The 50,826-nt window shown below is 58.2% G+C and carries 46 protein-coding genes and 1 pseudogene; 28 read left to right on the top strand and 19 right to left on the bottom strand.

Annotated features, from left to right (window positions below; translation table 11 throughout):
* Together ACESMB_RS05310 and ACESMB_RS05305 are read right to left on the bottom strand one after the other, a co-directional pair.
* Positions 1-237 (bottom strand): annotated as a pseudogene (locus ACESMB_RS05310) (methyl-accepting chemotaxis protein); the annotation flags it as partial.
* 83 nt (positions 238-320) lie between these two features.
* Positions 321-560, bottom strand: a complete 240-nt coding sequence (locus ACESMB_RS05305; protein ID WP_372925169.1) for a hypothetical protein — start codon at positions 558-560, stop codon at positions 321-323.
* 190 nt (positions 561-750) lie between these two features.
* Between ACESMB_RS05305 and parC the strand changes: the two genes are divergently transcribed.
* Positions 751-3,066, top strand: coding sequence for a DNA topoisomerase IV subunit A (gene parC, locus ACESMB_RS05300; protein ID WP_372971057.1), 2,316 nt, complete (start codon positions 751-753; stop codon positions 3,064-3,066).
* A complete protein-coding gene (serB, locus tag ACESMB_RS05295; RefSeq protein WP_372925167.1) occupies positions 3,059-4,279 on the top strand; it encodes a phosphoserine phosphatase SerB in 1,221 nt (406 codons plus the stop codon). The genes parC and serB overlap by 8 nt, the downstream gene beginning before the upstream one ends.
* Before the next feature lie 50 nt (positions 4,280-4,329).
* On the opposite strand, the gene ACESMB_RS05290 is transcribed toward serB, so the two are convergent.
* From ACESMB_RS05290 to epmB, 3 genes are all read right to left on the bottom strand, one after another.
* Positions 4,330-6,417 carry an EAL domain-containing protein gene (locus ACESMB_RS05290; RefSeq protein WP_372971056.1) on the bottom strand — a complete coding sequence of 696 codons (2,088 nt, stop codon included), beginning with the start codon at positions 6,415-6,417 and terminating at the stop codon, positions 4,330-4,332.
* Between the two features lie 152 nt (positions 6,418-6,569).
* Positions 6,570-8,378 (bottom strand): GTPase, encoded by a 1,809-nt coding sequence (locus ACESMB_RS05285; RefSeq protein WP_372925165.1) that lies wholly within the window; start codon positions 8,376-8,378, stop codon positions 6,570-6,572.
* A gap of 225 nt (positions 8,379-8,603) precedes the next feature.
* Positions 8,604-9,644: an EF-P beta-lysylation protein EpmB gene (gene epmB / locus ACESMB_RS05280; protein ID WP_372971055.1), complete on the bottom strand. Its 1,041-nt coding sequence runs from the start codon at positions 9,642-9,644 to the stop codon at positions 8,604-8,606.
* 45 nt (positions 9,645-9,689) lie between these two features.
* Between epmB and efp the strand changes: the two genes are divergently transcribed.
* Entirely contained in the window at positions 9,690-10,265 is a 576-nt protein-coding gene (efp, locus tag ACESMB_RS05275) for an elongation factor P (RefSeq protein WP_372925163.1), read from the top strand.
* A gap of 12 nt (positions 10,266-10,277) precedes the next feature.
* Positions 10,278-11,252 carry an EF-P lysine aminoacylase EpmA gene (epmA, locus tag ACESMB_RS05270; protein WP_372971054.1) on the top strand — a complete coding sequence of 325 codons (975 nt, stop codon included), beginning with the start codon at positions 10,278-10,280 and terminating at the stop codon, positions 11,250-11,252.
* Here the strand turns inward: epmA and asd are convergent.
* On the bottom strand, positions 11,224-12,102 hold the full coding sequence (asd, locus tag ACESMB_RS05265) for an archaetidylserine decarboxylase (RefSeq protein WP_372925161.1): 879 nt from the start codon (positions 12,100-12,102) through the stop codon (positions 11,224-11,226). The two genes, epmA and asd, sit on opposite strands and share 29 nt — an antisense overlap.
* A gap of 180 nt (positions 12,103-12,282) precedes the next feature.
* On the opposite strand from asd, the gene motA reads away from it, so the two are divergent.
* Positions 12,283-13,134 carry a flagellar motor stator protein MotA gene (gene motA / locus ACESMB_RS05260; RefSeq protein WP_372925160.1) on the top strand — a complete coding sequence of 284 codons (852 nt, stop codon included), beginning with the start codon at positions 12,283-12,285 and terminating at the stop codon, positions 13,132-13,134.
* A gap of 29 nt (positions 13,135-13,163) precedes the next feature.
* The gene (gene motB / locus ACESMB_RS05255; protein WP_372971053.1) at positions 13,164-14,123 is read left to right on the top strand and encodes a flagellar motor protein MotB; all 960 of its coding nucleotides are present in this window, start codon (positions 13,164-13,166) and stop codon (positions 14,121-14,123) included.
* 6 nt (positions 14,124-14,129) lie between these two features.
* Here the strand turns inward: motB and rsgA are convergent, their stop codons facing one another.
* Positions 14,130-15,185, bottom strand: coding sequence for a small ribosomal subunit biogenesis GTPase RsgA (gene rsgA, locus ACESMB_RS05250; protein WP_372925158.1), 1,056 nt, complete (start codon positions 15,183-15,185; stop codon positions 14,130-14,132).
* Between the two features lie 137 nt (positions 15,186-15,322).
* Between rsgA and orn the strand changes: the two genes are divergently transcribed.
* The gene (gene orn / locus ACESMB_RS05245) at positions 15,323-15,865 is read left to right on the top strand and encodes an oligoribonuclease (RefSeq protein WP_372925157.1); all 543 of its coding nucleotides are present in this window, start codon (positions 15,323-15,325) and stop codon (positions 15,863-15,865) included.
* Here orn and queG read toward each other — a convergent pair.
* The gene (gene queG, locus ACESMB_RS05240) at positions 15,860-16,924 is read right to left on the bottom strand and encodes a tRNA epoxyqueuosine(34) reductase QueG (protein WP_372971052.1); all 1,065 of its coding nucleotides are present in this window, start codon (positions 16,922-16,924) and stop codon (positions 15,860-15,862) included. The two genes, orn and queG, sit on opposite strands and share 6 nt — an antisense overlap.
* A gap of 119 nt (positions 16,925-17,043) precedes the next feature.
* On the opposite strand from queG, the gene ACESMB_RS05235 reads away from it, so the two are divergent.
* From ACESMB_RS05235 to ACESMB_RS05185, 11 genes are all read left to right on the top strand, one after another.
* Positions 17,044-18,618: an NAD(P)H-hydrate dehydratase gene (locus ACESMB_RS05235; RefSeq protein WP_372925155.1), complete on the top strand. Its 1,575-nt coding sequence runs from the start codon at positions 17,044-17,046 to the stop codon at positions 18,616-18,618.
* A complete protein-coding gene (gene tsaE / locus ACESMB_RS05230; RefSeq protein ID WP_372971051.1) occupies positions 18,618-19,124 on the top strand; it encodes a tRNA (adenosine(37)-N6)-threonylcarbamoyltransferase complex ATPase subunit type 1 TsaE in 507 nt (168 codons plus the stop codon). Before ACESMB_RS05235 ends, tsaE begins: the two co-directional genes overlap by 1 nt.
* An 85-nt stretch (positions 19,125-19,209) precedes the next feature.
* Positions 19,210-20,511: an N-acetylmuramoyl-L-alanine amidase gene (locus ACESMB_RS05225; RefSeq protein ID WP_372925215.1), complete on the top strand. Its 1,302-nt coding sequence runs from the start codon at positions 19,210-19,212 to the stop codon at positions 20,509-20,511.
* A 19-nt stretch (positions 20,512-20,530) separates the two neighbouring features.
* On the top strand, positions 20,531-22,438 hold the full coding sequence (gene mutL, locus ACESMB_RS05220; protein ID WP_372925153.1) for a DNA mismatch repair endonuclease MutL: 1,908 nt from the start codon (positions 20,531-20,533) through the stop codon (positions 22,436-22,438).
* Positions 22,439-22,445: 7 nt separating this feature from the next.
* On the top strand, positions 22,446-23,477 hold the full coding sequence (gene miaA / locus ACESMB_RS05215; RefSeq protein ID WP_372925152.1) for a tRNA (adenosine(37)-N6)-dimethylallyltransferase MiaA: 1,032 nt from the start codon (positions 22,446-22,448) through the stop codon (positions 23,475-23,477).
* A 40-nt stretch (positions 23,478-23,517) separates the two neighbouring features.
* Complete coding sequence (gene hfq / locus ACESMB_RS05210) at positions 23,518-23,766, top strand: RNA chaperone Hfq (RefSeq protein WP_007154829.1); 249 nt, start codon at positions 23,518-23,520, stop codon at positions 23,764-23,766.
* Between the two features lie 131 nt (positions 23,767-23,897).
* The gene (gene hflX / locus ACESMB_RS05205; RefSeq protein ID WP_372925151.1) at positions 23,898-25,196 is read left to right on the top strand and encodes a ribosome rescue GTPase HflX; all 1,299 of its coding nucleotides are present in this window, start codon (positions 23,898-23,900) and stop codon (positions 25,194-25,196) included.
* A 78-nt stretch (positions 25,197-25,274) separates the two neighbouring features.
* Positions 25,275-26,477 (top strand): FtsH protease activity modulator HflK, encoded by a 1,203-nt coding sequence (hflK, locus tag ACESMB_RS05200; protein WP_372925150.1) that lies wholly within the window; start codon positions 25,275-25,277, stop codon positions 26,475-26,477.
* 2 nt (positions 26,478-26,479) lie between these two features.
* Entirely contained in the window at positions 26,480-27,355 is an 876-nt protein-coding gene (gene hflC / locus ACESMB_RS05195; protein WP_372925149.1) for a protease modulator HflC, read from the top strand.
* A 183-nt stretch (positions 27,356-27,538) separates the two neighbouring features.
* Positions 27,539-28,720 (top strand): ATP phosphoribosyltransferase regulatory subunit, encoded by a 1,182-nt coding sequence (locus tag ACESMB_RS05190; protein ID WP_372925148.1) that lies wholly within the window; start codon positions 27,539-27,541, stop codon positions 28,718-28,720.
* 83 nt (positions 28,721-28,803) lie between these two features.
* On the top strand, positions 28,804-30,099 hold the full coding sequence (locus tag ACESMB_RS05185) for an adenylosuccinate synthase (RefSeq protein ID WP_372925147.1): 1,296 nt from the start codon (positions 28,804-28,806) through the stop codon (positions 30,097-30,099).
* 25 nt (positions 30,100-30,124) lie between these two features.
* On the opposite strand, the gene cmoB is transcribed toward ACESMB_RS05185, so the two are convergent.
* From cmoB to ACESMB_RS05160, 5 genes are read right to left on the bottom strand one after another with little or no spacing between them, the layout of a single operon-like run.
* Entirely contained in the window at positions 30,125-31,120 is a 996-nt protein-coding gene (cmoB, locus tag ACESMB_RS05180) for a tRNA 5-methoxyuridine(34)/uridine 5-oxyacetic acid(34) synthase CmoB (RefSeq protein ID WP_372971050.1), read from the bottom strand.
* 11 nt (positions 31,121-31,131) lie between these two features.
* Positions 31,132-31,887 carry a carboxy-S-adenosyl-L-methionine synthase CmoA gene (gene cmoA / locus ACESMB_RS05175; RefSeq protein ID WP_372925145.1) on the bottom strand — a complete coding sequence of 252 codons (756 nt, stop codon included), beginning with the start codon at positions 31,885-31,887 and terminating at the stop codon, positions 31,132-31,134.
* Positions 31,880-32,251, bottom strand: a complete 372-nt coding sequence (locus ACESMB_RS05170; protein WP_372971049.1) for a kinase — start codon at positions 32,249-32,251, stop codon at positions 31,880-31,882. The genes cmoA and ACESMB_RS05170 overlap by 8 nt, the downstream gene beginning before the upstream one ends.
* Before the next feature lie 32 nt (positions 32,252-32,283).
* Positions 32,284-33,285 (bottom strand): serine/threonine protein kinase, encoded by a 1,002-nt coding sequence (locus tag ACESMB_RS05165; protein ID WP_372925143.1) that lies wholly within the window; start codon positions 33,283-33,285, stop codon positions 32,284-32,286.
* 9 nt (positions 33,286-33,294) lie between these two features.
* Positions 33,295-33,717 (bottom strand): hypothetical protein, encoded by a 423-nt coding sequence (locus ACESMB_RS05160; RefSeq protein ID WP_372925142.1) that lies wholly within the window; start codon positions 33,715-33,717, stop codon positions 33,295-33,297.
* 146 nt (positions 33,718-33,863) lie between these two features.
* Here ACESMB_RS05160 and ACESMB_RS05155 point away from each other — a divergent pair, with 146 nt between their 5' ends.
* Positions 33,864-34,979, top strand: a complete 1,116-nt coding sequence (locus ACESMB_RS05155; protein WP_372925141.1) for an NAD(P)/FAD-dependent oxidoreductase — start codon at positions 33,864-33,866, stop codon at positions 34,977-34,979.
* 11 nt (positions 34,980-34,990) lie between these two features.
* Here the strand turns inward: ACESMB_RS05155 and ACESMB_RS05150 are convergent, their stop codons facing one another.
* A complete protein-coding gene (locus ACESMB_RS05150; protein ID WP_372925140.1) occupies positions 34,991-35,650 on the bottom strand; it encodes a ComF family protein in 660 nt (219 codons plus the stop codon).
* Between the two features lie 169 nt (positions 35,651-35,819).
* Between ACESMB_RS05150 and bioB the strand changes: the two genes are divergently transcribed.
* The 9 genes from bioB to ACESMB_RS05105 all read left to right on the top strand — a co-directional run bounded on the left by bioB (position 35,820) and on the right by ACESMB_RS05105 (position 45,494).
* A complete protein-coding gene (bioB, locus tag ACESMB_RS05145) occupies positions 35,820-36,890 on the top strand; it encodes a biotin synthase BioB (protein ID WP_372925139.1) in 1,071 nt (356 codons plus the stop codon).
* Between the two features lie 27 nt (positions 36,891-36,917).
* Positions 36,918-38,096 carry an 8-amino-7-oxononanoate synthase gene (gene bioF, locus ACESMB_RS05140; RefSeq protein ID WP_372971048.1) on the top strand — a complete coding sequence of 393 codons (1,179 nt, stop codon included), beginning with the start codon at positions 36,918-36,920 and terminating at the stop codon, positions 38,094-38,096.
* Positions 38,093-38,836 carry an alpha/beta fold hydrolase gene (locus ACESMB_RS05135; RefSeq protein WP_372925137.1) on the top strand — a complete coding sequence of 248 codons (744 nt, stop codon included), beginning with the start codon at positions 38,093-38,095 and terminating at the stop codon, positions 38,834-38,836. The genes bioF and ACESMB_RS05135 overlap by 4 nt, the downstream gene beginning before the upstream one ends.
* A complete protein-coding gene (locus tag ACESMB_RS05130; RefSeq protein ID WP_372971047.1) occupies positions 38,833-39,681 on the top strand; it encodes a methyltransferase domain-containing protein in 849 nt (282 codons plus the stop codon). The genes ACESMB_RS05135 and ACESMB_RS05130 overlap by 4 nt, the downstream gene beginning before the upstream one ends.
* A gap of 19 nt (positions 39,682-39,700) precedes the next feature.
* The gene (gene bioD, locus ACESMB_RS05125) at positions 39,701-40,393 is read left to right on the top strand and encodes a dethiobiotin synthase (protein ID WP_372925134.1); all 693 of its coding nucleotides are present in this window, start codon (positions 39,701-39,703) and stop codon (positions 40,391-40,393) included.
* A gap of 51 nt (positions 40,394-40,444) precedes the next feature.
* Positions 40,445-40,690 carry a flagellar biosynthesis protein FlgE gene (locus ACESMB_RS05120; RefSeq protein WP_372925133.1) on the top strand — a complete coding sequence of 82 codons (246 nt, stop codon included), beginning with the start codon at positions 40,445-40,447 and terminating at the stop codon, positions 40,688-40,690.
* 55 nt (positions 40,691-40,745) lie between these two features.
* Entirely contained in the window at positions 40,746-41,450 is a 705-nt protein-coding gene (locus ACESMB_RS05115; RefSeq protein WP_372925132.1) for a putative metalloprotease CJM1_0395 family protein, read from the top strand.
* A 239-nt stretch (positions 41,451-41,689) separates the two neighbouring features.
* Entirely contained in the window at positions 41,690-43,489 is a 1,800-nt protein-coding gene (locus ACESMB_RS05110; RefSeq protein WP_372925131.1) for an acyl-CoA dehydrogenase C-terminal domain-containing protein, read from the top strand.
* 214 nt (positions 43,490-43,703) lie between these two features.
* On the top strand, positions 43,704-45,494 hold the full coding sequence (locus ACESMB_RS05105) for an acyl-CoA dehydrogenase C-terminal domain-containing protein (protein WP_372925130.1): 1,791 nt from the start codon (positions 43,704-43,706) through the stop codon (positions 45,492-45,494).
* A gap of 69 nt (positions 45,495-45,563) precedes the next feature.
* On the opposite strand, the gene ACESMB_RS05100 is transcribed toward ACESMB_RS05105, so the two are convergent.
* The 5 genes from ACESMB_RS05100 to leuS form a co-directional block, all read right to left on the bottom strand.
* A complete protein-coding gene (locus ACESMB_RS05100; RefSeq protein WP_372925129.1) occupies positions 45,564-45,884 on the bottom strand; it encodes a hypothetical protein in 321 nt (106 codons plus the stop codon).
* 38 nt (positions 45,885-45,922) lie between these two features.
* Positions 45,923-46,186, bottom strand: coding sequence for a hypothetical protein (locus ACESMB_RS05095; RefSeq protein WP_372925128.1), 264 nt, complete (start codon positions 46,184-46,186; stop codon positions 45,923-45,925).
* A gap of 89 nt (positions 46,187-46,275) precedes the next feature.
* Positions 46,276-47,283 carry a DNA polymerase III subunit delta gene (holA, locus tag ACESMB_RS05090; RefSeq protein ID WP_372925127.1) on the bottom strand — a complete coding sequence of 336 codons (1,008 nt, stop codon included), beginning with the start codon at positions 47,281-47,283 and terminating at the stop codon, positions 46,276-46,278.
* Entirely contained in the window at positions 47,280-47,855 is a 576-nt protein-coding gene (gene lptE / locus ACESMB_RS05085; RefSeq protein ID WP_372971046.1) for an LPS assembly lipoprotein LptE, read from the bottom strand. The genes holA and lptE overlap by 4 nt, the downstream gene beginning before the upstream one ends.
* 1 nt (position 47,856) lies before the next feature.
* Positions 47,857-50,442, bottom strand: a complete 2,586-nt coding sequence (gene leuS / locus ACESMB_RS05080) for a leucine--tRNA ligase (protein ID WP_372971061.1) — start codon at positions 50,440-50,442, stop codon at positions 47,857-47,859.
* Positions 50,443-50,826 lie beyond the last annotated feature (384 nt).

Below are 50,826 nucleotides of genomic sequence, written 5' to 3'. Positions count from 1 at the left end.
AATGCCCTGAAGTTCAGCCTCGGCCTCAGTCGCAAGTTTCTCGGTTTCCACTGCCTCCTTGCTTCCGGTTTCCATCACCGCCACGATATCGGCAACGCCGGTCTGGGGGGCGGTAATCATCGTCTGTATGTCTTCAGTTGACTGCTGGGTTCGTTTGGCCAGTGTGCGAACTTCGTCAGCAACCACAGCAAAGCCCCGGCCCTGCTCCCCGGCGCGGGCGGCTTCTATAGCAGCGTTGCGCATGCACTCAGGAAAGCACCGGGAGGGGGCCTCTAATTGTTGATAAGTGTAACGCTTGATATGGCCTCGTAAGTGGCGCGTTAATAGGTGTCAGTGGGTCCGTGACCTGGTTGCCCGTTGCGGCAAAGGTGGCGCTGGCGCCAGAACTGGCCAAAAAATATTACCAGCCCGATCAACAGCCCTGCCCAGAGATAGGGCTCGGCCAGCTGGAAGGTTCCGCTTATGGCGAACTCCACCAATAACATCAGAGCCAGAGCAAGAACAGCATTTACCACAGCCGTCATCATTGCATGCCCGCAAGCTTTCAGGTTGGGTCTCATAGTTCTCCACTCTCGGATGTCGTGAAACGGATCATCGTTCGACTGAATGCGAGCATACGGTGAGGGTTAATCTCTCTCCATGCGGGAATTCCGCTATTGGAAATCCGACAGGGTGTTGGTGTATCAGTCCCCGCCTCCATATAATGTGCCCTCCAAAACAATGCACGCAACTCACAGCAAAGGGGCATCCATGCCAGAGTTTCAGACCACGGATGAAGGCTTTGAGCGGGTTTCATTGAGGGATTACACAGAAAAGGCCTACCTTGATTACTCGATGTACGTCATTCTCGACAGGGCCTTGCCCAACGTGGGTGACGGACTGAAGCCGGTTCAGCGCCGGATTATCTACGCCATGTCCGAGCTCGGCCTCAAGTCCACTTCGAAGTACAAGAAGTCCGCCCGTACGGTGGGTGATGTTCTGGGTAAGTTCCACCCCCACGGTGACAGTGCCTGTTACGAAGCTATGGTATTGATGGCCCAGCCCTTTTCATACCGGTATCCACTGGTGGACGGTCAGGGTAACTGGGGCGCGCCAGACGATCCCAAATCCTTTGCGGCCATGCGTTATACGGAATCCCGCCTGGCGAAATTTGCGGATGTTCTCCTCAGTGAGTTGGGGCAGGGCACGGTGGACTGGGTGCCGAACTTTGATGGCACCATGGATGAGCCGTCGGCGCTGCCCGCCAGGCTGCCTCACGTGCTGCTGAACGGCACCACGGGTATTGCCGTGGGCATGGCGACTGACATACCGCCCCATAATGTCAGGGAGGTTGCAGCGGCCTGCGTGCGGCTGCTCGATCAGCCGGACGCCACCACAGACGACCTGTGCGAGCACGTCAAGGGCCCCGATTTCCCGACTTACGCCGAGATTATTACACCCCGCAAGGACATCCGGCAGATGTACGAAACCGGCAAGGGGTCGCTGCGGATGCGTGCCCGCTGGATCAATGAGGGTGGCGAGATTGTGGTGACAGACCTGCCGCACCAGGTTTCCGGCAACCGGGTGCTGGAGCAGATTGCGCAACAGATGCAGACCAAAAAGCTGCCCATGGTGGCAGACCTGCGTGACGAATCGGACCATGAAAACCCGACCCGGCTGGTGATTGTTCCCCGCTCCAACCGGGTGGAACAGGAAGGGCTGATGGCCCACCTGTTTGCCAGTACCGATCTGGAGAAAACCTACCGGGTCAATATCAACGTGATTGGCAATGACGGCCGCCCGGGCGTGAAGGGCTTGCGGGAAATGCTGACGGAATGGCTCAGCTTCCGCCGCTCCACAGTTACCCGGCGCCTGCAGCATCGTCTCGACAAAGTACTGGCGCGCCTGCATATCCTTGAGGGCCTGCTGGTTGCCTATCTGAACATTGACGAGGTCATTGCCATCATCCGCTATGAGGACAAGCCCAAGGCGGAGCTGATTTCCCGCTTCGGGCTGTCGGAAGAGCAGGCTGAAGCCATTCTCGAGCTGAAGTTGCGCCATCTGGCCAAGCTGGAGGAGATGAAAATCCGTGGCGAGCAGGATGAGCTGGCTGTCGAACGGGACGAACTTCAGGCGATTCTGGGTTCCGAAGACCGTCTGCGGGAGCTGATCAAGGATGAGTTGCTGGCGGATGCACAAACCTATGGTGATGACCGTCGCTCGCCAATCGTAGAGCGGCGTGAGGCCAGGGCGTTCAGCGAGACCGAACTGGTGTCCAACGACCCGGTAACGGTGGTGCTGTCCGAGAAGGGTTGGGTCAGGGCCGCCAAGGGCCACGATATCGAACCGGAAGGGCTCAGCTACAAGGCGGGCGACCGGTTTGCCATGGCCGCCAAAGGGCGTAATAACCAGCAGGCCATATTCCTGGACTCTACCGGGCGCGCCTATTCCCTGGTCGCGCACTCGCTCCCCTCTGCCAGGGGTCAGGGTGAGCCCCTGAGTGGTCGTATCAACCCTCCCTCGGGGGCGACCTTCTCAGGGCTTCTGATGGGCGATCCTGCCCGCAAAGTGCTGCTTGTGACGGACGGGGGCTACGGGTTTGTTACCTCTCTCAATGACATGGTCAGCAAGAACCGCAACGGCAAAGCGGTGGTATCCGTGCCGAAAGGCGCCAGGATTATGCCGCCGGTGACGGTGCCGGATTCCGAGAAGCCGCTTTACCTTGGCGCTATTTCCAACGAAGGCAGAATGCTGGTGTTTCCCCTGAGTGAGCTGCCTGAACTGGCCAAGGGTAAGGGTAACAAGATTATCAGTATCCCTTCGGCCAGGGTGCAGAATCGCGAGGAGTTCGTGGTGGCAGTTGCGGTGTTTGCAGAGGATGACCAACTGGAAATCCGTGCGGGCAAGCGCAAAATGGGATTGCAGTTCAGCGACCTGGAGCACTACCTGGGCGAGCGTGGCCGTCGCGGTCACAAATTGCCCCGCGGGCTTCAGCGCGTGGATGCCATTGATGTCATCCAGTCTGCCAGCAATGCGGCGGAAGCGGCGAACGCTGCCAACGCAGAGGAGCAGCCTGACAGTGAGTGAGCTGGTTCTTATTAACGTGTCCGGGCGTGACAAGCCCGGCCTGACGTCGGAAATTACCGGCATCATGGGGCAGTATGATGTGCGCATTCTGGATATTGGCCAGGCGGTGATTCACGACCATCTGACCTGGGGGATCCTGATCGAGATTCCCGATGAGTCCAAGTCTTCGCCGGTTATCCGTGACCTGCTGTTCAGGCTGCATGCGCTGGACCTTCAGGTGCGTTTTGCGCCCATTACCATCGAGGAATACCAGAGGTGGGCAGAAGGGCGCAACCGTGCCTGCTACATCGTTACCCTGCTATCGCGGGATATCAAGGCGGAACAGATCGCCCGGGTATCGGCCATTACCGCCCGCCACGGCCTGAATATCGACAATATCAGCCGGCTTTCGGCACGCCCGTCGCTCAATCCCTCTGAGAACCGCATTGCCTGCGTGGAGTTCTCCGTCAGGGGAACCCCCTCCGATCTGGAGCAGTTGCGCTCGGATTTCCTGCACATTGCCGGCGAAATGAATGTGGACATTGCCTTCCAGGAGGATTCGATTTTCCGTCGTAACCGCCGGCTGGTGGTGTTCGACATGGATTCCACGCTGATCGATGCCGAGGTTATTGATGAGCTGGCGATGGAAGCCGGTGTGGGTGAGCAGGTGGCAGAGATTACCGAGCGCGCCATGCAGGGTGAGCTGGATTTCAGCCAGAGCTTTGCCGAGCGCCTGGCATTGTTGAAGGGGCTGGACGAGTCGGTGCTGGAGGGCATTGCGGCCCGTCTGCGGCTGACCGAGGGTGCGGAGCATCTGATCCTCAGCCTTAAATCCCTGGGTTACCGCACGGCGATCCTGTCAGGCGGCTTCAGCTATTTTGCCCGTCATCTCCAACAGAAGCTGGGTATTGATTACGTCTATGCCAATGAGCTGGAAATCGAAAACGGCAAGGTGACTGGCCGTGTGGCGGGCCAGATCGTCGATGGCAAGCGTAAAGCGGAGTTGCTTCAGGAAATTGCCGAGCGTGAGCATATTTCACGTGAGCAGGTGATCGCCGTGGGCGATGGCGCCAACGATCTGCCCATGCTGAGCCAGGCCGGCCTCGGCGTCGCATTCCGGGCAAAGCCGGTGGTCAAGGAATCGGCCCGACATTCCATCTCGACCCTGGGGCTGGATGCCATCCTCTATCTTATCGGATTCCGGGAAAGTGACAGTCTTCAGATAGGGGAGTAATCCCCTGCATGGGCCGACCCACCGGCCGGCCCATGCAGTGAGGGAAGTTCCTAATGGTCGCCGAAGTCGTAGTTCATTTCCGGAACCGGCGCCTGCAGGTAATAGCCCTGGATATAGTTCACACCTGCCTGCCAGAGGGTTGCCAGCACCCCGGCATTTTCAACCAGTGGCACAATGGTCAGCTTGCCGGCGCTTTGCAGGCTCTTGACCATTTCCTTGACCTCTTCCTTGGCTTCGTCGTTCTTCTGAAGTTCTTCGGTAAACGAACCGTCAATCTTCACGTAATCCACGTCGATATGCTTCAGGGTATGGAACGGGTTCAGTGCGCACCCGAATTGGGAGATGGAGACCTTGGCGTGCAACTCATGAACGGCCCTGGCAAAGTCCTTGGCCTGTTTCATGTAGTTGTTGGCGTCACCTTCGCGGATCTGGAAAATCAACGATTCACCGGGCAGACGGGCTGCCTTGAGCGCCACACTCAGCCAGGGAGTAAAGGTCTTGTCTTCCAGGGTTTCTGCCGTCACGTTGAGGAACAGGCGTGTATCGTGCCCCCTTGAACGATGGCTGGACAGTTGTTTGATGGTTTGCAGAATCACCCAGCGGTCAATCTTGATGGCCATTTCCGAAGGCCCGACCGGCGGCAGGAAGTCATAGGGAGACACTTCCTCGTCGTCCTTGTTCATCATCCTTACGAATGCCTCGTAATGCTCTTCGCCTTCGCCTCTCAGATTGATAATCGGCTGGAACAGCAGGCGGAACCGGTTGTCGTCCAGGGCTTTCTGAATGGCATCGGCGGAGTTGCTTTCATCCAGAGATTCGTAATCGGCCGGGTTGTATACCAGAACACCATTGCCCTGCTCATGGCCCTGTTTCTTCTTCAGTTCTGAAGATGCGGTGTGGGCGCGGCCCATCAGGTCCGGGGCCTTGGGAGCGTTCTCGGTAATGGCTGCAACGCCGATACTGAGGGTCAGTTGCACCGTGCGGCCATTGATATCAAACAGATGGTCTTCCACCTTTTTGCAGACGGTCTCACACAGTTCCGCCATGGTTTTCTCTTCACAGGGCTGACAGAGCAGGCAGAAAGCATCATCGCTCAGGCGTGCGAGGATCATGTGCCCGGGCGTCGCTTCCCTGAGCAGGGTGGCCAGATCCCCCAGCATGAGATCGGCGCCGGCGATGCCTACCTGGCCCTTCAGGCTCATGAAGTTATCAAGGGCGATATAAGCCAGGGCTCCGGTCTCGTTGTTCTTGCCAGCTGTCGCAATGGCCTGGCCAAGCGCATCCATCAGATACTGCCGGTTATACAGGCCGGTCAGCAGATCCTGACTGCTGATCTGGCGGATTTTCTCCTCCAGTTCGGCGTCACTGTGCTCGGGCTGGATAACAATCTGGGTGCAGGTTTCGCCATCGTAGGTGGCTGCCGACACCGACATGGTAACGTTGAGTTCCTGGTCATCACTGCGGCTGGCCACGCAATTCATTGTCATGCCGTCTTCACCGCCGTCGGCAAATGACTTCATGAAATCCTTGTATCTTTCCTGGCTTTCCGGAGTCAGGGTATCAAGCACAGGAATACAGATCAGGTCGTCGATATCATCGTAGCCAAGGAATTCCATGTAAGACTGGTTGGCATAGATGTGCATGCCATCATTTATATATGCGATGGCATCTTTTGAACTTTCCAGCAACAGCTGGCAACGCTGCTCGGCTTCGCGCAGATGCGACTCGAGGGTCCGACGCCGGCGTCGATCCTCAAGAGCGCTCAGTTCCCGGTTGACCACCAGTACCAGCTGGTCAGTGTTTTCGAAAGGCACCGTATCCTGGGCACCGGCTTTCATGACTGCTACTGTGCGCTCGCGGCTGAATTCCGGGGTCAACAGTATGAAGGGAATATCCTTGTCCATGCGACGAATCATGGCCAGTGCACCGTCGGGCCCGAATTCCTGATCCACGTCGTCCCGCGCCAGCAACAGGTCCCAGTTGCCTGCCTTCAGGGTTTCCTCAAGATCTTCTTCAGAGGTAATGCGATGGGCCCGGGTAGCCTTGCCGGAGTTCCGGAGCAGACTCACAAGGGTTTCAGCATCGTTTTGCGAGGGGTCGAGGATCAGCAGGTGTACGGTTGCGTTCTTTTTCTGCATTCGTCAGATGTCTCGTGATACGCGTTGGCTGTACCGGCTCTTCTGGCAAGTATAGAGCCGGCCTTTCACTAACGCTGAATGATGCAGGGGTTACCGTTCAATAACAACCCTTGGCGCCAGCCCCGGCGCTTCCGATTGTCTGAAATCAAACCTTAAAGTGATGGCCACAGCGAATCGAACTCATCCTCGCTGGCGGCTGCCGTAGAGGCCGGATTGCTCATGGTTGTGGTTCCGCCATTCTGAAGCTTGAGTTCGAACTGGCTGATGCTTCCGGTAGCTGAAATCTTGCGGGAAAGCGTGCCCTGATCCTCTCGGCCATCGTGGAGCAGTGAAATACGGCTTCCTGACTGAAACGGGAGTCTGGGTGTTATCAGGGTTGCGGCCTGGTTAACCACACTGATCTCCGGCAGCAGCAGGCCCCGAAGGTATTCACTGCTGTTGCCCACTTTCTGGAGCAGTCTCACGCCGCAGGGCGCCGCGCTGGGGGCCAACAACTCAATGCCCACCTGGGTGCCCTGGTTGCGAACCTGGCGTATCCAGCGGACCACCGCGATGCTCCAGGGGTGGTTTGACTGCTCGCGAACGCCAAGTATTTCGCCGGCCTGCAGGGAAGTCGGCACGTTGGTTTCCCAGGCAACACAGTAGCCACCCGGGCTGGTATTAATCAGCAGGGCGTGGTGGGACTGTGGGCGCCTGCGATCGTGCTCACTATCTGGTGTGGCGCCGATACTGTTGCGGAAGTTGATGGGGGCGTCCGCCGACTGTATCGGGTCGTCGCCGATACCGGCATCATGGGCTCCAGCCCAAGCGTCTTCCCTGCGCCGCGATGATCTGAGGAACTGGTTGTCCTGGTCCTGATGGCCGTTGTCGTTGCCGGTAACAAACTCGTTGAACGTTTTGGTTCCGGCCACGAAAAAATGAGTCGCTGACAGCCCCACGCATATTTCCAGGGTGCCCTGACTGGCGATGCGATTGAAATTGCGCTTTGCCAGTATACCCAGCGCCTGGCTGAGGTGGGTCAGCAGGGTGTCGCTGACCCGTGACGGAAGGTCCAGGTTACTGGCGGAGTGGCTGTCTTGCTGGTGGCGCGCATGCTGTGCTTCGGTAATCTGCTCTGACAGTTCGCGGGTGTCGAAGTTGTAACTGTCGTTACCCGGTTTCTGTTCGAGCAGGCTGCGGTAAACGGGTGCGGTATCGCGCTCCATGTTCACCACAAACAGGCTGTCGTTATCAGTCTCGGGGCCGCAGGATGCGAGATGAGTCCAGTTCTCTAACAATTCGTAGACCTGCGCCAGTTCACCCTGTCGTAACTGGTTGGGGCGGGCGCAGCCAAGCAGCAGGATGCGTTTATAGCTGTCCTCTACCGTGCTGGCACGACGGTGACTCAGGGTTTCGTCGTCGACAGAGAGCCCGTTGAGCTTGTTGCGATGGGCAAACCGGAACAAGCGATGGCATTCCAGCCAGCTCTGGGCAGGGCTGGGGCAATAAAGCTGGTGGGACCGGACGATGGTGGCAGCCAGTTCCGAGATGGCCCGATGAATGGCGGTGGAAACCGCTTTCCGGTTCTTGTCGAGCCCGCCGTTATCCAGATACTCCAGAACGCAGAGCTTGTAGCCACCGGCGGCGTGAAGCTGGAGCGCCTGGGACAGGTTGGCTATTTTGCGCTGTTTCTCCGGGAGCGCGACCGCCAGGCCGAGGTAGTGCCTCGACAGTTCGGAGCACACAAAGTGTATTTTCGGACGAATCAGCTCCAGCAGCAGGAGGCGCTGTTGTGGTGCAATAAACAGATGATTCAGCTCGATAATGGCATGATAGAGCTGCCGCGAGGCCTCACCAATATTGGCCATCGGTAACTGGTTGACCCATTCCCTGAAGGCTTTCGGTGAAGTCTGACAGAATGAAAGACTTGCGGTTTTCTGTTCAGGAACGCGAAGATCGGGTTTCAGGATCATTCCGTCCATGAGATCACGCCAATTGTCTGGACCACGGTTGGTACTCCGGGTTGCACCACGAACTACAGGCTCTGGTAACGGATACCTGCGTGTATTACTGGAAAATGCCGCTAAGACAGCTTTTTATTGTTATCTCACTTCGCACTCTAAAATAGCAAACGTAAAACAAAAAGCGAGAAAAGCACGAGTTGACAATATTTGACAAGTGAATCTGGACTCACTTTGTCAAACCGGTCACGCAAACAGATCCAGCGGTGTCTTTCCCGGGCGGTCAGGTACTTCCCTGACAAGTCGTGGTATCAGAAACCCGGGCAGCGTGCCGATGAGTTCCCGCACCAGTTCTCTTGCCCTGTCGTCACTGACCTCAAAATGATGGGCGCCTTCCACCGGATCAAAAGCGTGGAGGTAATAGGGCAGTACACCACATTCAAACAGCCGCTCGCTCAGGTCAGCCAGCACCCGCGCGGTATCATTGACGCCTTTGAGGATGACGCTCTGGTTAAGCAGGGTCACGCCGGCCTGCTTTAACCGATTGAGGGCCTGTTGAGTGTCGGTATCCAGTTCGGCAGGGTGGTTGGCGTGGATGACCATAACAATCTGCAGCCGGCTTTCGGCAAGCCATGCCAGCAGGGCATCGCAGACCCGCTGGGGGATGACTACCGGCAATCGCGTGTGAATCCTCAGGCGGCGGAGGTGGGGAATGCCTGCCAGTGAATCGGCCCAGCAAGACAATAACCGGTCACTGGCCACCAGTGGGTCTCCCCCGCTGAAAATGACTTCGTTAATGCCCGTGTCGTTGGCCAGGGTTGCCAGTACTTGTTTCCGGTCCTGTGGTGAAAGCCGGTTTTCGTCATAGGGGAAGTGGCGACGAAAGCAGTAACGACAGTTGATGGCGCAGTGCCCGGTGACCATGAGCAGGGCCCTGCTCTGGTACTTGCGGATAAGCCCGGTTGTCTGCATCGAGGTGCTTTCCTGCAATGGATCACGAACAAATCCCGGCTGCGTGTCTGTTTCTGCGGACAGTGGCAGAACCTGACGTAACAGCGGGTCTGACGGGTTCCCCGGGATAATGCGCTGTAGATAGGGTTCCGGCACCCGCAAGGTAAATAACCTGTGGCCTTCCCTGGCGCCGGAAAGCCAGGTAGCGGGATCAAGCTCCAGCCTCTCAAGCAGCTCTTCCGGGCTGGTAACAGAGGACGACAGCAGTTGTTGCCAGGTGCGTGAATCCTCATCGGTTTGGCGGGCTTCTATACGGGTGGCGGTTCGCTGTATCATAGCGACCTTCGAATTTTTATACGCATCTTTTCAGGTGATAATTTCATGGCTTCATATTCTACCAACGAATTCCGCGGCGGTCTCAAGGTTTTGCTGGACGGCGACCCCTGTATCATTCTCGAGAACGAATTTGTAAAGCCCGGCAAGGGCCAGGCGTTCAACCGGGTCAAGCTGCGCAACCTGATGACCAATCGCCAGTGGGAGCGCACCTTCAAGTCCGGTGAAAGCCTGGAAGCCGCTGACGTCATCGATCTGGAGATGGAATACCTGTATACGGATGGTGAGTTCTGGCACTTCATGAAGACAGATGGCTCGTTCGAGCAGTACCCGGCGGATGCAAAGGCCGTTGGTGATGCCCTTAAATGGCTGAAGGAACAGGATGTCTACACGGTAACACTCTATAACGGTACGCCGTTGACGGTTACACCGCCGAACTTTGTCGAGCTGGAAGTGGTGGATACAGATCCGGGCATGAAAGGTGACACCGCCCAGGGTGGCTCCAAGCCGGCAACTCTGTCTACCGGTGCTGTTGTGAACGTGCCGTTGTTCATCACCATTGGTGAGGTTCTCAAGGTCGACACCCGTTCCGGTGAATACGTCAGCCGCGTCAAAAGCAGCTGATCGGTTGCCGAAGTGACCGCAACGCCTCCCTGGCAGCCGTCCGCCTCTCTGGTGGCTCTGCAAAGCCGTGCACGCCAGCTGGCCTGGGTGCGCGGCTTTTTCGCGCAACGGGGAGTAATGGAAGTCGAGACGCCCGTGCTGGGCCGTTGTGGTGTTACTGATATCAATATCGACAGCATCGCTGCCAACCCCACAGCGGTCGCGGGCGGTTCCGCGAAAGGCTGGCTCCAGACGTCTCCCGAGTACCACATGAAGCGCCTGCTGGCGTCAGGGACCGGGCCTGTCTATCAGATCTCGAGAGTGTTTCGTGACGGTGAATCCGGGCGCCGGCACAACCCGGAATTCTCCCTGCTCGAGTGGTATCGCCCCGGCTTCACTGATGACGACCTGATGGCGGAGGTGTCTGACCTGGTCTGCGGCTGGCTGGGCTGCAGGGCGCCAGGGACCATGAGCTATCGCGACGCTTTCCTCCGTTTCGCCGGCATTGATCCTTTTCTGGCCAGTGACCGGGCGCTTTCGGCCCGCTGCGAGCAATGGATTGAGCCGTCGCAGTTGCAGACCTTTAGCAGGGATGAGTGCCTGGACCTGCTGATGAGTTTCCAGGTAGAACCTGAGCTGGCCGGGGTCGGGCCGGTATTTGTCACTGGCTACCCGGAATCACAGGCCGCATTGGCTCGTGTGTCCGAGCAGGGCGGGATTCGGCAGGCACACCGTTTCGAGCTTTATGTGCAAGGAGTGGAGCTCTGCAACGGCTACTGGGAGCTTGCCGACAGGGAAGAGCAGTTGCGTCGGTTTACAGCAGACAATCAGGCGCGTATCCGCGCCGGCAAACCGCAAATGCCCGTTGACCAGGCATTTCTGGCATCGCTGGAAGCAGGGCTACCGGATTGTTCCGGGGTAGCGCTCGGCCTTGACCGTTTGCTGATGCTGAAGCTGGGGGTGGATGATCTCGCCGCTGTTATTGCGTTTCCTGCTGACCGGGCTTGATCTCTCCGAAGGCTTCACCCATACGAACCCTTCCACCGGCGACCTGATCGCTGTTCCAGGTAACCGTGCCCCTGGGCATGACCATGATGACGGTTGATCCCAGACGGAACCGGCCCATTTCCTCGCCTTTTTCAAAGCGTATCGGTTTCTTGAGGTTGTCGTAGCGTGTGACGTCCACCTCACGTTTGCCTGGCGCCACAATGCCAGCCCAGGTGGTCTCAACGCTGCCGACAATCATGGCGCCTACCAGTACCAGAGCCATCGGTCCGGCAGGTGTATCAAAGATGCAGGCGACCCGTTCGTTCCGTGCGAACAGGTTGGGTACGTTTTCCGCAGTCGTCGGATTGACTGAAAACAGCTTGCCCGGAATGTAGACCATCTCCCGCAGGGTGCCGGCCAGCGGCATGTGAATGCGGTGATAGTCCCTGGGCGCCAGGTAGATAGTGGAAAACTCGCCTGCAGCGAAGATGTCTGCCCGTTCCTGTTCGCCCCCGAGCAGTTCATTGAGGCTGAAGGACTGGCCCTTCGCCTGGAAAACCCGGCCGTCACTGACGCTGCCCAGCTGGCTGATAGCACCATCCACAGGGCTGACCATCACGGAATCGCGGGTGTCCACCGGTCGCAGGCCCGGTTTGAGAGCGCGGGTGAAAAAAGCATTGAAGCTGGGGTAGGCGGCAGGATCTGATTCGACAGCCTCGCTCATGTCTACGCCGTACCGGCCGATAAACCAGTTAACAACCCGGTTCTTGAGCGCCGGAACGCTTTCGTTGTCGGCAAGGCGGCCTGCCAGGCGAGAGATGGTCAGTTGTGGTGCTACATACTGGCCGGTTACAAATAGCTTGTCGTACATCAGGGGTGATCCTTGGCGCCCAAAGGGGCAGAGTTTACCAAACCGCACGGCGTGTATAGAAATTGTTTCACACCTTCGCGGTTCTGACTGGCGCTTGCTATTATCTCTGCAAAGTTGAATGGCAGCCTGGCTTCAGTCGCGGTTTCCCGATAACAACCACAGAAGGTATGTTCTCTTTCCATGCTACTTATAATCGGCGCAGTTATTGTAACAGCAAGCGTCCTGGGGGGGTATGTCCTCCATGGCGGTAAACTCATGGTGTTGTGGCAGCCTACAGAAATCCTGATCATCGGTGGTGCGGCTGTCGGGTCGTTCATTATTGCCAATCCCATGCATACGGTTAAGGAGGTGGGGAAGGGCATTGTCAGTCAGTTGACGGGCTCACCCTACAACAAGTCCTATTATATGGATCTGCTCAGTTTGCTTTACGAGATTTTCGACAAGTCCCGTAAGCAGGGTGTTATGGCCATTGAAGAAGACATCGACAATCCGCAGGAGAGCCAGATTTTTACCCGCTACCCGGCCGTCATGAAATCAAAATACCTGCTGGCTTTCATGACCGACTACCTGCGGATTATCAGCTCGGGCAATATGGCAACTCACGAGCTCGAAGGCATGATGGAAAACGAAATCGACAGTCGCCAGCACGAGCTCGAGGAACCGTCTCACGCCGTCAACAAGATCGCGGACGCATTGCCCGGTCTGGGGATTGTTGCAGCGGTACTCGGTATTGTCATTACCATGAACTTTCTTACCGAGGGGCCGGAAAAAATTGGCCTCAGTGTAGCAGCTGCGCTCGTGGGCACCTTCCTGGGTATCTGGATGGGTTACGGATTTGTTGGCCCGTTGTCGATTGCCATGGAGCATTCAGCCCGCTATGAACTCAAAGCCTATGACTGTGTAAAGTCGGCGATTGTTGCGACTGTATCCGGCCAGGCACCGCAAATGGCTATCGAATTCGGTCGCAAATCGTTGCCGTCGGACAAGCGGCCCGGGTTCCAGGAACTGAATGACCACGTGCGTTCGAAATAATCTGAACAAGAGCCGTCTGGAGCAGTTTCTTGGAAGAACAGCCAATTATCATAAAGCGAAAAAAGGTCGTTGCTGCAGGGCACCATGGGGGCTCCTGGAAGGTGGCCTTTGCCGATTTTGCCACTGCGATGATGGCGTTCTTTCTTGTGCTCTGGCTCACCGCCACCGCCTCGCCGGAACAGAAACTGGCGGTCGAGGGTTACTTCAAGGACCCGGTCGGGTTTACCGAAGGTGGCTCTCCCAACCCGATTGACCTTGAGGGCAGCGCGTCAGTCATCAACGAGAGCAGTGAGGATATCGAGAGCAGCGATATCCGGATTGAAGATCGAGTGGTTGAAGAGCTGTCCCAGACCCTCGAGCAGCAACAGATGGAAGAGCTCTTCCAGGACCTGAAAGACCGCATCGCACAGAATGAAACCCTTCAGGAGTTCAAGGATCAGCTGTTGATTGATATCACCAGCGAGGGTCTGCGGATCCAGATTGTTGACCGCTCCCAGCGCCCGATGTTCGATAGTGGTCGCGCCGAGCTCAAGTATTATTCCCAGGATATCCTCTTCGAGTTGGCCAAAACCCTGAGTGCTGTCAACAACAAGCTCAGCATCACCGGCCACACCGATTCCACCCCGTTCAGCGGCCGCCCCGGGTACACTAACTGGGAGCTGTCGGCCGACCGTGCGAACACCGCCCGCCGGGCATTGGTGGCCGGAGGTGTAAGGCAGCAGCAGATTGGCCGGGTAGTGGGTCTGAGTGATTCGGTGCTGTTTAATCAGGACGATCCACAGGCGCCGGTTAACCGCCGAATTTCCATCATTGTGATGAACAAGAAAACGGCCGATGACGTCCAGAGTAATGCCAGCAATTCGAATGAGCCACTGATCGACCTCACTGCGCCGTCTGAAGAACAGGAGCAGGAGGCCATGGAGCGTCTCGAGGAAGGCAACTGGTCAGATGAGAAGGAAGAGCCCGAGCCCGGGGAGTTGAACTGGTAAACCCGTTCAGTCGGCTTTAAGCCCCCGGGATTGCTGTTCTGCCATATCCTGCAGAATCCGCTTGAAACTCTTCATGCGCTCCACACTGATGCGCCCGTCTTCCGCGGCCTGTGCAATGGCGCAGCCGGGGTCGCCCATGTGGCTGCAGTTGCGGAACTTGCAGTGGCCGATAAGGTCGCGGATTTCCCGGAAGCCATACTCGATTTCCTGCGGTGTCATGTGCCACAGGCCGAATTCCCGGATACCCGGTGAGTCGATCAGGTCGCCGCCACAAATGAGGTGAAACAGTCTCGCGGTGGTGGTGGTATGAATGCCCTTGCCGGTGCTTTCCGAAATCGCACCTACCCGGATCGACTCGTCAGGAAGCAGCGTCTGGATAATGGACGACTTGCCAACCCCGGACTGGCCCACGAACACGCTGGTCTGGTCTTTCACCAGATCCTCCACCCGCACTGCCTGCTCGCCCGCCAGAGTTTTCGCTGATGTGCGCTCCGTGCGGTAGCCAAGCTTTTCATAACGTGCCAGCAGGTTGTCGATGGACTCCCGGTTCTGGTCGGTGATCAGGTCGGTCTTGTTGAGCAGGACGATTACCGGAATATCCGTGCTTTCCGCCGCCACCAGGTATCTGTCGATTAGGTTGTCGTGGGGCTCTGGCTCTGGGGCAATGACCAGGATGATATAGTCGATGTTGGCCGCAACGGGCTTGAGTGCGCCGAAGTTGTCCGGTCGTTGCAGCAGGGTTTGACGGTCGCAGCGGGCCACGATCACTCCGGTGCCATCGCTGCCCGGCCGCCAGATTACCTTGTCTCCAGTCACCAGGCTGTCGATGTTGGCCCTGACAAAGCAGCGTAGTATCTTGCCAGTGTCTTCTCCCTCCAGGACTTCCACATCCAGCTGTTGGCCGTAGTGGGCAATTACCAGTCCCTGCTGCTCCTGCCCCAGGTCTCCGGCATCCAGTTTCTCACCGATGGATGCTTCTTTCCTTGCCGCCCTTGTCGCCCGTTCCTGCTGGATTTTATTGATGCGCCATTGCTGCTGCTTGTTCAGTCGACGTTTAGCCATATCGTGGGTCGGTTAATTCCTGATGGAGAATGGTGATCGCTGTAACATCATACGTGATTCATCCACAATAGGCAGGCTATGTGCAGCAACGGCCGGGCCGTTGCTCGAATCACGAGTTAATCGCTGGAGACTGATGAATGCCAGAAGCCAACTACCTTGTCTGGATCGACCTGGAAATGACGGGGCTGGACCCGGAGAAAGAGCGGATTATCGAGATAGCGACCATCGTTACGGATTCCGAATTGAACACGATTGAAGAGGGGCCGGTGATTGCCGTTCACCAGTCCGACAAGCTACTCAGCGACATGGACGAGTGGTGTACCCGTACCCACGGAGAAAGTGGGCTGACCCAGAGAGTCAAGAACAGTAAATTCAGCGAGATTGATGCCGAGCAGAAAACCCTGGAATTCCTGCAACGGTACCTTGAGCCGGGACAGTCACCCCTTTGCGGCAACAGCATCGGCCAGGATCGGCGTTTCCTGGTGAAATATATGCCCGAGCTTGAAGCCTTTTTCCACTACCGCAATCTGGATGTAAGCACCGTTAAGGAACTGGCCCGGCGCTGGCGGCCGGATGTGCTGGACGGGGTCAAGAAGAAGGGCAGCCACCTGGCTCTGGACGATATTCGGGACTCCATCAGCGAATTGCGCCATTACCGCGAGCATTTTTTCCAGTTATAGGCCGTGTCGGCCCAGGGCCCAGTGGACGTGCTCGCGCACCATTTCAGATGGGTGGTCGGCCCGCGCTTTGAGGGCTTCGATCACCGGAATGGTTGAGGGTGCGTTGCCGAGGCCTACCGCCAGGTTGCGAAGCCAGCCCTGGTAACCGGTCCGGCGTATGGCGGAGCCTTCAGTGCGTTTGAGGAATTCCTCTTCGGTCCACAGGAAAAGGGTGGCCAGTTCGCTGTTGTCGAGGCCGTGGCGCGGCTGGAAATCATTCTCCGCGGTAGGTTTGCTGAACTTGTTCCAGGGACAGACCAGTTGGCAGTCGTCACATCCGAAGACCCGGTTGCCCATCTTCTCGCGGAGCTCCTCCGGAATGCTGCCCTTCAGCTCGATGGTCAGGTAACTGATGCATTTACGGGCATCCAGCTTGTGGGGACCTTCGAAGGCGTCCGTGGGGCAGATGACGAGGCAGGCCGCACAGGTGCCGCAATGGTCTTTTTCAAAGGGTTCATCCAGCGGTAGGGGTGCACTGGTGAAAATTTCCCCCAGGAAAAAGAACGACCCGGCTTTCGGATGAATCAGCATGTTGTTCTTGCCGATCCAGCCCAGCCCCGCGCGTTGCGCCAGGGCCCGCTCCAGAACCGGGGCACTGTCCACGAAAGCGCGGTAATTGTAGCCTGACACGGCGTCGTCAATCCGTTTCGCCAGGGTTGCCAGGCGCTTGCGCATCAGTTTGTGGTAGTCGCGCCCCACAGCGTACCGGGTTATATAGGCTTTTTCCCGGTTAGTGAGTACCTGCCCCGGGTTGTCCGGTGCGGGCAGATAGTCCATCCGAACGGAAATGACCCTTCGCGTTCCTTCCACCAGCGAGGTGGGGGTGTAGCGTTTGTCGCCATGGTCTGCCATGTAAGACATTTCGCCGTGAAGCCCTTCGCTCAGCCAGTTCTTCAGGCGCTCCCCGTGCACGCCGGTATCCGGCAGGGTGATACCGGCGTCGTTAAAGCCCAGATCAAGGGCCCAGGCGCGAATCTGGCGGGGCAGGTCACTGAGTTGTTGGTCGGTTGGAGCGGTCATTGAATGCCAGTAACGAAGTTTAATTTGATTAAGTTATGACCTTTTCCACTGTTTTGCTACTCTTTACAGGTATCTGGCCGTTTTTCTTAATCTGAATTCTGTAACGGGAGCGCGCTTTCATGCCCCTGTCTGGTGGTCATAGTTTACCAGAAGACCTCTTCTCCGCCGATGCGGTGCGAGAGATCGATCGCTATGTGATTGATCAGCAAGGGGTTGATGGATTCGAACTGATGCAGGCGGCGGCAGCCAGCGCCTTCCGCCGGTTGGTGCGGTACTGGCCTGAACCCGGCCGGATTCTGGTTTTGTGTGGCGCCGGCAACAATGGAGGAGATGGTTATCTGGTAGCGGCCAATGCAGCTCGTCACGGTCTGAGTGTGGACTGTATTGCCGTGGCTCCCACTGAAAAGTTGACCGGCGACGCCCGCAAGGCATGGCAAAAAGCCGTCGAGGACGGGGTCCATGTCAGGGAACTGTCCGATGTCACCGATAGTGAAATCAGCGAACACTTTGCCAGTGCCGGCCTGATTGTGGACGCCATGCTGGGCACAGGCGTGACAGGCGCCCCCCGGGAGCCGTTTGCCACCACCATTCGCCGTTGCAACGAAGCTGATGCGCCAGTGCTGGCTATTGATCTGCCGTCGGGGCTCAATGCCACCACTGGTACCGTGGCAGGAGAAGCGGTCCGGGCAGTCGCAACCGTGACGTTCATTGGTCTCAAGGCAGGCCTGTTCACCGGTCAGGGCCCGGAATGCGCCGGAGATATTGCGTTTGAATCCCTGGATACAGACGACTGGGCTGCCGAGAGTGGCCAGCGCCCTCTGGCTCACCGGGTGGACTGGGCCGGAATCCGTTGTGCCATACCACGGCGCCCGAGGGTTGCCCACAAGGGGCGTTTCGGACACGTGTTGATTGTTGCCGGGGACCGCGGCTTTGGTGGTGCCGGCATGATGGCGGCGGAGGCGGCATCAAGGGCCGGTGCCGGCATGGTGACCCTGGCCACGAGGCCGGAGTATGTGGCGCCTGCCCTGGCTCGCTGCCCATCGGTGATGGTTCAGGGGCTGATTCACGGTTCCGAACTGCCACCGCTGATCAAGGCGGCGGACGTGATTGTCTGCGGCCCCGGCATTGGCCGGGGCGCGTGGGGGCAGCAGATGCTGCAGCAGGTGGTGGCCAGCGGCAAGCCGCGGGTTCTGGATGCCGATGCGCTGAATCTGATGGCGTCGCGGGTCGCGCAGCCGGTGGATGCCCACATTCTGACTCCACACCCTGGGGAAGCGGCGCGATTGCTGAAATGTGGCGTCGCTGATATCGAGAACGACAGGGTCGGAGCTGCGGAAAAGATTCGCCAGCTGTTCGGTGGGGTGGTTCTGTTAAAGGGCGCGGGTACCATTGTTGCCTCTGGCAACGCGCTACCGGATATCATCAGCGGCAGTAATCCCGGAATGGCAACAGGCGGCATGGGAGACGTGCTCTCCGGAATCCTGGGCAGTCTCTACGCGCAGCTTGCAGATGCTCATCTGTCGGCATCGGCAGCCGCCGCCCTTCACCTGGCGGCAGCAAACCATGCGTCGGAGACACAAGGCTACATGGGCCTGTTGCCTACGGATGTCATCGATGCAATACCTGGGGTACTGATGAGGTCAGAGCGGGGATCTGCAGGCGGACAGACTGAACAGGGGGTGCCTGAAGAATAATGAGTGTTTCAGCAGACGAGCTCAGATTGCATCTGAAAGATGAGTTGGATACGGAAAAACTGGGCCAGATTCTCGCCGGGTTGGTCAGTGGAAGTGGTCACGGTCTGGTCGTGTTTCTCGAAGGCAACCTGGGTATGGGGAAAACAACTCTGAGCCGTGGGATTATGCGTGGCCTGGGCCACGAGGGTGCCGTTAAAAGCCCGACCTATACGATCGTTGAGCCTTATGAGCATCTGGCTCCCCCGACCTATCACTTTGACCTTTACCGGTTGGGTGATGCTGAGGAACTTGAATACATGGGGATCCGGGATTATTTCCAGGGCCGGAATCTGTGCCTGATTGAGTGGCCGGAGCGGGGGCAGGGTATCCTTCCCGAACCGGACCTGCTGGTTCGACTGGATAAAAGTGGTGATGGGCGCATTGCCCGGGTTTCAGCACCAACAAGTCGTGGCGGCAGTTTGCTGCAGCGGCTGGGCAAACAGTGGCCCATGGGGCAGGGATATTAATCGTGTGTGATCAGCGCAGGTGTTCAGGATGATGATTATAAAAACGTTCTCCAGATGGTTTATTGCCGCGGGCCTGACATCGTTGATGGTTCCGTTGGTGGCGATGGCGGGCGTCAGCGTGGAAAGTGCCCGTATCTGGCCGGCGCCGGACCATACTCGTCTGGTGCTGGATATTGGTGACAAGGTTGATCACAAGGTATTTGCCCTCTCCGGTCCGTCAAGGCTGGTGATCGACCTGAAAAATGTCAGTCTCAAGGCGGATCTGGAAAAGCTGGATCTGTCTGACAGCCCGGTAAGCCGTATTCGCAGTGCTCCGCGTAACGGTAACGATCTGCGGGTGGTTCTGGACCTTAAAAGCGATATCAAGCCCCGGAGCTTCCAGCTCGAGCCCAACCAGCAGTATGGTCACAGGCTTGTGGTCGATCTTATCGACGAGGGGGGACTGAAAGCACAGAAACCTGCCAAGCCGACGGTGTCCGAGAACAGTAATGGCAAGCGCGACATCATTGTTGTCGTGGACGCCGGCCATGGAGGTGAAGACCCGGGCGCTATTGGTCCCCGTGGTACGCGTGAGAAAGACGTGGTGCTGAAAATGGCCAAAACCATGGCGGACCTGATAGATGCCAAGCCCGGGTATACCGCCAAGCTCACCCGTAACGGCGATTATTACATCGACCTGCGCAGCCGCACTCTGCTTGCCCGCAAGCATAACGCTGATCTGTTCGTTTCTGTTCACGCGGACGCGTTCCGTACGCCACAGCCACGTGGTGCCTCTGTCTTCGCGCTCTCGCAACGGGGAGCTACCAGTGAAACCGCCCGTTGGCTGGCGAAAAGCGAAAACCGGTCGGACCTGATCGGCGGTGGCGGTGGTGTATCGCTGGATGGTCGCGACGAGATGCTAGCGGGTGTTCTTCTGGACCTGTCGATGACTGCCAGTATCAATTCCAGCCTTGGTGTCGGGGATTCCATACTCGGGAGGCTTGGCAATGTTGCCAAACTCCACAAGAAGGGCGTTGAACAGGCGGCATTTGCGGTGCTCAAGTCGCCGGACATTCCGTCCATCCTGGTTGAGGCTGGCTTTATTTCAAACCCGAAAGAAGAGCAGAATCTGTCCAGTTCCGCGTACAGGAATAAGCTGTCCAGGGCAGTATTCGAGGGTATTGACGACTACTTCCAGAAAACGCCGCCGCCAGGGACGCTGCTGGCGTGGCAGAAACAGAGCAGGCAGAGCGGGGAAAGTGTCAGCCAGTACCGTATTCGAAGGGGCGACACACTCTCCGGTGTCGCTCGGGAGAACCAGACAAGCGTCAGCGAACTGATGCAGTATAACGACCTCAATGATGACCGTGTTATGGTAGGGCAAACCATTCGTATTCCCGCATCCTGAAACGAGGTACTCCGGTAGCATGCCCTCCATTCGATTACTGACTCCCCGCCTGGCAAACCAGATTGCTGCCGGCGAGGTGGTTGAGCGTCCGGCTTCGGTCGTCAAGGAACTGGTAGAAAACGCGCTTGACGCCGGTGCCTCCCGGGTGGATATCGAGATCGAGCAGGGAGGTGTCAAGCTCATCCGGGTTCGCGATGACGGCAGCGGTATAGACGAGGCAGACCTCCCGCTGGCACTCAGCCGGCACGCAACCAGTAAAATTGAGAATCTTGATGATCTTGAAGCTGTTGCTTCCCTGGGTTTTCGTGGTGAGGCCCTGGCGAGCATCAGCTCCGTCTCAAGGCTGGCGTTGACCTCGCGCACAGAGAGCCAGGAAGCGGCTTCCAGGGTCGAGGTGGAAGGGCGTGACATGGACGCCAGCATCTCACCGGCTGCCCATCCCGTTGGAACGACGGTGGAGGTGCGGGACCTGTTCTTCAATACCCCGGCCCGCCGCAAGTTTCTTCGTACCGAAAAAACCGAATTCAATCATGTTGATGAATGCGTCCGGCGTCAGGCCCTCAGCCGTTTCGACACCGGTTTTACGCTGCGGCATAACCAGCGGGTGGTCCAGAGCCTGCGTCCTGCGGAAAACCCGCTGGACCGCGAGCGCCGGATCGGCTCCCTCTGTGGCCAGCAGTTCATCGATAACGCAGTGGTCATTGATGCCGAGGCAACAGGGTTGAAGCTCTGGGGTTGGGTGGCGTTGCCAACCTTCTCCCGCAGCCAGGCGGATCTCCAGTATTTTTTCGTCAATGGGCGCGTTATCCGCGATCGGCTGGTCGCCCATGCGGTGCGCCAGGCCTACCGGGATGTGCTCTATAACAACCGTCACCCGGCCTTCGTGCTGTATCTGGAAGTGGATCCTGCCAATGTGGATGTGAACGTTCACCCCACCAAGCACGAGGTACGTTTTCGCGACGGCCGCCTGGTTCATGATTTCATTTTCCGGACCCTTCACAAGGCGTTGGCGGATGTGCGGCCGGACGATCACCTGAGGGGCGCCGTGGCGCAGTCCCATGGGCGAGAATCCGGTGGAATGCCGGGCGGTTATGGTTCCCGGGTTGCCATGCCCGACGTAAACCCACAGCCAGCTTCCAGTCCGTCTCCGGGATCAGCCAGTCAGCCATACGCCGGTTTTTCGGGCAGTCAGTGGCCGCAGCAGCACGAATGGCAGGCCCGTGACCAGATGGCCTTCTATCAGTCACTGAACCAGGGCGGCGGTGTTGGAGGTCAGCCGGCGGGGGCGGAAACCGGTGGGCTGGCGGTCGCATCGCCGACGCCACCACAGGACAGTGGCGATGAGCCACCACTGGGCTATGCCATTGCCCAGTTGCACGGCATTTATATTCTTGCCCAGAGTCGCCAGGGCATGATTGTGGTTGATATGCACGCAGCGCACGAACGCATCACCTATGAGCGTATGAAGCGTGCACTCGAGTCGCAGGACCTGAAGAGTCAGCCGCTCCTTGTGCCGGTATCCCTGGCGGTCAGCCAGAAAGAGGCGGCCCTGGCCGAAACCCATGGCGAAGAGCTTATGCAATTGGGGCTGGGCGTTGAGCGGATAGGCCCCGAAACCCTGGCCGTGCGCCAGGTGCCCGCGCTGTTGCGGGGGGCGGATACCGAGCAACTGGTGCGCGACGTGTTGTCGGATCTGATCGAAAATGGTGAGAGTGACCGCGTTGAAGCCGTCACACACGAACTTCTAGGTACCATGGCCTGTCATGGCTCTGTGAGAGCCAACCGGCAATTGACCATTCCTGAAATGAATACCCTTTTGCGGGACATGGAGGCCACAGAGCGAAGCGGCCAGTGCAATCATGGCCGCCCCACCTGGACGGTTGTCACCCTGTCCGAGCTGGACAAGCTCTTCCTGCGGGGGCGTTAAAGCGTTTATGACCTCGATGACGGCTGATGGCGGGAAACCCCTTGCCATATTCCTGATGGGACCTACTGCCTCAGGCAAGACCGCCCTGGCCATTGAACTCTGTCGCCGGCTGCCCTGCGAGATCGTCAGTGTTGATTCCGCGATGATCTACCGCGGCATGGATATCGGCACGGCAAAGCCCTCGGCAGCGGAGCTTGCGCAGGCTCCCCATCGCCTGATCGATATCTGCGACCCTGCGGATACCTATTCCGCTGCGGATTTCCGCCGCGACGCCCTGGATGAAATGGCGGAAATTACCGCTGCAGGCCGGATACCGCTGTTGGTGGGTGGGACCATGATGTACTTCAAGGCCCTGCTGCATGGCATGTCTGATCTGCCGTCCGCTGACCCTGTTATCCGGCAGGATCTGGAGCGTGAAGCCCGGGCGATGGGCTGGGATTCCCTGCATCGTGAGCTTCAGCAGAGGGATCCGGTGGCTGCCCGGTTGATTCACCAGAACAACCGCCAGCGATTGATCCGGGCGCTTGAAGTCATTCGCATAACCGGTCGCCCTATCTCGGCGATCTGGGAGGATAGGCCCGGTGATGGCGAGCAAAGCGGGAAAGGTGTTAAGGATTACACCTATTTCACCCAATGGCAGGCAGACGAATCGCCGTCTCTTCCGTATACTGTAGTGCAGCTTGCGATGGCTCCCGCTGACAGGCGGATACTTCATGAACGAATAAATCTGCGTTTTCAGGCAATGCTGAACGCAGGCTTTCTTGATGAAGTAAGGGCGCTTATGGCCAGAAGCGATCTGCATCCCGGTCTGCCGTCCATGCGCTGTGTCGGGTACCGACAGGCCTGGGCCCACCTTGCCGGCGACTGTGACTACAACGCCCTGGTGGAAAAAGGCGCTGCTGCAACCCGTCAGCTGGCCAAACGACAGCTGACCTGGTTGCGAAAGTGGTCCGGTCTGGACTGGCTGGAGACTGGCGACGAACTTATGTCAGATACCGCCTTGAAAATTATTGAGTTTCGCACCACATTTAAACGTTGAATATAACGATCTGCCTTTACTTATAAACAGGAGAAAACACATGTCAAAAGGGCACTCTCTACAAGACCCTTACCTCAATGCATTGCGCAAGGAACGCATTCCGGTTTCTATCTTTCTGGTCAATGGCATCAAGCTTCAGGGCCAGATTGAGTCTTTCGACCAGTTCGTGATTTTGCTGAAAAACACTGTCAGCCAGATGGTCTACAAGCACGCTATTTCCACTGTGGTACCTGCGCGGAATGTTCGCATCCCGCCACAGGCCCCAGGCGGGGAAGAATCTGAGGACTGATCTGCCCGGTAGTACCGGTATTAAAACCCGCGCTCCCGATGGGCCCGAACCGGCTCTGAGGGCCGCGGGTGTTTGTTTTGTTCTCGCTTTTGTTAACCATTGCTGTCTGATTGATTCGGAGTTTCGTCTACTTGTTTGAGCGCCCCGATGTTGGTGAGCGGGCCATTCTCGTTCACATTGAGTTTTCTTCCCATGAAGAGTCCGAGGACCTGGGCGAATTTCGCGAGCTGGTATGGTCGGCGGGGGTTGAACCGGTGGGTGTTGTTACCGGCTCCAGGAAGCAGCCCAGCCCGCGACTGTTCGTGGGTGAGGGCAAACTGGAAGAAATTCGCGACGCGGTTGCAGCCAATGAAGCTGACATAGTGCTGTTCAATCACGCCCTGAGCCCAAGCCAGGAACGGAATGTTGAGCGGGAGCTGCAGTGCCGGGTGCTTGACCGCACAGGGGTAATCCTTGATATTTTTGCCCAGCGTGCCCGTACCCACGAGGGTAAGTTGCAGGTTGAGCTCGCCCAGTTGGAGCACATGTCCACGCGGCTTGTCCGGGGCTGGACTCACCTGGAGCGCCAGAAGGGTGGTATCGGCCTGCGTGGCCCGGGTGAAACCCAGCTGGAAACCGATCGACGCCTGCTCAGGGAGCGGATCAAGTCGATCCACCGCAGACTGGAAAAGGTTCGCAAGCAGCGTAATCAGGGACGCCGGGCCCGTAAACGCGCGGATATTCCCACGGTTTCGCTGGTGGGATATACCAACGCCGGAAAGTCCACACTCTTCAATCGTATTACCACCTCTACCGTGTATGCGGCTGACCAGCTGTTTGCTACGCTGGACCCAACGTTACGGCGGCTGGAACTTCCGGACATTGGTCCGGTCGTAATGGCCGATACTGTCGGGTTTATCCGTCATCTGCCCCATAAACTGGTTGAAGCCTTTCGCGCGACGCTGGAAGAAACCACGGAAGCCTCTATCCTCCTCCATATCATTGACTGCCATGACAACCGGCGCGACGAGAACATGGAGCAGGTGGAAGAGGTGCTGGCGGAAATAGGCGCGGACGAGATTCCCGTGCTTGAGGTATTCAACAAGATCGATCTGTTGGACAATTTCGAGCCCAGAATCGAGCGCAACGAAGATGGTATACCCGTGCGGGTGTGGGTGTCAGCCGTTACCGGAGCTGGCCTTGATGGGCTGTTCGATACCATTGTCGAGCGGCTGGCGGAGGATGTCATTCACCATTTCGTGGTACTTGGGCCGGCTGACGGCAAGCTTCGTGCGCTATTGCACCAGGCAGGATCGGTGCTCAGCGAGGATCACCGTGAAAATGGCGATTCGGTGATGGAGGTTCGCCTCCAGTACAGGGACTGGTCACAGCTACTGAGCCGCGCCGGTGTGCAGGAAAAAGACGTAAAGTTCGAAGATCAACGTATATAGACAGGCTGTGCTATTGCCGGGGCGGTTAGAAATCCCTAGTATTTGCAGCCATTCGACTAGTTTGGAACGGAGAATATTATGGCCTGGAATGAACCGGGTGGAAACCGCAATGACAATGATCCCTGGGGCACCGGCGGTGGTCGTGGCGGCAATGATCAGGGGCCACCAGACCTCGATGAGGCACTGAAAAAGGGCCTCGACAAACTCAACAAGCTGCTCGGTGGCAAAGGTAAGAAGTCTGGTGGTAACGGTGGGTCTTCCTCTGGTGGAGGAGGTAGTGCCGGTGGCATCGGGGCCATACTTGCTTTGGCAGGGATCATTTTTGTTGGCTATGTCATATTCCAGTCCTTCTACACCGTAGATGAGCAGGAACGTGCCATTGTCCTCAGATTTGGTGAGTACAACCGTACCGAGAACCCGGGTCTTCGCTTCAAGGTGCCGCTCATCGACAACGTGCGTCTGGTGCGTGTAACTAACGTCAGGAATGCCGAGTCCAGTGGGCAGATGCTGACCCAGGACGAGAACCTGGTTTCAGTTGACCTCCAGGTCCAGTACCGCGTCGGCGACGCCAGAGCCTATGTGCTGAACGTTCGTGATTCCAACGAGGCACTGGCTTTTGCGACCGACAGTGCCCTTCGGCACGAGGTGGGCAGCTCCGTTCTGGATGATGTGTTGACAGAAGGGCGTGCGGAACTGGCTGTTCGGGTTGAGCAGCGTTTGCAGAACTTCCTTGAGGAATATGGAACCGGTCTCTCTATTGTCAGGGTTAACGTGGAAAGTACCCAGCCACCGGATGCGGTGCAGGATGCCTTCCGTGAAGTGCAGCGCGCTCGTGAGGACGAACAGCAGGTCAAGGAAGAGGCTGAGACCTACCGTAACAAGGTGGTCCCGGAAGCTCGTGGCCGGGCCCAGCGCCTGACCGAGGAAGCTTCAGCCTATAAACAAGAGGTGATTGAGCGTGCCCGAGGCGAAACTTCGCGCTTCCTGGCTGTTCTCGATGTCTACGACAGGTCACCGGAAGTGACGCGGGAGCGTATGTACATACAGGCGCTTGAAGGTGTGCTGTCCCGGACCAGCAAGGTACTGGTGGACACCCAGAGCAGCGACAACATGATGTATCTGCCGCTGGATCGGCTCACCAATCGCTCGGGTGGCAGCTCCGGCAGCCAGAACAGTTCCGGGAACTCCGGCAGCAGCGATGTAGACATCAAGAACCTGTCAGATCAGGTTATTCAGGAACTGCGTGGCAGGCAGGATTCAGGCGTTCGGAGGAGTAGATAATTATGGGACCCAAAGGTATTGTGGGCCTTGCAGGCGCCCTGATCATAATGCTCGTGACGCTGTCCAGCGTGTACATAATCCCCGAAACCCACCGGGGCGTGCTGCTGCGGTTCGGTGAGCTGATCGAAACCGATATCGAGGCGGGACTTCACTTCAAGGTGCCGGTCATCGACCAGGTGCGTGAGTTCGATATTCGGTTGCTGACGACTGATCTTCCGTCGCGTCAGTACCTGACGATTGAAAAGAAACCGTTGGATGTCGATTCTTACATCGCCTGGAAAATTCAGGATGTGGACCAGTTCTATCGCGCCACAGGTGGTGACGAATACCGTGCATCCCAGTTGCTGCTATCGAGGGTGGACAACGGGCTGCGGGACGAGTTTGGTATTCGTACCATGGTGGAGGTCGTGTCTGGCCAGCGGGACGAGCTGATGACCGAACTGCGGCAGCGGGTAAATGAAACCGCGAAAAAGGAATTTGGTATTGATGTGGTGGATATCCGTGTCAAGGCCATTGAATTCCCAGGTCAGGTCAGTGAGAACGTCTTCCGCCGGATGGCGACAGAGCGTGAGAAACTGGCACAGGAGTTCCGCTCACGCGGTAACGAGCTCGCCGAGGGGATCCGTGCTGATGCGGATCGCCAACGCACGGTTATCCTCGCAGAGGCATTTGCCAATGCCGAGGAGATGCGAGGTGAGGGTGATGCCGAGGCCGCAGATATCTACGCTGATGCCTACGGCTCGGACGGCGAATTCTATAGCTTTTATCGCAGTCTCGAGGCTTATCAGAAAACCTTCGCTAACGAAGATGACATCATGATAATCGACACCGATAGCGACTTCCTGAGATTCCTGAAGGATCCCCAGGGCGGCCGTTAACGATCGACGTCAGACAGACAAAACCGGAATACCGAGGTATTCCGGTTTTTTTGTGCCTGCCAACAGTGTAAAATTCTGCCGGTTTTGGTTCGGGTTTTTAGCTGATACCGAACATCGCCCTAAATCCTGTGCACTCCCGCGGCTCAAGTTTTCGCCCCGGGGCAGAACGGACAACCTAATCTCATGACAGTATCTGATCGCTGGCTGCTGCCAGATGGCGTGGAAGATATCTTGCCGCCACTGGCGGGGCAGATTGAATCCCTGCGCCGGGATGTAATGGATACCTGCCAGCACTGGGGTTACCAGCTGGTTATTCCGCCGTTGATCGAATACCTGGAGTCGTTGTTTACCGGCACCGGGCATGATCTGGAACTCCAGACCTTCAAGCTGACTGACCAGCTCACTGGCCGGATGATGGGGCTGCGGGCAGACATGACTCCCCAGGCTGCCCGAATCGATGCGCATACCCTTGGGCAGGAAGGCATTACCCGGCTCTGTTACGCCGGCCATGTGCTGCATACCCGGCCGCGTCATATGCTGACTGGTCGCACGCCGATCCAGGCCGGCTGTGAGCTGTTTGGCAGTGCTTCCGAATCGGCCGATATGGAAGTGATCAGCCTGATGCTGGAAGCCCTTCGGGTGTCTGGCCTGCCGCGGATCCACCTCGATCTCGCCCATGTGTCGATCTACGAGACGTTGGTGGGTGAGGCCGGATTCGACCGCAATACCGGAGCGGCCATCTTCGATGCCATGGCGCGGAAATCCGTACCCGAGCTGGACGAACTGCTGGGAGATTGCGCTCCCGGCTCCGCCGGAAATATGCTTAGAGAGTTGGCCCGTGTCAGTGGCGGGCGCGAAGCGCTGGCCGAGGCGCGGCGCATTCTGGAAGGAGTGCCCCAGCCGCTTTTGGAAGCTCTGGAGCAATTGGAGCGGGTAGCGGAGATGCTGGCGGAAAACTATCCGGAAGTAAGCTTCGGTTTCGACTTTTGTGAACTTCGCGGATACAACTACCACACCGGCCTGGTCTTTGCCGCCTATGTTCCGGGTCACGGGGATGCGGTTGCCAAGGGTGGTCGCTACGATGCCATCGGCAGCGATTTTGGTCGGGCACGACCGGCCACCGGGTTCAGCCTGGATATCCGCGCGCTGGTGTCCCTTGGCCAGCGTACCCGGCCAGCAGGAAAGGCAGTCTGGGCGCCTGCCGAACAGGATCCCGCCCTTGACGGCGTTATATCCGGACTACGGATGACAGAGACCGTCATCAGGGCTCTGCCCGAGGACGAGGGCGTTGATCCGCGGTCCCGCAACTGCGACCGGATTCTGGTAAAACGTGACGGCCAATGGGTCATAGAGCAGCTGGGCTGATAACAGACTGGGATCGGGCCACTTATTTACAGGTAAATCTGCGGGTACTCTGTCGACCGGCGGAGCCGCACTGAGAGAGAGACATGGGTAAAAACGTTGTAGTGCTGGGCACCCAATGGGGTGACGAAGGTAAGGGCAAGATTGTTGATCTGCTGACGGACAAGGTCGCCGCCGTGGTGCGTTTTCAGGGTGGCCATAACGCCGGTCACACCCTGGTCATTGAAGGCAAGAAAACGGCCCTCCACCTGATTCCCTCCGGTATCCTGCGCAAGGATGTACTGTGTCTGATAGGCAACGGCGTGGTTCTGTCTCCGGAAGCGCTATTGAAGGAAGTCCGGGAGCTTGAGGGCAATGGTGTTGCGGTGCGCGACCGCCTCAGGATCAGCCTGGCGTGCCCTATCATCCTCAAGACCCACGTCCGCATTGACCAGGCTCGTGAGCGGGCCCGGGGTGTGGACAAGATTGGTACCACTGGCCGTGGCATCGGTCCCGCCTATGAAGACAAGGTTTCCCGTCGCGGGCTTCGCGTTGGCGATCTGTGTAATCCGGACAGCTTCAAGGAAAAGCTTCGGGAAATCATGTCGTACCACAATTTCGTGCTGACCGAGTATTTCCGGGAAGAGCCGGAAGACATCGACCAGGCGTTTGCCGAACTGATGACCATGGGCGAGGAAATCTGGCCGATGTCCGCGGACGTGACGGACATTCTCCATGACCTGCGCAAGCGTGGGGAGCCCATCCTTTTCGAGGGTGCCCAGGGTTCACTGCTGGATATCGATCTCGGAACCTATCCCTACGTTACGTCCTCAAACACCACGGCCGGTGGTACCGCCACCGGTTCGGGCTTCGGGCCGCTGTTCCTGGATTATGTTCTGGGCATTACCAAGGCTTACACCACCCGGGTCGGATCCGGGCCTTTCCCGACCGAGCTGTTTGACGACATGGGCCAGCACCTGGCCGTAAAGGGCAACGAGGTCGGCACCACCACCGGCCGTTCACGCCGTTGTGGCTGGTTTGATGCCGTGGCATTGCGTCATGCCATCCAGATCAACAGTGTGTCGGGCATCTGTCTCACCAAGCTGGACGTTCTGGACGGCATGGACACCGTGAAGGTGTGCATTGGTTACAAGACGCCGAATGGTGAAATTACCCGTCCACCAATCGGTTGTGACACCTACAAGGACATAGAGCCGGTGTACGCGGATCTGCCTGGCTGGCAGGAGAGCACCGTCGGGTTGACCGGCCTGGATCAGTTGCCGGAGAACGCCAAGGCCTATATCCGCTTCCTGGAAGAGCAGATCGAAGCGCCCATCGATATCATTTCCACCGGCCCTGACAGGGTTGAAACCATCGTTCTCCGCCACCCCTTCGGCGAGTGATCGGTTGCGGTTATCGCGGCATGCTTCAGGGCTTGTCCGCGATAACGGTTGCTCTTTTCGGCCCCGGGTAGCCCTCAACAGTCTTGGTCGGGTCGTCCGCATCCAGGAAATCCGTTAGCGACTGAAAGCGCATCCAGTCTGTTCTGCGCTGTTCCTCTGTCGTGGTTTCCGTCACGTCCACCACGCGTGCGTTGCGGTAACCGGTCCGGTCCAGCCAGCGTAACAGAGTGTCGCAACTGGGCAGAAACCATACGTTCCGCATTCGGCCGTAACGGTCTTCCGGCATCAGGCTGTAGCCTTCCGGTCCGTCTGCAATCAGCGTTTCAAGCACCAGTTCACCGCCCGGGCGAAGGGTGTCTTTCAGTTCCAGAAGATGATCCAGCGGTGAGCGGCGATGGTACAGCACACCCATGGAGAAGGTGGTGTCGAACGCCTCCAGTGTGGGCGGCAGGTCTTCCATGCGCACCGGTATCAGGTCGATGCGCTGGTCCGGGCCTAGGTACTGTTTGACGCTCAGGAACTGGAACAGGAACAGCAGCCCCGGGTCTATGCCGATCACCCGTCCGGCACCTTCACCCAGCATACGCCAGCAGTGATAACCGGAACCGCACCCTACATCCAGTATCTGGCGACCGCTCAGGTCGGACAGATAGGGCGATACCCGGTCCCATTTCCAGTCTGACCGCCACTCGGTGTCGATGTAGGTGCCGAAGAAATCAAACGGTCCCTTACGCCAGGGCATAAGACCGCGAAGTCCTTTTTCGAGGTGCTCAATAGTAGCGGATGACAGGGGGTGCCGGGTGCTGAGAGTAATCGCGGCGCGGTTGAGGTCCGCTTGTGTATCCGGGATGGCTGGCAATGTGTCCAGCGCATTCATCCAGCGCGCGATATCGCCGTGGGGATTTTCATCGAAGCGCTTGTGGAGTTGTTGCTGCAGCACGATGCGCCAGCGCTCAAGGCCGCGATTGTCGAGGTCGTCGAATAGTGGGGCGAAACATCCCTGCCAGTCGAAGGTCGTCATGAAAGCTCCGTTCAGGGCGTTTTGATGGCGAGCATGGAGACAAAATTGAAGCACTGATACCAGACCAGTACCTGATCAAAGCCTGCTTGCGTAAGTCTTTGCCGGTGCGCTGTCAGGGTTTCCGGAATAAGCACCTGCTCCAGAGCGGAGCGTTTCTGGCTGATCTCCAGGTCGGAATAGCCATTGGCGCGTTTGAATTCGTGATGGAGTTGCGTCTGTATCGCCTGTTCCGTGTCGGACTCGAAACGAATCTTCTCCGACAGGATCAGCACACCACCCGGCAGGGTAGCATCTGCAATGCGGGTCAGCAGTTCCGCACGCTTTTCGGGCGCCACGAACTGCAGCGTGAAATTCAATGTGGTCACAGATGCGTTATTGACAGGGGTGTCGAGAATATCCTCACAGCGCAGAGCGACCGGTAACGGATGATCATCCAGAGCAATGTAGTGCTCACAACGCTCGATCATGGCAGCGGAGTTGTCGACGCCGGTCAGCGTGCAGTCCCGATCGCCAATACCATGTCGCATTGCCAGCGTAGAGGCCCCGAGGGAACACCCCAGATCGTAACAGTGGCTGCCAGGGCGTGCGTACTGTTCGGTAATAACCTCGATCATCGGGATGATCGTGGTGTAACCCGGCACCGAGCGGCGGATCATGTCCGGAAAAACCCGGGCTACCGAGGCATCAAACCGGAACTCTTCCGTTTCACGCTCGCTGGCATACAGCCGGTCCAGGGCCTGGCCCGGCTTTGTGTCCCTGTCACTCATTGTCCGCCGGCTCCTGTCCTTGCTGGATGGGCTGGTTGCGCTCCGGCGCGGGTTCACGGCTGCAGCGCACACCGCGGTTCTTGTAATCGACAAGAATGCCGCGGAAATCCGGGTCGGTATCCGCTGCAACAGCCAGATAACCCTGTTCACAAACCGCGTGAAGTTCAGACGATTTGGGTGACATGCGGAACTCCTCACCCGGGGTAATGTGAACCGCCTCGAATTCCCCCACCGGCACATGATCCTTGTTATCCGAGTGATCAATCCTGCCGCTGGCTTCCAGCACAAGAACGGTTGCTATAATGGTGCCAATGGCTGTCGCAATCAGGCTGCGTACCGTGAATCTGGCCTCACTCTGGCTCATCGGGAAATCTCCGGTCTGTCGGTTTTCCGGCCTCAGTATTGGCCGGGAAGATTAATGGAAGGGGATTGCAGGGCTGCGAGTTGTTCCCGCAGCGATAGAACCTGGTCGGACCAGAAGCGTGGCTGGGCAAACCAGGGGAAGAAGCGGGGGAAGGCCGGATCATCCCAGCGTTTTGCCAGCCAGGTGCAGTGGGAAATCTGCCGGTAACAGCGCAGGGGCTCGATGAGGTGTCGCTCCCGCCGATTGAAGTCCCGGAACATTTCATAGCCCTCCAGCAGTTCCCCGAACTGCTGCCCACGCTCAACATCATCGCCGTTGAGCAATAGCCACAGGTCCTGTATGGCGGGGCCGGTGCGGCAGTCATCCAGGTCCACAAACAGCATTTGTTCTTCGCGGCAGAGGATGTTGCCGGCGTGGCAGTCGCCATGAAGCCTCAGGGTGTGCACGTCGCCGGCTTCATCGATCCGGCGGGCGCAATGCTCCACCAGGTCGGGAATCAATGAGTTCCAGGCCGGGCGCAGGTCGTCCGGCACCCAGCGGTTTTCAATCAGAAACCGGTTGTTTTCCTCTATACCGTAGAGTATCGACATCGTGGGCCGGTGACTGAAGCTGGCAGTATCTCCGATGTTGTGGAGTTGCCCCAGCCACTGGCCAAGGCGATAGAGGGTGTCCGTTATGCTGGTATCCGGGGCCTGTCCGCCTCGCTGTGGGAATACGGCGAACAGGAAATCGTCGCAGCGGCCAAGAGTATCCCCAGAGGGCAGTACCATGGGAGCTACCACCGGAATATCGGCGGCCAACAGTTGCGCCGTGAACTCGTGCTCCTCGCGGATCTGGGCCTCACTCCAGCGACCCGGCCGGTAGAACTTGGTGATAACCGGAGATTTGTCTTCGATGCCGATCTGGTAAACGCGGTTTTCGTAGCTGTTAAGGGCAAACAGCCGACCATTGACGATGAAACCTGCATCCTCCATGGCGTCGAGAATTTTGTCCGGTTTCAGGGCATCGTAGGGATGGCTGGAGATTTCGGTCATAAATAAGTGCTAGCGCCTCGAACTCTGTTTGGCCTGCATGCCTGCAAGGTGGTACCAGTTTTCGTCCAGTTCCCAACGCACCCGGTCCACGCCGGACGCGTTGAGCACGATATCCCCCGCCCTGGCCTGAACCTGGGCCAGTTCACGCTCTGCCCTTTGCCAGTCCCGGTGGTTGTCGCCCAGGTTGCGCATGCTGGGGAAAATGGTCGTCAGTGCATCGTGAGTGGTGGTCTGGTGTGATCGCAGGGAGCTCATGATGGCCGTGCTTCCCTCCACCCTCAATACCCGGTGCTGATAGGGATACTTTGCCACCATTTCGTCGGCCTTCAGATCCTGGTTGAGGCTGATCACCTCGAAGCCACGCCAGCCAAGCCAACCGACAAATATGGCGGCGACCATCATTACAATTATAAACTGCTTCCTGTCAGACATCGTTAACTGCTCCGTGCACTTGTTTTCTGGGGCAAGTATAACGTTTCAGTGCCGCCACAGTAATGCGATTCCGGCTTTTTCGCGATGGTTCGCAGAAGTGGTGCAGGCGCACTTCCACTGGTCAGGCAAAGGTAACGGGATTCCCCATGGCAGGTATAGAAAAGCTTGAGACAGATACAGTGGTGATCGGTGCCGGTATTGTCGGCCTCGCTGTCGCCAGGCGACTGGCCATGCAGGGCCGCGAAGTGCTGATGCTGGAAGCCGGTGAACACTTTGGAGAAGGGATTTCCTCCCGTAACAGTGAGGTTATCCATGCCGGTATCTATTATCCCCAGGGTTCCGTCAAGGCGAGGTTGTGCGTTCGCGGCAGGCAGATGCTCTATGACTATTGCCGCCAGCGCCATATTGGCCATCGCAAAGCCGGCAAGTGGATTGTCGCCCGCGGCTCTGCGCAGCTGGAGAAGCTCGGCCAGATAGGCCGCCAGGCACAAAGCAACGGTGTAGTGTTGCAAAGCGTGAGCCGAAGCATGCTGCAGAAGGCATTGCCGGAAGTGGTCGCCGACGAAGCGTTGTATTCCCCGGAAACAGGCATTGTGGATAGCCACGGGGTGATGGTTTCGTTGCTTGGAGATCTTGAGAGCAACGATGGTCAGATGGTTTGTCACGCGCCGGTGGAGCGCGCAGCAACTGATGGTCGCCGGCACCGTTTGTGGGTGGGTGGTCAGGCGCCGTGTGAGCTGGTTGCCCGGCGGGTGGTCAATGCTGCAGGTCTTGATGCGGTGCCACTGGCGTCGGCCTGGGAAGGCGTGCCAGAGGGAATCGCTCCCGGGCAATGGTTGGCTCGTGGCGTGTATTTCAGCTATTCCGGCCATCATCCGTTCAGCTCGCTCATCTACCCGGTCCCGGAGCCGGGCGGGCTGGGTGTGCATCTGACCCTGGACCTGGCCGGCCAGGCCCGTTTCGGCCCCGATGTGGAATGGATAGAACAGGTGGATTACTCGGTTGATCCCGGCCGGGCCCGGGCATTTGCCGAGGGTATCCGCCAATGGTGGCCGGATCTGGATGAAAGCCGTCTGCAACCGGCCTATGCCGGCATCCGTCCCAAACTGGCCGGCCCGGATGGCGGGTTCGCCGATTTTCGTATCGATGGCGAAACCGACCATGGCATTGCCGGACTTGTGCACCTGTTTGGCATCGAGTCACCCGGGCTGACCTCATGCCTGGCAATTGCCGATGAAGTGGCCGAAAAACTGGGCGACTGAGGCGCTGGCGGTTATCCTGGCGTTCTTGCCAGCGCCCAGACCTGCACGTCTTTTGCGCCAGCGTCGATCAGGGCTTCGGCCAGGCTCCGTGCTGTCGCGCCGGTGGTCATCACATCATCAACAATAGCGACCCGTAATGGTGGTTTACGGGTGACCTGGTATATCCCCCGCAGGTTCGCCAGACGCTGTGCCCGGTTAAGGCCTCGCTGGGGGCGGGTGCGGCGGTTTCTGGTCACCAGGTCTGCGCTCCAGGGTATGCCGGAGCGTTTACTGAGCTGCTCGGCAATATCGGCCGCCTGGTTGAATCCCCGCTTGCGACGGCGGGCCGGGTGCATCGGGCTCGCCACCAGCAGGTCCGGCCGCTGTTCCGGCGAGTTTTCCAGAATCGACACCAGGTGTTCTGCGAAGTCACTGATCAGTGGGCGGGCAAAAGCTCGCTGGCCATTGTATTTGTAGCGCTGGATCATGCCATCGACGGGAAAGCGGTAACGCCAGGGCGCAATCACCCGGCTGAACGGTGGAGGATCCTGCAGGCATTGGCCGCAAAGCGTTTCGTCACCGGCGAATGCCAGGGGCAGGGCACAGCAGCGGCAATGCCAGCGATTGGCAGGCAGGTCCTGGCGGCAGGGTGTGCATAGTCCGAAGTGAGCGTCAGGCTCCAGGCATGCCACGCACTGGCCTCCGCCGGAAGGCAGAAGCCTCTGGGCGGCCTGCAACGACGTGTGAATCCATTCTTTGCGGTTAACCTTTGGTGTTAACAAGGTTGACAGCGGTCTCAGTCCCTTTATCATCTGTTTCATCCGTAAACCAGAATCCCGGTAAAGTTAACAGGACTGAATCATGACTGCCACCACACCCTCTGCGGCACCTCGCCACGACTGGAGCATGCAGGAAGCACGTGCACTGTTCGAACTGCCATTCAACGACCTGATGTTCCGTGCCCAGAGCGTCCATCGTGAGCATTTCGATCCCAATGAGGTGCAGATCAGCACGTTGCTGTCCATCAAGACCGGTGCCTGCCCCGAGGATTGCAAATACTGCCCCCAGAGCGGCCACTACAACACCGGGCTGGAGAAAGAAAAGCTGCTTGAAATCGAAAAGGTGATAGCCGAAGCCAAAGCAGCCAAGGCAAAGGGCGCGTCCCGTTTCTGTATGGGTGCCGCCTGGCGCAGTCCTTCGAAGAAGGACATGGGGTATGTGGTGGACATGGTACGCCAGGTGAAATCCCTGGGCCTTGAAACCTGTATGACTCTCGGCATGCTGCAACAGGAGCAGGCCGATGAACTGGCAGAAGCCGGGCTGGATTACTATAACCACAATCTGGACACCTCCGAGAAGTACTACAGTCACATCATCACCACCCGCACCTACCAGGATCGCCTGGACACCCTGGAGAACGTTCGTAATGCAGGCATGAAAGTCTGCTGTGGCGGCATTGTAGGCATGGGTGAAGACCCGGACGACCGCGTCGGCCTGCTGGTGCAACTGGCAAATCTGCCGCATCATCCCGAGAGCGTACCGGTGAACATGCTGGTAAAAGTGGCCGGTACACCCATGGAAGATGTGGAAGACCTGGACCCGTTCGACTTTGTCCGCACCATCGCGGTTGCCCGCATCATGATGCCGGCCTCCCACGTGCGCCTGTCCGCCGGACGCGAAAACATGAACGAGCAGATGCAGTCGCTTTGCTTCCTGGCCGGTGCCAACTCCATTTTTTATGGTGAAAAGCTGCTAACCACCGCCAACCCGGAAGCCGATGCCGACCGCGAACTGTTCGACCGCCTGGGTATCCGTCCCGAATTGCGCGAGCAGAACTTTACTGAACAGGAAGCGGAAGAAGCTATCACCGAGGCCGTGGAATACGAGCAGACCCGCCACATTTTCTACGACGCCACCCGCGAATCCGCATAAACAGGCAACCGTCGGTGAGAGCTGATCATGCGTGATTTTGCGGCCGAGCTTGAAAACCGGAAGCAGGCGGGGCTTTACCGTACCCGCCGGCTGATCAGCGGGCCCCAGCGACCGGAACTGGTGTCCGACGGAGTGCCGCTGCTGTCTTTCTGCAGTAATGATTATCTCGGTCTGGCCAGCCACCCGGATATTGTCCGTGCCGCTACCGATGCCATGCCCCAAACGGGGCTGGGTGGGGCGGCGTCCCACCTGATCTGTGGCCACCATGATGGTCACCACCAGTTGGAGGCCCGGCTGGCGGAATTTACCGGGCGTAGTTCGGCGCTTTTTTTCTCCACGGGCTATATGGCCAATATGGGGGTGATTTCCGCCCTGGCCGGTCGTGGCGATACCATTTTCTCGGACCGTCTCAACCATGCCTCCATCATTGACGGCTGTATCCTCAGCCGTGCCAGGGTGAGGCGCTACCCCCACAGCGACATGGCTGCGCTTGCGGATATGCTGGCAGTTACCGGCGGACACAAACTGGTGGTGACAGACGGCGTGTTCAGCATGGACGGCGACATCGCTCCTTTGAGAGAGCTCGCTGCCCTGTGCCGGGCACACGATGCGCTTCTGGTTGTGGATGATGCCCATGGCGTGGGTGTGCTTGGTCCCCAGGGGCGGGGCAGTGTTGCCGAGCTGGGGTTGTCGGAAGAGGATGTGCCGGTACTGATCGGAACCCTCGGTAAAGCGGTCGGCACCAGCGGCGCGTTCGTTGCCGGTCCGGCAATGCTGATGGACTACCTGGTGCAGAAGTCACGGACCTATATCTACACCACGGCCATGCCCCCGGCCATTGCACTGGCCACCTGCGCCAGCCTCGATCTGATCGAGCGGGAAAACAGCCGCCGACGTCATCTGCATTCACTGATTGAACACTTTCGCGATGGGGCTACTACGCTGGGCTATGAGCTGATGCCGTCCCGCACTCCCATTCAGCCGATCATGGTTGGCGACAACTGGACAGCCCTTGCGCTGAGCCAGGCCCTGGAACAGAAAGGCCTGATGGTCACTGCCATCAGGCCGCCCACGGTACCGGAGGGTGAAGCCCGCTTGCGGGTGACCTTCAGCGCGGCCCATTCGACAGCCGATCTGGAAAAACTGCTCACGGCTCTCGCGGAGTGTCGTCCGATGTTAAAACGGCCTTCAGCCGAGGCCGTATGACGCAGACTGCTGATCAGACTCCCCTGGTAGTGGTTGGAGGCTGGGGCGTTGATGCCGCCATGCTGTTACCACTGTTTGACGGCTGGCCGGGTGAGATTCACCTGGTGTCACTGACCGATACGATGATGACCCGGTGCGAATCAGTCGCCGAGGTTGCGGCTTACCTGCTGGATCGTTATCCATGCCCATCGGTCTGGGCGGGCTGGTCCCAGGGTGCGCAGGTAGCCATGGCGGCAGCGGCACAAAGTGATTTGCAGGTGTCCAGGGTGATTACCCTTGCGGGCTTTCCCAGATTTCTGGCGGCCCCGGATTGGCCGGTCGGCATGTTGGCTGAACGCTTTAATACCTTCAGAGATGGCATTGCCAACGAAACCGGTCCGGCCTGGCGCCGTTTCCAGCAACTGTTGATTCATGGTTGTGCCGATCATCTGCAGGCCCGCAAGGAGCTTCGACCCTGGCTGAAAAAGGGGGCTTTCGTAACGCCAGCCAGTCTGATTCGTGGTCTGGACTGGCTGGAAAGCGAGGACCAGCAGGGCTTGTGGCAGGAGCTTCCGGTGCCAGCGCTGCACCTTCAGGCAGAACAGGACGCTGTTGTCCGGTCGTGGGCCGGGTCCTTTGCACCAGCCCGGAGCGCCGATGTGGTCACCGTACCCGGAATGACCCACTGGCCACGGGGGCAGGCGGTTGCGCACTGTCGTGGCGAGATTCATCGGTTCGCTTTCAGTACGGGGGATTCATGACAGATCTGACAGTGCCCACAAATCGGGAGACAGCGTTCTCGCACGGTGCTGCCAAAACCGCTGTTGCGAGAGATTTCGGGGCGGCCTCAAAAACCTACAATCCGGCAGCACGGTTGCAGCGTTACATGGGCCAGGTCATGCTCGACCAGTTGTCGGAGCAGGGCTGTCTCCGGGAGTCCGGTGATGGCTGCCGGATCCTGGACCTGGGATGTGGAACCGGTTGGTTTACCGGGCAACTGACGGAGCTGGCTGGCGGCGCCGGGGGTTCCGTAACCGGAGCAGACCTGTCGCCGGGTATGCTGGAGTATGCCCGTGCCACTGCCGCCCCGGGTATTCGCTGGCTGGTCGCAGATGCCGAATCCCTGCCGCTGGGGGACAGCAGCCTGGATGTGGTTTTCAGCAACCTGATGATCCAGTGGTGCGATGACATAGCCGGTGTGCTTGCCGAGTGTCGTCGTATACTGCGCCCTGGCGGTCAACTGTTTATTTCAACCTTGCTGGACGGCACGCTGGATGAGTTGCGTGGCGCCTGGCACCAGGCCGATCCGGGCCATGAGCATGTTAATCGCTTCGAAAGCGAGGATGACTTTTGCAGACAGGCGATTGGAGTGCTGCCGAACTCGCGCATTGCCACCGAATCCATTGCTCTGGATTATCCCTCGCCAATGGCCCTGCTGGCAGAGCTGAAAGCCATCGGCGCTGGTTTCAAGGGCTCGTCCCGTCGCCGCAACGCGACAGCGCCGGGACGTTTACGGGCCATGTGCCACCATTATCCGAAAGGAAGTGATGGCCGGGTCTACGCAACTTACAGGGCGGCATGGCTGACTTGCCGCCTGCCGTACTGATATCGGAGTTACCGCGGCCATGGCCAGAAAAAGCTATTTCGTGACAGGAACCGACACCGGCGTGGGCAAGACCATGGTTTCGGCGGCCATTCTTGAGGCGGCCTCGTTGCTGGGCAAACGCACACTGGCCATGAAACCGGTTGCCTCAGGCTGTGACGAAACGCCGGATGGCCTGCGCAACGAAGATGCGCTGATACTGATGGAGGCCATGTCCGAGTCCCTGGGTTATGACCAAGTTAATCCGATAGCACTGAAGCCGGCTATCGCTCCACATGTTGCGGCAGCACAGGCAGGCCGCATTGTCACGGCCGAGCGTTTGGTGGGATTCTGTCGCGGCCTGCAGATGCGCCCGGCGGACCTGTTGCTGGTAGAGGGCGCTGGCGGCTGGCGAGTGCCGCTCAATGACCGGGAAACCTATGCCGCCATGCCGCGGGCGCTGCAAATGCCGGTGATACTGGTGGTACCCCTGAAGCTCGGTTGCATCAACCACGCCCTTCTGACCGCCGAAGCCATTCGACGTGATGGGCTGACCGTTGCCGGCTGGGTGGCCAACCGGCCGGTCCTGGAGATCATGACCTGTGAGCAGGAAACCCTGGACTACCTGGTCAATCATCTGGAGGCTCCCTGCATGGGAGTGCTGCCATGGCAGGAAAATGCCGACCCCAGGATCCTGGCGGCCAGCCTGAATGTGAATTGTTTGTTTGAAAAATGACCAGGAATGTGGCTTACTTGAGTCAATTAATGGTCATCGGACAAAGCAGTTATGATCAACAACACATTGGGAATTGGTATTCAGGGCATCCAGAGCGGTACGCAGGGCATGGAGAATGCCGCCCGTCAGATTGCCCGGGGTGGAGTGGATGGTCCCCAGGGTACCGCGGAAGGCGCGGGCGGCCTGGTTGAGCCGATTATTGATCTCAAACTCTATGAACGCAGTGTTGAGGCTTCGGCCCAGGTGGTGAAGACCGCCGATGAAACCCTCGGCACGTTGCTGGATATCAAGGCCTGAGCCCTTATAGACGGTGGCCTCATCGTCGCCTCTTCTGGTTATCTGAATCACTGACATGATGATTTCCGGCTCACTTCCCTCCCTGGCTCCAGTGTATCCCCTCCCGGGGGTCGGGGCCGCCGGTCCGGCCCGGCAGGCGGTCACTGAACCCTCCTCTGCCGATTCCGAAGGAACTTCCACAAACAGAACCGTCAGCGAGGACAGGGAAGCCGACGATCGTGCACGCCCAAAAACCTCCGGGTCAGACAATCCCCAGGGGCTGGAAGAGGCCGAACTGCAGGAACTGTCTGACCTGAAAGCGCGTGACCGTGAGGTTCGCGCCCATGAGGCAGCCCATCAGTCTGTTGGTGGGCAATATGCCGGCTCCATCTCCTACGTGTATGAACGTGGCCCCGACGGCGCTCAATACGCAGTGGGTGGCGAAGTATCCATTGACACCTCTCCGGTGCAGGGCGACCCCCAGGCGACGATTGAAAAGATGCGGGTGGTCAGGGCTGCAGCACTTGCGCCTGCGGAGCCCTCGCCCCAGGATCGCGCTGTCGCGGCCGAGGCCATGCAGCTTATGTTGCAGGCCCAGTCCGAGTTATCGTCAGAGCTTGGCGGGCAGGAAGAGGCTGCTTCTTCCGGCGGCGTCGATGATGGTGACCAGGCTACCCGCGAATCCCGTAATGCAGCCAGTGCCTACCAGACCGTTTCCGGCTTCAACGAAAACAGCGCAGTCAACGAAGAAACCACCTCCCGGTTCATGGCAACCGCCTGATAACCTCACGCTTTCGTAGTTCATTTCCAGTCCCACACCCATCATAGCCGCTAAGTCCCACCACAAAACGCAACACAATTTTCAGGTGCGGCTATTGACAATTCTGCCCCTCTAAACGTATGTTTCAAACAAGTGTTTAATTAGTGGTGCCGCAAAAACTGCGGTGCCGTATGAGCAAACCCCGAGGCAAAGTGCTGTGACCGTTTCGCAGCTGTGACTGAAAACCTGAGGTGGATCCCATGCCTGACTACAAAGCGCCCCTGCGTGACATTAAGTTTGTAATGACCGAGCTGCTGGACAGCGAGCAGCACTACGCCAATCTGGAAGGTGCCGAAGATGCGACTCCGGATATGGTCGACGCCATTATCGGGGAAGGTGCCAAATTCTGTGAACAGGTGTTGTCTCCGCTGAACCAGGTGGGCGACAACGAAGGTTGTACCTGGAGCGAAGACGGTGTGAAAACGCCGACCGGTTTCAAGGAAGCCTATCAGCAGTACGTAGAAGGCGGCTGGCCCTCGATGACTGCGGATCCCAACTACGGTGGCCAGGGCCTGCCACACTCCCTCGGCCTGGTCATGAGCGAAATGGTTGGTACTGCCAACTGGTCGTGGGGTATGTATCCGGGCCTGAGCCACGGTGCGACCAATACCATTGAAGAGCACGGCACCGAAGAGCAGAAGCAAACCTATCTCACCAAACTGATCAGTGGCGAGTGGACCGGTACCATGTGCCTGACCGAGCCGCACTGTGGTTCCGACCTTGGCACCCTGCGCACCAAAGCCGAGCCCCATGCCGATGGCACTTATGCCATTACCGGCACCAAGATCTTTATCTCTGCCGGCGAGCACGATATGGCGGAGAACATCGTTCACATTGTTCTTGCACGTCTGCCGGGCGCACCGGAAGGCACCAAGGGAATCTCCCTGTTCATCGTGCCCAAGAACCTGCCTGACGAAGACGGTTCTTCCGGTGAGCGCAATGCCGTTTCCTGTGGCTCTATCGAGCACAAGATGGGCATCCACGGCAACGCCACCTGCGTGATGAACTTTGACGGCGCCAAGGGTTGGCTGATCGGCCCCGAGAACAAGGGCCTTAACTGCATGTTCACCTTCATGAACGTTGCCCGTATCGGTACTGCCATCCAGGGCCTGGGTGCGGCCGAGCTGGGCTTCCAGGGTTCTCTGGTGTATGCCAAAGAGCGTCTGGCCATGCGTTCTCTCAGTGGTGCCAAGAATCCTGAAGGTATTGCCGATCCGATCATCGTTCATCCGGACGTGCGTCGTATGCTGCTGACCCAGAAAGCCGTCGCCGAAGGTGCGCGCGCGCTGATTTACCTGACTGCGCAGCAGGCAGACATTGTTCACAGTGGCAAGACTGAGGAAGAGCGCAAGGCGGCCGATGAAGCCCTGGGCTTCCTGACCCCGATCGCCAAGGCCTTCCTGACCGAGATTGGCTACGAAGCGGCGAACCTGGGTATGCAGGTTTACGGTGGCCACGGCTTCATCTCCGAGTGGGGCATGGAGCAGAACGTTCGTGATGCCCGTATCGGCATGATCTACGAGGGTACCACCGGTATCCAGGCGCTGGACCTGCTGGGCCGCAAGGTACTGATGACCCAGGGTGAATCCCTGAAGGGATTCACCAAGCAGGTGCACGTATTCTGCAAGGAAAACGCCGATAACGAGCAACTCAAGGAGTTCATCGAGCCGCTGGCAGCCCTGAACAAGGAGTGGGGCGACCTGACCATGAAGATCGGCATGACGGCCATGAAGAACCGTGAGGAAGTCGGAGCCGCATCCGTGGACTACCTGATGTACTCCGGTTACGCCGTTTTTGCCTACCTCTGGGCGCGTATGGCCAAGGTGGCGCAGGACAAGATGGAGGAAGGTACCACCGAGGAAATGTTCTATAATGCCAAGCTCCAGACGGCACGCTTCTACTTCAAGCGCATGCTGCCGCGCACCAAAGGGCATGCAGAGAGCATGCTGGCCGGTGCTGACAGCCTGATGGACATGCCGGAAGAAGCCTTCGCCCTTTAAGGCGGGTTTCAGGGAACCGAAAAGCCCGCTCTCCCCGGAGGCGGGCTTTTTTTCGTGAATTGACCGCCGGGACCTCATGAGTTGGGGGCGCCATTAGGGTAGAATAGGCCACCATAAAAATAACCTGAGCGGACACATAGCCGAGGAAGTGAACAGGGCCCCGGGCCCGTACTTGTTCGCTTCGCAGACTGACTGAATTGTGGAGAGTTTCTAGATGGCTGATTATCAGGCACCTTTACGTGACATGCGCTTTGTCCTGAATGAAGTATTTGATGTCCCGGCGCTGTGGGCGTCCCTGCCAAAAGTGGCAGAGAACGTTGATCCGGACACTGCCGATGCCATTCTTGAAGAGGCAGGCAAGATTACCAGCGGTGTACTGGCGCCCCTGAACCGCGAAGGTGACGAGCAGGGCTGTAAGTGGAATGACGGCGAAGTGTCCACTCCGGAGGGCTTCCGCGAGGCCTACCAGACCATTGTTGAAGGCGGCTGGAATGGCCTGGGTGGCAACCCGGAGTTCGGTGGCATGGGCATGCCCAAGACACTGGTCGCTCAGTTCGAGGAAATGATGCAGGGTGCCAACATGGCCTTTGGCCTGGCGCCGATGCTGACCGCGGGCGCCTGCCTGGCTCTGGATGCCCATGGCAGCCAGGAGCTGAAGGAGAAATACCTGCCCAATATGTACTCGGGTGTCTGGTCCGGTGCCATGGACCTGACCGAGCCCCATGCCGGTACCGACCTGGGTATCATCCGTACCAAGGCTGAACCCAACGGCGATGGTTCCTTCAATGTGACCGGCACCAAGATCTTCATCACCTGGGGCGAGCATGACATGGCGGAGAACATCGTCCACCTGGTGCTGGCCAAGCTGCCGGATGCGCCCAAGGGGCCCAAGGGTATCTCCATGTTCCTGGTGCCCAAGTTCAGCGTTAACGAGGATGGTTCACTGGCCGAACGTAACAGCCTGAGCTGTGGCTCGCTTGAAAAGAAGATGGGCATCAAGGGCTCCGCCACCTGTGTTATGAACTTCGACGGCGCCAAGGGCTGGCTGGTGGGCGAAGAGAACAAGGGCCTGGCAGCCATGTTCACCATGATGAACTACGAGCGCCTTGGGGTTGGTATCCAGGGCATCGGTGCTGCGGAGGCTTCGCTGCAGAGCGCACGTGAATACGCCCTCGAGCGTATCCAGAGCCGCGCACCCACGGGCGCCCAGCAGCCGGAAAAAGCGGCCGATCCGATTCTGGTTCATCCGGATGTGCGCCGTATGCTGCTGACCATGAAAGGCTACGTGGAAGGCGGTCGTGCTTTCTCCACCTACGTGGCCCAGTGGCTGGATATCTCCAAGTACTCGGACGATGATGAGCGCCGCAAGCACGCCGAAGGCATGGTGGCGTTGCTGACACCGGTTGCAAAAGCCTTCCTGACCGACCGCGGCCTCGATGCCTGCATCATGGGCCAGCAGGTTTTCGGTGGCCATGGCTTTATCCGCGAGTGGGGCCAGGAGCAGCTGGTTCGTGACTGCCGAATCACCCAGATCTATGAGGGCACCAATGGCATCCAGGCGCTGGACCTGATGGGGCGCAAGGTGGTTGGTAGCCAGGGTAAACTCTATGAGCTGTTTGCCGAAGACGTGGCAGCGTTCATCGAGGAAAACAGTGGTGACGAGAATCTGCGTCCCTATCTGGCGCCCCTGGCAGCCGCTTTCGAACGCCTGTCAGATGTAACCGAGCATGTGATCAATCAGGCGGGAGACAAGCCTGACGCTGTTGGTGCCGCATCGGTTGATTACCTGGATCTGTTTGGTCTGACGGCCCTCGGATACATGTGGGCGAGGATTGTGAAAGCCGCGGCGCCGAAAGCGGAAGGTGACACATCCGGCTTCTATAGCGGCAAAGTGAAGAGTGCGCGCTTCTACTTTGATCGTCTGTTGCCGAAGACGGTTGCGCTTGCCGAGGGCATCCGCAGTGGCAGTGATTCCATGATGGCGCTGACAGCCGAGGAATTCTGATCCCTCCTGCGTAAAGTGAAAAGGCAGGCCTGCGGGCCTGCCTTTTTTGGGCGAGAATATTGCTGCCAGTTAAAAATTATCCAGCCTACCGGGTTCCAGTACGAACGGGTTTTCATTGCCCTGGATCTCGGCAATCTGCCGGTACCGGTTGTCATTGGCGCACTGGCTGGAAGTGCCGCAATCAAGGGCGTTGCGAACCTGGGCCAGCGGGTAGACGTAGCCATCAGTAAGCAGGCACCCCTTGCTGGTGAAGGGCGTCTCGCAGAAAAACGAGGTTCCACCTTCGGCATAGAGTTTTCCCCAGAATTCGTTGTGGACAACCGAGTCCGGATCACTGAAGCGGGTATTCTGGCTGCTGACCACAGAGGCTCCGTATGGCCAGAGCCTCATGGTGGGTATTTGTTGGTTTCTGTTAACCGGTTAACACTTTACTTAAGTCGCTTGCGGATATTCGCGTAGCCGGATTTCAGGTCTTCACCCAGTTTATGGGCTGTCTGGCGTGCTTCCTTTGAGGCATCGTCCGCATCGTGCAGGAGTCCATCTAGCTTGCCGCGGAACCGCTCCCAGTCCTTTTCCAGATCGTCCCACTCATCTTTGACGTCTTCCCTGGCCAGGTGCATCTGGACTTTGGCTTCGTCACGATACTGTTTGATTTTCTCCGACAACTGTTTCAGTTCATCCTGGAAACTCATATCACACACCTCCTTTGATGGTAGACGGCTATACCATGCTACCGAATGTAAAAAACTGTCAAGTGGGAAAGGAAGCGATTTGATGTGGATCAGGCTGGCCTGGCCAGCAGCGTGATCATATCCTGCAGGTGATGCCAGGGGGAGAGGCTGTCGAAACCTTTGGCGGCGCGGTCTGTGGCACTGCAGAGTTCCAGTGCCGCCATCAGCTGACGGCGGTTCAGGCGCCTTGCGGCCTGTTCCACGGCGCGCGCCCGTTGCGGCTGGAACACGCCCCGTTTTTTCAGGAAACCCGCCGTGTTTTCCCGTTTGGCAGAGGCGATATTCAGTTCCATGGTCAGGTTTAGATCCCGGGAAAGCACTGTCAGAAGGCCCAGCGGGTTCTCTCCTTCCTGCTGCAGCACGCCGATGATTTTCCGGGCGTGGGCGGCCCGGCCGGCAAGCAGCTCGGTGACCAGCTCGAATCCGTTAAAGCGGGAGCTGTCCTGGACGGCCTGTTCCACCGCTTCCTCATCAATGGTGGCACCGGAACCCAGCAGTGCCAGGCGGTCCAGTTCCTGGCTTGCCGCCAGAAGATTGCCTTCCAGCCGTTCAGCCAGGATGTCGAGGGCACCACGTGTCAGGCTCAGGCCATGGTTACGGGCCCTCTGTTGCAGCCAGCCAGGGAATTTTTCTGTATCAATGGGCCATACCGGCACGTGAACGCCTTTGTTCTGGAGCTCCTTGTACCATTTACGGCGGGTCTCTGCTGCATCAAGGCGGGTACTGATCAGCAGCAGAACGATATCATCCGGTGGATTCTGCAGCAGGCTTTCCACAACCGCACGCCCGTCCCCGAGCTTGCCCGTGGGGAGGTGTATTTCAATGCGGCGCTTTTCGGCAAACAGAGAAAGCGCTCCGAATTCTTCACCAACCCTGTTCCAGTCCAGCTGTTGATCGGCATGAAAAGTTACCCGGTCTTCAAAACCCGCTTCACGGGCGGCTTTCCGAACCTGGTCGCAGCATTCCTGGACCAGCAAAGGCTCATCCCCTGAAATCAGATAGACCGGTGACAGGCCTTTCTGTAGTAGCTGGGGTAGTTGATGCGCCTGTGTCTTCATGATGACGGCTCAGTGTCTTCCCTGCGTGCATCTTCTGCTTGCCGTCTCATGCGTTCAATGCGGTCTTGGTCGATCGGCGCTAGGCGAAAGATTACCTGTTGCGCCAGGCGATCATAGAGCTTTTGCTGCAAATCATCCTCTTCGCGCTGTTTGGCGAGCACATTGGATTCGTCGTAGCGAAAGGTTTCACTGCTGGTGAGATTGGTCGGCTCAATCAGTGGTATTTTGTCAGCGGTGAGCACCTCGACATCGACTGCGTACCGAAGTGTTATCTCGTCAGCGGCGGCACGGACAGTGATGGCACTGGCTCGTCGATCCTCGCTGAAATCACGGATTTTAAGCACAAAATCCGCCTCCTGAGCGGGTTTCAGCTCAATCCGGCCCAGATCCAGCTGCTCCCTAACCCCGTTACACAGTTGTTCCGGGACATTGTCAGAGCAGTCCACAGCCAGTGGCTGCAAGGCCGACGATACCGGAGGAGCTCCCCGCAGCTGGAACCCGCACCCTGCCACCAGCATTGTCAGTAATGCTACCGCTACAGAGCGCATCGGGGAGCCGGCCGCCGGTTTCATATCAGTTGGCCACCACGTTGACCAGTTTGCCCGGCACCACGATCACTTTGCGAACGGTCTTGCCTTCGGTAAAGCGCACGACATTCTCGTTCTCCAGCGCGAGGGCTTCCAGGGCGTCTTTTTTAATATTCGCGGGGACGTCTGCCTTGGCCCGCACCTTGCCATTTACCTGAAGCACAATCTGGATCTCGCTGCGCACCATGGCGTCCTTGTCGGCGGTAGGCCAGGATGCGTCCACCACGGGCTCTTCATGGCCTAGCGCATGCCAAAGCTGGTGGCAGATATGAGGAGCGATGGGGGACAGCATCAGCACGGCGGTATCCAGTGCTTCCTGGCGCACGGCCTGGCTTTGCGGTTCGTCATCACCCAGTTTGCCAACGTCATTCAGCAACTCCATGACCGCCGCAATTGAGGTATTGAACGTCAGCCTGCGGCTTATGTCATCACTGACCTTGGCGATGGTTTCATGGGTCTTGCGACGAAGGTTGCGCTGACTGTTGTTAAGACTGGCGCCGTCAAGGGCTGGCGCCGGTCCTTTTTGCGTATGCTCGTTGACCATCCGCCAGAGGCGCTTGAGGAACCGGTGGGCGCCTTCCACGCCGCTGTCAGACCATTCCAGCGACTGCTCAGGAGGTGCGGCAAACATCATGAACAGGCGAACCGTATCGGCACCGTGCTCGTCGATGATGGCCTGTGGATCAATGCCGTTGTTCTTGGATTTGGACATCTTGGTCACACCGCCGGCAACGACCGGTTGCCCATCGTGCTTGTGGACGGCACGGATAATCTGGCCCTTCTCGTCCTTTTCGGTAATCACCTCCGCGGGTGAAATCCATACCTTGCCGCCATTGTCGTCATCGCGGTAGTAGGTTTCGGCCAGCACCATGCCCTGGCACAGCAGGCGATTGAACGGTTCGGAACTGTTTACCAGCCCCACATCCCGCAACAGTTTATGGAAGAACCGCGCGTACAGCAGGTGAAGAATGGCGTGCTCGATACCACCAATGTACTGGTCCACCGGCAGCCAGTAGTTGGCTGCAGCCGGATCCAGCATACCCTTGTCGTAATTGGGGCTGCAGAAACGGGCGTAGTACCAGGAAGACTCCATGAAGGTGTCGAAGGTATCGGTTTCCAGGGTAGCAGGCTGGCCTTCAAAACTGGTTTTTGCCCACTCCGGATCGGCCTTGATGGGCGACTGTACGCCGTCCATGGTGACATCTTCCGGAAGCGTTACCGGCAACTGGTCATCAGGCACCGGGCGCTCGGTGCCGTCTTCCAGGGTCATCATCGGAATCGGTGCACCCCAGTAACGCTGGCGCGAGACGCCCCAGTCGCGGAGGCGGTAGTTGACGGTACGCTTGCCAATGCCATTTGTTTCCAGATGGTCGGCTATGGCTTCGAAGGCTTCTTCGCTTGTCAGGCCGTTGTACTTGCCGGACGACACAAGAATGCCCTTCTCGGTGAAAGCCTCTTCCTGGGTGTCGATTTCGCGATTATCGGAGGGGGCGATCACCTGTTTGATCGGAAGCCGGTACTTGACCGCAAACTCATGGTCACGATCATCGTGGGCCGGCACCGCCATGAGTGCGCCGGTGCCATATTCCATCAGTACGAAATTGGCAACGTAGACCGGAATCTCCTCCTGGGTCAGGGGATGGATGGCCTTGTAGCCGGTATCAATGCCTTTCTTCTCCATGGTCGCCATGTCGGCTTCGGCAACCTTGCTGTTGCGGCATTGCTCAACAAACCCTGCGACTTCCCGGTAACGTTCGGACGCGGCCCTGGCAATCGGATGCTCGGCCGCCACCGCCATATAGGTTACACCCATCAGGGTGTCCGGGCGGGTGGTGTAGACATCGAGCACGTCATCACGGCCTTTGAGCGGGAAGGTCAGCTCGGTACCGATGGACTTGCCGATCCAGTTGCGCTGCATGGTCTTGACCTGCTCGGGCCAGTCTTCCAACTGGTCCAGGTCATTCAGCAGTTCTTCGGCGTAGTCGGTAATGCGGATAAACCACTGGGGAATCTTTTTCTGCTCAACCAGTGCACCGGAGCGCCAGCCCCGGCCATCAACCACCTGCTCATTGGCTAGCACGGTCTGGTCCACCGGGTCCCAGTTGACGGTAGACATCTTTTTGTACACCAGGCCTTTTTCATACAGGCGGGCAAAAAACCACTGCTCCCAGCGATAATAGTCCGGCTTGCAGGTAGCCAGCTCGCGGTTCCAGTCGTAACCGAAACCCAGTTGCTTGAGCTGGTTCTTCATGTAGGCAATATTGGCATGGGTCCACTTCGCCGGCGCCGTCTTGTTGGCGATGGCGGCATTCTCAGCAGGCAGGCCGAAGGCGTCCCAGCCCATGGGCTGCATGACATTCTTGCCCTGCATGCGCTGGTAGCGGGAGATCACGTCGCCGATGGTATAGTTGCGCACGTGCCCCATGTGCAGTTTGCCGCTGGGGTAGGGAAACATGGACAGGCAATAATATTTGGGCTTGCCCGGTTCTTCCTTCACCGTGAAGGTGTTATTTTCTTCCCAGTAGGTGCGGGCTTGCTGTTCAACATCGCGGGGATTGTATTGCTGGTCCATTCCTGCCATTACCAAAGTTACCCTGTATCAAAAAGATGTGCGAAGCGGCCGAACATTCTAACGCACACAAGGCTTAACAGGTAGTCTGCCAATTTGCCGATACTGTGCCATGCTTGGAGTTATGGTGAAGGGCAGAGCGGGTATGGCTGTCCAGGGCACGCTGTAAATACGTCCCTGTACGCTTGACAAAAACATCCATGTTTTTGACATCCCTGGACAGCCGTACCCACAGCCCGGCGCTGCACCCGTAACCCGGTAAAAGGAGCTGTCATGACAGAACCAGAACGCAATCACCTCTCAGGCAAGGCCCTTGAAGCCTATGACCGCATGCTGGAACGGGTCCAGGCCCGGCTCAGTGAAATGGAGGAAACCACCCGCGATACC

Source organism: Marinobacter sp., from assembly GCF_041686475.1.
Lineage (GTDB): Bacteria > Pseudomonadota > Gammaproteobacteria > Pseudomonadales > Oleiphilaceae > Marinobacter.
Note: the sequence above shows the minus strand (reverse complement) of the source record. Positions and strands in the feature narration are given on the sequence as shown.

Excerpts from the sequence above, each read along its gene's own strand:
- ACESMB_RS05120 (WP_372925133.1), top strand. The coding sequence starts at position 40,445 with ATGATCAACAACACATTGGGAATTGGTATTCAGGGCATCCAGAGCGGT.
- ACESMB_RS05290 (WP_372971056.1), bottom strand. The coding sequence starts at position 6,417 with ATGCAGAAAAAGAACGCAACCGTACACCTGCTGATCCTCGACCCCTCG.
- ACESMB_RS05100 (WP_372925129.1), bottom strand. The coding sequence starts at position 45,884 with ATGAGGCTCTGGCCATACGGAGCCTCTGTGGTCAGCAGCCAGAATACC.
- ACESMB_RS05285 (WP_372925165.1), bottom strand. The coding sequence starts at position 8,378 with ATGGACGGAATGATCCTGAAACCCGATCTTCGCGTTCCTGAACAGAAA.
- cmoA (WP_372925145.1), bottom strand. The coding sequence starts at position 31,887 with ATGAGTGACAGGGACACAAAGCCGGGCCAGGCCCTGGACCGGCTGTAT.
- hflK (WP_372925150.1), top strand. The coding sequence starts at position 25,275 with ATGGCCTGGAATGAACCGGGTGGAAACCGCAATGACAATGATCCCTGG.
- bioD (WP_372925134.1), top strand. The coding sequence starts at position 39,701 with ATGGCCAGAAAAAGCTATTTCGTGACAGGAACCGACACCGGCGTGGGC.
- ACESMB_RS05155 (WP_372925141.1), top strand. The coding sequence starts at position 33,864 with ATGGCAGGTATAGAAAAGCTTGAGACAGATACAGTGGTGATCGGTGCC.
- lptE (WP_372971046.1), bottom strand. The coding sequence starts at position 47,855 with ATGAAACCGGCGGCCGGCTCCCCGATGCGCTCTGTAGCGGTAGCATTA.
- ACESMB_RS05305 (WP_372925169.1), bottom strand. The coding sequence starts at position 560 with ATGAGACCCAACCTGAAAGCTTGCGGGCATGCAATGATGACGGCTGTG.
- cmoB (WP_372971050.1), bottom strand. The coding sequence starts at position 31,120 with ATGACGACCTTCGACTGGCAGGGATGTTTCGCCCCACTATTCGACGAC.
- miaA (WP_372925152.1), top strand. The coding sequence starts at position 22,446 with ATGACCTCGATGACGGCTGATGGCGGGAAACCCCTTGCCATATTCCTG.
- efp (WP_372925163.1), top strand. The coding sequence starts at position 9,690 with ATGGCTTCATATTCTACCAACGAATTCCGCGGCGGTCTCAAGGTTTTG.
- ACESMB_RS05105 (WP_372925130.1), top strand. The coding sequence starts at position 43,704 with ATGGCTGATTATCAGGCACCTTTACGTGACATGCGCTTTGTCCTGAAT.
- ACESMB_RS05110 (WP_372925131.1), top strand. The coding sequence starts at position 41,690 with ATGCCTGACTACAAAGCGCCCCTGCGTGACATTAAGTTTGTAATGACC.
- bioB (WP_372925139.1), top strand. The coding sequence starts at position 35,820 with ATGACTGCCACCACACCCTCTGCGGCACCTCGCCACGACTGGAGCATG.
- ACESMB_RS05225 (WP_372925215.1), top strand. The coding sequence starts at position 19,210 with ATGGTTCCGTTGGTGGCGATGGCGGGCGTCAGCGTGGAAAGTGCCCGT.
- mutL (WP_372925153.1), top strand. The coding sequence starts at position 20,531 with ATGCCCTCCATTCGATTACTGACTCCCCGCCTGGCAAACCAGATTGCT.
- motA (WP_372925160.1), top strand. The coding sequence starts at position 12,283 with ATGCTACTTATAATCGGCGCAGTTATTGTAACAGCAAGCGTCCTGGGG.
- rsgA (WP_372925158.1), bottom strand. The coding sequence starts at position 15,185 with ATGGCTAAACGTCGACTGAACAAGCAGCAGCAATGGCGCATCAATAAA.
- epmB (WP_372971055.1), bottom strand. The coding sequence starts at position 9,644 with ATGATACAGCGAACCGCCACCCGTATAGAAGCCCGCCAAACCGATGAG.
- ACESMB_RS05190 (WP_372925148.1), top strand. The coding sequence starts at position 27,539 with ATGACAGTATCTGATCGCTGGCTGCTGCCAGATGGCGTGGAAGATATC.
- ACESMB_RS05185 (WP_372925147.1), top strand. The coding sequence starts at position 28,804 with ATGGGTAAAAACGTTGTAGTGCTGGGCACCCAATGGGGTGACGAAGGT.
- asd (WP_372925161.1), bottom strand. The coding sequence starts at position 12,102 with ATGTACGACAAGCTATTTGTAACCGGCCAGTATGTAGCACCACAACTG.
- ACESMB_RS05170 (WP_372971049.1), bottom strand. The coding sequence starts at position 32,251 with ATGAGCCAGAGTGAGGCCAGATTCACGGTACGCAGCCTGATTGCGACA.
- queG (WP_372971052.1), bottom strand. The coding sequence starts at position 16,924 with ATGACCGCTCCAACCGACCAACAACTCAGTGACCTGCCCCGCCAGATT.
- ACESMB_RS05115 (WP_372925132.1), top strand. The coding sequence starts at position 40,746 with ATGATGATTTCCGGCTCACTTCCCTCCCTGGCTCCAGTGTATCCCCTC.
- parC (WP_372971057.1), top strand. The coding sequence starts at position 751 with ATGCCAGAGTTTCAGACCACGGATGAAGGCTTTGAGCGGGTTTCATTG.
- bioF (WP_372971048.1), top strand. The coding sequence starts at position 36,918 with ATGCGTGATTTTGCGGCCGAGCTTGAAAACCGGAAGCAGGCGGGGCTT.
- tsaE (WP_372971051.1), top strand. The coding sequence starts at position 18,618 with ATGAGTGTTTCAGCAGACGAGCTCAGATTGCATCTGAAAGATGAGTTG.
- ACESMB_RS05165 (WP_372925143.1), bottom strand. The coding sequence starts at position 33,285 with ATGACCGAAATCTCCAGCCATCCCTACGATGCCCTGAAACCGGACAAA.
- hflC (WP_372925149.1), top strand. The coding sequence starts at position 26,480 with ATGGGACCCAAAGGTATTGTGGGCCTTGCAGGCGCCCTGATCATAATG.
- ACESMB_RS05135 (WP_372925137.1), top strand. The coding sequence starts at position 38,093 with ATGACGCAGACTGCTGATCAGACTCCCCTGGTAGTGGTTGGAGGCTGG.
- ACESMB_RS05130 (WP_372971047.1), top strand. The coding sequence starts at position 38,833 with ATGACAGATCTGACAGTGCCCACAAATCGGGAGACAGCGTTCTCGCAC.
- ACESMB_RS05095 (WP_372925128.1), bottom strand. The coding sequence starts at position 46,186 with ATGAGTTTCCAGGATGAACTGAAACAGTTGTCGGAGAAAATCAAACAG.
- hfq (WP_007154829.1), top strand. The coding sequence starts at position 23,518 with ATGTCAAAAGGGCACTCTCTACAAGACCCTTACCTCAATGCATTGCGC.
- orn (WP_372925157.1), top strand. The coding sequence starts at position 15,323 with ATGCCAGAAGCCAACTACCTTGTCTGGATCGACCTGGAAATGACGGGG.
- leuS (WP_372971061.1), bottom strand. The coding sequence starts at position 50,442 with ATGGACCAGCAATACAATCCCCGCGATGTTGAACAGCAAGCCCGCACC.
- ACESMB_RS05235 (WP_372925155.1), top strand. The coding sequence starts at position 17,044 with ATGCCCCTGTCTGGTGGTCATAGTTTACCAGAAGACCTCTTCTCCGCC.
- holA (WP_372925127.1), bottom strand. The coding sequence starts at position 47,283 with ATGAAGACACAGGCGCATCAACTACCCCAGCTACTACAGAAAGGCCTG.
- ACESMB_RS05160 (WP_372925142.1), bottom strand. The coding sequence starts at position 33,717 with ATGTCTGACAGGAAGCAGTTTATAATTGTAATGATGGTCGCCGCCATA.